This is a genomic window from Nocardiopsis ganjiahuensis DSM 45031, assembly GCF_000341085.1.
Classification (GTDB): Bacteria; Actinomycetota; Actinomycetes; order Streptosporangiales; family Streptosporangiaceae; genus Nocardiopsis; species Nocardiopsis ganjiahuensis.
In genome coordinates this window covers 746,697-802,952 of the sequence record NZ_ANBA01000009.1, presented here as the reverse complement: position 1 = coordinate 802,952, position 56,256 = coordinate 746,697, and the positions used below count along the sequence as shown (strand labels likewise).

Sequence of the window (56,256 nt, the reverse complement as noted above, 5' to 3'; positions counted from 1 at the left end):
CACCCATCTCGGGGATGGACGGCATGGGCATGCCGTCGGCGCCGGCCTCGGCGATGGCGGCGATGTTGGGGTCGTCGGCCGAGACGGTCTCCAGGGCCTCGGTCTGCACCGGGGTGCGCGGGTCGGCCTCGTAGAGGCTGAGGATGAAGTCGGTGGAGGTGACGTAGTTGGTCACGAACTCCTGCGCTAGGGCGCTGTTGTCGCTGCCCTCGGTGACGAAGAAGGCGTGGTAGCCGATGTAGGGGCTGGCCGCCTGCTCGCCCTCGAAGCCGGGGATGGGGCTGATCTCGAAGTCGATGCCCGCCTCGTTGGCGTCACCGAGGTTCCACGGACCGGCGATGAAGAAGGGGGCCTCCTCCTCGTAGAAGAGGTTGGCGTCGTTCTCGGTGTCGATGGAGCGGCGCAGCACCCCCTCGCCCTCCTCGCCGTACTCGGCGATCTTCTCCATGGCCGCGATGGACTCGTCCGAGCCCACACCCAGGTCCGAGGGGTCCCAGGTGCCGGTGTCGTCCTGCCCGAACAGGTAGCCGCCCGCGGAGGTGAACAGGGCGTTCATCCGGAAGGGCTCGCCCTCCTGGCCCACCGCCATGGCGAGGACCTCACTGGTGTCACCCGCCTCCTTGAGCTCGGTGCCGACCTCGACGAGCTCCTCGAAGGTCTCCGGGGCGTCGGGGGCCAGTTCGGTGTTGCGCAGCAGGAAGATGTTCTCCTGCGAGTACGGGACGCCGAAGAGCTGACCGTCGAAGGAGAGCGCCTCGACGGCGGTCTCGTCCACGCCGCCGGCCTGGTCGCCGGTGAGCTCGACCGGGGAGACGGCGCCGTTGCGGACCAGGTTGCCGGTCCAGTCGTGCGCGCCGATGAAGACGTCGGGGGCGTTGCCGGCCTGGTGGGCGTTGAGCAGGTCGCCCTGGATGTCGTCGAAGGCCAGGCCCTGGACGTCCACCTCGATGCCGTTGGCCTCGGCGAACTCGGCGGCCGCGCCCTGGATGGCGTCGGCGCGCTCGGGGTCGGACCAGATGACGAGCGTGCCCTCTGCGGTGCCTTCGCCGCCTCCGTCCGAGTCGTCGCTGCTGCACGCTGTCGCCATAAGTGCGATCGCGGCGATACCTGCGACCGCTGACGCGCTGCGGGATCTCATGGTGTCTTCCTTCCGGGAGGCCTGTCGAAGGGGGTCGTGCATGCGGTTCACCGGCGGGACCGGGTCCGTTGCGGGCATGCGTGGTGATGTGACGTTAGCAATAACTTGCAGTCTTTGAAAGGCTTTGCAGTCGCACTGGATAAAGATGTGGAAACACCCTGGAAACAGATGGGCGGCCTGTTTCGGAGGGTTCCGTCATCCTTGCTCTGCGTGAGGAAGCCGTGCTCGTCCGGCCCTTGGTCCCGGGGCGGGACACGTGCGGACCGCGCGCCCGGGCCGGAGCTCGTCCGGGGGCGGGCCCGGAACGGCCGGCTCCCCGGAGCGGCCTACTCCTCGAAGCTCTCGAGGATCAGCCGTTCGGCCTCCATCAGGGCCTCGGCGGGGTCGGCTCCACCGATGATGTCCGCGCTGGCCTGCGAGAACGGGCTCCACACCGCCTCCATCTCGGGGATGGCGGGCATCGGCAGGCCGGCCTCACCCGCGCGCTGGAAGGCCTCCAGGTTCGGGTCCTGGTCGGTGACCATCCGGAGCGCCTCGTCCAACGCGGGCACCCGGGGGTCCGCCTCGTACAGGATCACCGAGAGCTCGGGGTCCTCCAGGAACACCCGGGCGAGGTTCTCCGCCAGCTCCGGGTCGCTGGCACCGGAGGCGACGAAGAAGGCCTGGACGCCGATCAGCGGCCGGGCCTCGGCGCCCTCGGCGAACGACGGCACCGGGTCCACCGCGAAGGGCACCTCCGACTCCTGGGCCGCCGCCACACTCCACGGTCCGCTGACCAGGAACGGGGCCTCTCCCGAGGTGAACAGGGAGGTCGCGTTGACCGAGTCGGTGGACCGGGTCAGCACTCCGGAACCGTCCTCCCCGAGCTCCGCCAGCAGCTCGAAGGCGGCGATCGACTCCGGTGCGGCCACCCCCAGGTCCGTGGGGTCGGGGCCGCCCGACTCGTCCTCGCCGAACAGGTAGCCGCCGGCCGAGGTGAAGAACGGGTGGATGTGGTAGGCGTCGCCCTCCTCGCCCACCTGGAGGCTCAGCGCCTGGTCGACGGAACCCGAGTCCACCAGGCCCGCACCGGTCTCCAGCATGTCCTCCAGCGAGGTCGGCGCCTCCGGGACCAGATCCGTGTTGCGGAACAGCGCCAGGTTCTCGGTGGCGTAGGGCACCCCGTGGGCCTGGCCCTCGTAGCTGACCGCGGCCAGGGCGCCCGGCGAGAACAGCTCGGCGTCCTCGGCGTCCAGACCGACCGGGACGATCGCTCCGGCCGAGGCCAGCTCACCGGTCCAGTCGTGCGGGCCCACGAGCAGGTCCGGGCCCAGCCCGGTGGCGTGCGAGCTCAGGAAGCTGGCGCGCAGCTCCTCGTGGTCCACCACGATCACCTCCACCTGGCGGTTGGCGTCGCGGGCGAAGGCCTCGGCGAAGGTCCGCATGGCCTGGGCGCGTTCCTCGTCGGCCCAGATGGTCAGCGGCACGGAGGAGTAGTCGTCGACCTCCTCGGGGGTGGAACAGGCTGTCAGGGCAAGCACCAGGGCCATCGAGCACAGGGGGATGAGTGACCTCATGGCGGTCTCCAGGGATGACGGGCGGGGCCCGGCTCGTACGGGCGGGAGAGCTCCCCGCGGATGAGAGGAAGTGGTGGGAGGTGGAGAGGTCCTTCGTGACGTGGGCGCCGGGCGGTACGCGGACCGCCCGGCGCCCGCAGGAGTGCGCAGCGCACCACCGGGCACGCGCTCCGGGAGAGCGCGCGGTCAGGGGCGCGCGGTCGGGCGCGCCCGGATCACACGCGCAGCCACACCGCGGTCTCGGCGGGCAGGGACAGCGTGCCGTCGGCCAGTTCGGCGCCCGGACCGCTGGCCACCAGGACCTCACCGGACGCGGGCAGCTCGACCGCGTCGCCGCCCAGGTTCACCGCGACCCGCACGTCCGGCTCGCGTTCGAAGTACAGGACGCCCTCGGGGGAGTCCAGCCAGCTCATCGACCCGTCGCCCAGGGCGTCCAGGTCGCGGCGCAGCCCGAGCGCCGTGGTGTACAGGTCCAGCGTCGAACCCGCCACTCCGCGCTGGGCGGCGCGGGACAGCCCCGCCCACTCCTCGGGGACCGGCAGCCACGGCGTGGTGCCCTCGGGGCCGAAGCCGAACGGAGCGGACCCGCCCTCCCAGGGCAGCGGCACACGGCAGCCGTCGCGACCGCGCTCGGTGCGGCCCGAGCGCTCCCACGTGGGGTCCTGGAGGGAGTCCTCCGGCAGGTCGGTGACCTCGGGAAGGCCCAGCTCCTCGCCCTGGTACAGGTAGACCGAACCGGGCAGGCCCAGCATCAGCAGGGTGGCCGCACGGGCCCGGCGCAGGCCCTGCTCGCCGCCGCCGAAGCGGGTGACGTGCCGGGTGACGTCGTGGTTGGACAGCACCCACGTGGTGGTCGCGCCCACGGCACCGTTGGCGGCCAGCGAACCCTCGATCACCGCGCGCAGCCGCGCGGCGTCCCACGGAGCGGTGAGGTACTCGAAGTTGAACGCCTGGTGCAGCTCGTCCGGGCGCAGGTAGCGCGCCACCCGCTCGGCGTTCTCCACCCAGGCCTCGGCCACCAGGGCCCGGTCGCCCGGGTAGGCGGCGGCGATGCCCGACCAGCGCCGGTAGATCTCGTGCACGCCGTCCTGGTCGAAGTAGGGCAGTGACGTGTTGCCGTCGAGCAGGTCGGCCTTGGCATCCGGGTCGATGTCCGGCAGCGCGGGGTCCTTGACCATGCCGTGCGCGACGTCGATCCGGAACCCGTCCACGCCCCGGTCCAGCCAGAAGCGCAGGACGTCGTCGAACTCGTCGTGCACCTCCTGGTTGCTCCAGTCGAAGTCGGGCTGCTCGGCGTCGAACAGGTGCAGATACCACTGCTCGGGGGTGCCGTCGGCGGTCTTGAGGCGGGTCCAGGCCGGGCCGCCGAAGATCGACTTCCAGTTGTTGGGGGGCTCGTCGCCGTCGGGGCCCAGACCGTCCCGGAAGATGTAGCGCGCGCGGGCGGCGCTGCCGGGCTCGGCCGCCACGGCCTCGCGGAACCAGCGGTGCGCGGAGGAGGAGTGGTTGGGGACCACGTCGATGATCATCCGGATGCCCAGGTCGTGGGCGGCGGAGAGGAGGGCGTCGAAGTCCTCGAGGGTGCCGAAGCGGGGGTCGACGTCACGGTAGTCGGCGACGTCGTAGCCGCCGTCTGCCAGGGGGGAGACGTAGAAGGGGGTCAGCCAGATCGCGTCCACGCCGAGCTCGGCGAGGTGGGGGAGGCGTTCGCGGATTCCGGTCAGGTCGCCCTCCCCGTCCCCGTTGGAGTCGGCGAAGCTGCGCACGTAGATCTGGTAGATGGCGGCCTCGCGCCACCAGTGCGACTGGTGCTTCATCTGCGGGGGTCCTTCCCTGTCGCGACTGCAAGTTCTTGCGCAAGATTACCGCTAACTTTCGTCCTTGTGACGACGATCTCGACTAGAGTTGTCCCCATGGGTCCACGACTTGCCGACATCGCGCGGCACGCAGGCGTCAGCGAGGCGACCGTCTCGCGGGTGCTCAATGACAAACCCGGCGTCGGCAGCGACACCCGCAAGGCCGTCCTGACCGCGCTCGACGTACTCGGATACGAGCGACCCGCCCGGCTGCGGCAGCGCTCCGCCGGCCTGGTCGGCATGGTCATCCCCGAACTGGAGAACCCGGTCTTCCCGATGTTCGCCCAGGCGGCGGAGGGGGCCCTGGCCCAGCGCGGGTACACACCGGTGCTGTGCACACAGACCCCGGGCGGGATATCCGAGGACGAGTACGTGGAGCTGCTCCTGGAGCGCAACGTCTCCGGAATCCTCTTCGTCTCCGGCAAGCACGCCGACACCACGGCCTCACACGAGCGCTACCAGGCCCTGGTCTCCCGCCGCCTGCCGATCGTGCTCGTCAACGGCTACACCGAGTCCATCCCGGCGGCGTTCATCTCCGCCGACGACCGCGAGGCCGGACGCCTGGCCGTCAACCACCTGGTCGCCCTCGGCCACACCCGCATCGGCTTCACCAGCGGCCCCGAACGCTACGTCCCGGTCCGCCGCAAACTGGAGGGCTTCCACCAGGCCCTGGACGAGCACGGACTCGACGGGGACGGCCTCGTCGAACTCTCCCTGTTCGGAGTGGAGGGCGGGCACGCCGCCGCGAGCCGCCTCATCGAACGCGGCGTCACCGCCATGGTCTGCGGCTCCGACATCATGGCGCTCGGGGCCATCCGCGCCGCCCGCCAGCGCGGCCTGCGCGTCCCCCAGGACTTCTCCGTGGTCGGTTACGACGACTCCCAGCTCATCGCCTTCACCGACCCGCCCCTGACCACCGTGCGCCAGCCCGTCAACGCGATGGCCATGGCCGCCGTGCGCGCCCTGTGCGACGAGATCGCCGGACACCCCGTCTCGCACGCCGAATACGTCTTCGACCCCGAACTGGTCGTACGCCGCTCCACCGCCGCGGCCCCGGCCGCCGCGGCCGGGCCGGTCACCCCCGAACCCCACCTGGACACCCCCGCCCCGCAGCGCCGCGCACCCCAGAACGCCACCCCCGGAGTCTGACCCCCGCACACTCCGACCCCCACACACCCCGACCCCCGCACGGCGCCCCGAAGGCGTCACCCCGAAGACAGCGCGTCCTCAGGGCACGCGCCGCCCCCGGCGGGGCCGCGACCCGTCGGCGGTGACCGTGGCGCGGGTCTTCGAGCGTCCGGACCCGCACAGGGAGCAAGGCCGTCTCCGGGGCAGGCCCCACCGTGTCGATGGCCACACCCCGGCCCCGGACCCCGCTGCGGACCCCGGTGGGACCGGTCCGCGCGTCGTCCTCCGTGCCAGGGCACGCCGTCGGGTCGGCGACACTGGAGACATGCCATCCGTAGCCCTCGACGGCGAACCCGTGCCCCGGACCGGGGAACTTCCCGAACCCTCGCTCGCCCAGCTCGGGGAGCGCCCGCTCGGGTTCTACGTCCACGTGCCCTTCTGCGTCACCCGCTGCGGCTACTGCGACTTCAACACCTACACCGCTGACGAACTCGTCTCCCGGGACGGCACCGCCACGGCCTCCCGCGAGACCTACGCGGGCCAGGCCGCGGCCGAGGTCGAACTGGCCGACCGGGTCCTGAGCGCGGACCGCCCACCGGTGAGCACCGTCTTCGTCGGCGGCGGCACGCCCACGCTCCTGTCGCCCGAGGACCTCGGGCGGGTCCTCGGTGAGATCCGCGACCGCTTCGGGCTCACCCCGGACGCCGAGATCACCACCGAGGCCAACCCCGAGACGGTCGACCCCGACTACCTCGCCCGCCTGCGCGCGGCCGGGTTCACCCGCGTGTCCTTCGGCATGCAGAGCGCCCAGCCCCACGTGCTCCGCATCCTGGAACGCGGTCACACCCCGGGCCGCCCCGAGCAGTGCGTGGCCTGGGCGCGCGAGGCCGGGTTCGAGCACGTCAACCTCGACCTCATCTACGGCACCCCGGGGGAGAGCGACCAGGACTGGGCGGCCTCCCTCGAGGCCGCGATCGGCGCCGGGCCCGACCACGTCTCCGCCTACTCCCTGATCGTCGAGGACGGCACCCGGCTGGCCGCCCGCGTCCGGCGGGGCGAGCTCACCGAGCCCGACGACGACGCCATGGCCGATCGCTACCTGATGGCCGACGAGGCCCTGGCCGAGGCCGGGTACACCCCCTACGAGGTGTCCAACTGGGCCCGCAGCCCCGAGGGCCGCAGCGCGCACAACATGCTCTACTGGACCGGCGGACACTGGTGGGGCGTGGGGCCGGGCGCGCACAGCCATGTCGGCGGGACCCGCTGGTGGAACGTCAAGCACCCCGCCGCCTACGCCGCCCGCCTGGCCGCGGGGGACAGCCCCGCCCAGGCCCGCGAGGTGCTCACCGGGGCCGAGCGCCGGTTCGAACGCGTCCTGCTCGAACTGCGCGTGGACGGCGGATGCCCGCTGGACCTGCTGGACGCCCCGGGGCTGGCCGCCGCCGAACGCCTGGTCGGCGAGGGGCTCCTGGACGCGCGGGCGCACGCCGAGGGGCGCGCGGCGCTGACCCGGCGGGGACGGCTGCTCGCCGACGCGGTGGTCCGCGACCTCACCTGAAGGGCCCCGGGGCGGCCTGGAGCCGTTCCCCTGCTCGGGTGCACACGCACAGCGCCCGGGGCACAGTGACAGCGGACACGACAAGGGGCCCGGCGCGATGCCGGGCCCCGCGGTGTCCTGCCGTGTCCGGTGTTACTTGACCCAGCTGACGTTGAACGGGTAGCGGTACCACTCTCCCTTGTTGGCCGCCATGCCGCCCATGATCCCGAAGACGATCGCGCACACCCAGATGACCAGCTGCAGCACGGCTCCGATGACGATGATGTACAGCACGAACGAAACCAGGTAGCCGATCAGCAGCAGGAGCTGGAAGTTCAGCGCCTGCGCGGCCTGGTCGCGGATGAACGGCGACTCGTCCTTCTTGATCAGGTACATGATCAGCGGACCGAGGAATCCGGTCAGGATGCCGAGCAGGTGGGTGATCAGGCCCATCGTGCGCTCGTCCTGGTTCGGCTGGCCGGTGACGGCGGAGGAGTCGCCGAAGCCGCCCGGGCCGCCCTGCGGGTAGTTGCCGTACTGGCCGGGGTGGGCGCCGGGAGGCGGCGGGTAACCACCGGGCTGCTGCGGCTGCCCGTAGTCGTGGGGTGCCTGGTAGCCACCGGTCTGGGGGGAACCGGGCGGCGGGTATCCACCGGGCTGCTGGCCGCCGGGGGGCGGCGGGTAACCGCCGGGCTGCTGCGGGTGGCCGGGGGGCGGGTAGCCGCCGGAGTCACCCTGGCCGGGCTGCTGCCCGCCCTGGCCGTAAGGGTCGTTCGGGTTCGGGGTGTTCGGGTAGGACATGGCGGTTCCTCGATGAATGGAAGGAAACTGCTACTTCAGGAGTCGGATGCTCACGGGGTAGCGGTACCAGGCTCCCTTGTTCGCTCCTGATGCTCCTAGGACGCCGAAGACGATGGAAACGATCCATACGAGGGCGATCAGCAGGTAACCGATCCAGGACAGGGTGGGAAAGAAGATACCCAGGCCGAAGAAGGCGACACCAGCGAAGACGTACGGGATCAGCAGGGTGATCTGGAAGTTCGCCGCCTCGGAGGCGTGGTGGCGGACGAACGGTGACTGGTTGCGCTTGGCGAAGTAGATCGCCAGCGGCGGGATCCAGCCGAAGCAGGCGATGACGAATCCGGACAGGTGGGCCAGCATCGCGACCAGGATGTCGTTGCCGCCGTCCGGGGCCTGGGACCGGGGCTGCGCCTGGCCGGGCTGGGCCTGCCCGAAGGCTCCGGGCTGCCCGTAGGGCTGTGCCTGGCCGGGCTGCTGGGGTTGGCCGTACTGCGGCTGCCCGTAGCCGGGCTGCGCACCGCTCTGCTGTCCGTAGGGCGGCTGCTGGGCACCCGAGGGCGGGCCCCAACCGGGCTGGCCGCTGCCGGGCTGTCCGTAGGGCGGCTGCGGCGGCTGCCCCTGTTGCGGAGGCTGTGCCTGCGGCTGCCCCTGCTGCGGCTGGCCGTAGCCGGGCTGTGCGCCGCCGGGCTGCCCGTAGGGCTGTGCCTGGCCGGGCTGCTGGGGTTGGCCGTACTGCGGCTGCCCGTAGCCGGGCTGTGCGCCGCCGGGCTGCCCGTAGGGCTGTGCCTGGCCGGGCTGCTGGGGTTGGCCGTACTGCGGCTGCCCGTAGCCGGGCTGGGCACCGCTCTGCTGTCCGTAGGACGGCGGCTGCCCCTGCTGCGGAGGCTGTGCCTGCGGCTGCTGTTGCGGCTGGCCGTAGCCGGGCTGTGCGCCGCTGGGCTGACCGTACTGCGGCTGTGCCTGGCCGGGCTGCTGGGGCTGCTCGTATCCCGGTTGCGGCTGCCCGTACTCCTGGCCCTGCGGCTGGGGCTGGGCGGGGTGCTGCGGCTGCGCCTGCTGCTCCGGCCGGCCCTGCTCCCGGTCTTCCTGCTGCCCCTGCTGAGAGGGGTCCTGCGGCGGTTGCTGCTGTCCCTGCGCGTCGTCCGGCGACGCGGGATTGGGCGGGGTCTCGCTCATGCTCTTCCTTGGCTCCGCTGTTGAGGGCGTGTGCTGTGCTGCCCGAACCGGTCGGGCTGTACCGACGACCGCGGAGGGCCGGAGGCTGTGTGGTGTCCGGTGCGGTGTCCTCCGGTAGGGGGACCTCGGGGACCCGGGGCCCGTCAGACGACGTCCTGGGGCAATCCTAGTGTTCCGTGATTTCGGTACTCCGTGCTGTCAGTGACCCGGGGGGTGCGGGCCGGTGACGAAGTCGATGAGCTCCTCGACCCGCCCCAGCAGCGAGGGTTCGAGATCGCCGTAGCCGCGGACCGAGCCCAGGATGCGGCGCCAGGCCTCACCCGTCTCCATCCGCCAGCCCAGGGCGTCCACGACACCCTCCTTCCAGGGCAGGCCGCGCGGGACCTCGGGCCAGGCCCGGATGCCCACCGCGCCCGGCCGGACCGCCTGCCAGACGTCCACGTAGGGGTGGCCGACCACGAGCACGTCCGAACCCCGGACCCGCTCCGCGATCCTGCTCTCCTTGGACCCCGGCACCAGGTGGTCCACCAGGACCCCCAGACGGCGTCCCGGGCCGGGGGAGAACTCCTCCACCACCGAGGGAAGGTCGTCGACCCCCTCCAGGAACTCGACGGCCACCCCCTCGACACGCAGGTCGTGGCCCCAGACCTTCTCCACCAGCTCGGCGTCGTGGGCGCCCTCCACGTAGATCCGGCTCTCCCGGGCCGTGCGCGCCCGCGCGTCGGTCACCGCGATCGAACCCGAGGCGCTGCGCAGGGGACCCCTGGGCGCGGCGGCCGGACGCACCAGCGTCACCGGCTCCCCGTCCACCAGGAAGGCGGCCGGACCGAGCTCGAACACCCTGCGGCGGCCGTCCCGGTCCTCCAGGGTCACCGCGGCCTTGTCCCAGGACACCACGGCACCGCAGAACGTCTCGTCGGCGTCCTCGACGACCAGGTCACGACTGAGGGGTATCTCGCGTACCGCGCCCTTCCGGGGCCGCCGCCAGTCTCCTGCCAGAACGTCGCGGCCGTAACGGCCGGTTCCCTTGGTAACCACGGTGGTGCAGTCTACTGGTGACCGGACCCGAACACCCGTCTCCGGGTGGCGCACGTCGCCGAACCGCCGGGAGGGTCCAGGGAAGAAGCGCACCCCGCGGTCGTGTTACTACTTGCGGGTAGCCGTGCCGGTTTGCAGCCGGGCATAGAATTAGCACTGAGGACCTTGGAGTGCCAGGAGGTGGCGAGTTGCTGGATGAGCGCAAGCTCGCGGTCCTGCGTGCCGTCGTCGAGGACTTCGTCAACACCAACGAACCCGTGGGTTCCCGGGCGCTGGCGGACCGACACCCCCTCGGGGTCTCCCCGGCGACCATTCGCAACGACATGGTCGCCCTGGAGGAGGACGGGTACATTCACCAACCGCACACCAGTGCGGGACGGGTGCCCACCGACAAGGGGTACCGGCTCTTCGTCGACCGGCTCTCCTCGGTCAAACCGCTCTCCGCGGCCGAACGGCGCGCCATCGAGTCCTTCCTCGGCGGTGCCGTGGACCTCGACGAGATCGTCGCCCGTACGGTGCGGCTGCTCTCGCAGCTCACCCGCCAGGTCGCGATCGTCCAGTACCCGTCGCTGACCCGCTCGTCGGTGCAGCACGTGGAACTGGTGCCGCTCGGCGGCCAGCGCATCATGATGGTGGTCATCACCAACACCGGCCGGGTCGAACAGCGCGTCATCGACGGGCTGGGCTCTGTCGACGAGAAGGTCGTCGACGACCTGCGCACCATGCTCAACCGCGCCATCTCCGGGAAACACCTCGGCGAGGTTCCGGACGCGGTGGAGGACCTGCCCGCTCAGGTCGCGCCGGAGGACCGCCCGGTCGCGATCGCGGTCCTCTCGGTTCTGCTGGAGAGCCTGGTCGAGCGGCGCGAGGAGAAGATCGTCCTGGCGGGCACCGCCAACCTCGCAGCCGTCGACTTCGCAGCCAGCCTGCGTGACGTGCTCGAAGCACTGGAAGAGAACATGGTCCTCATCCGTTTGCTCGGTGAGGCGAAGGACCCCTCGATGCTCACCGTGCGCATCGGCGCGGAGAACTTCCACGAGGGCCTTCGGTCCACTTCCATCGTGTCGGCCGACTACGGTGTGGGAAACCAGTCGCTGGCCAAGATCGGTGTGGTGGGACCCACCCGTATGGACTACCCAGGGACAATGGGCGCCGTCCGTGCGGTGGCTCGGTATGTCGGACAGATTTTGGCAGGACAGTAACTCAGTGGCCAGAGACTATTACCAGGTTCTCGGGGTGCGTCGCGACGCGTCCAAGGACGAGATCAAAAAGGCGTACCGGCGGCTCGCGCGCGAGCTCCACCCGGACATCAACCCTGACCCCGCGACCCAGGAGCGCTTCAAGGAAGTGACCCAGGCCTACGAGGTCCTCTCCGACGAGAGCAAGCGTCGGATGTTCGACATGGGTCAGGACCCCTTCGCCCCCGGTGGCGGCGGTGGCGGTGCCGGAGGGTTCGGCAACGCGGGCGGGTTCGCCTTCGACGACATCATGAACGCCTTCTTCGGCGGAGGTCAGCCCGGCGGCCGCGGCCCCCGGGAACGGGTCCGGCGCGGACGCAGCATCAAGATCCGCATCGAGCTCGACCTCGTCGAGACCGCGTTCGGGGTCAGCAAGGAGATCACCTTCCCGACCGCGATCCTGTGCGAGACCTGCCAGGGCGAGGGCACGGCGGCCGGTTCGCACCGGACCACCTGCGAGATGTGCCACGGCCAGGGTGAGGTCTCCCAGGTCACGCGCTCCTTCCTCGGCCAGGTCATGACCTCGCGCCCCTGCCCGCAGTGCTCGGGCCAGGGGTCGGTCATCACCAACCCCTGCGGTGACTGCGCGGGCGAGGGCCGGGTGCGGGAGAAGGTCACCCGTACCGTCAAGATCCCCGCGGGCGTCGACGACGGCACCCGCATCCAGCTTGCGGGCGAGGGCGAGGTCGGCCCCAACGGCGGACCGCGCGGCGACATCATCCTCGAGGTCGTCCAGAAGGCCCACCCGACCTTCGAGCGCCGCGGCGACGACCTGCACTGCACCATCACCGTCCCCATGACGGCGGCGGCGCTGGGCGCCTCCTTCGCCTTCGACACCCTCGACGGCACGGAGAACATCGACCTGCGTCCGGGCACCAACTCGGGCCATGTCATCACTCTGCCGGGCAAGGGCGTCACCCACCTCGACGGCGGCGGCCGGGGCGACCTGCGCATCCGCGTGGACGTGGAGACCCCGAACAAGCTGGACGAGGAGCAGGAGGCCCTGCTGCGCAAGTTCGCCGAGCTGCGCGGTGAGGACCAGAACCCGGGCCGCTTCAGCCCGGGGCACGGCGGTTTCTTCTCCAAGATCCGCGACGCCTTCGGCGCCAAGTGACCCCGCCGGTCTTCCTCGTCGGAACCGCCGCCCTCGCGGGCGACCGGGTCCGACTGGACGGCCCCGAGGGTCGCCACGCCGTGGCGGTCCGACGCATCCGCGAGGGCGAGGCCGTCGACCTGTCCGACGGCCTCGGCCTGCGCGTGCGCTGCGAGGTGGTCGAGGTCGTCGGCAAGGACACCCTCGTGTGCCGCGTGGTGGAACGCCGGACCGAACCCGAGCCGACGCCCCGGATCACCGTGGTGCAGGCCCTGCCCAAACGGGACCGGGGTGAGCTCGCGGTCGAGATGATGACCGAGGCCGGGGTCGACGCCGTCGTCCCCTGGGCCGCCGAGCGCTGCGTCACGCAGTGGAAGGGCGACCGGGGGGCCAAGGCCCTGGACAAGTGGCGTTCGAGCGCCCGGGAGGCCGCCAAGCAGGCCCGCCGGGCCCGGATGCCCGAGGTCGCCGAGCCGCTGGACCGCAAGGGGGTGGCCGACCTGCTCGCCGAGGCGGACCTGGCCGTGGTCCTGCACGAGGAGGGGGCCCGGCGGCTGTCCGAGCTGCCCCTGCCGGAGCAGGCCGGCGGATCGGGGATCGTCCTGGTGGTCGGCCCCGAGGGCGGGATCTCCGACGCCGAGCTCGCCGCCTTCGACGAGGCCGGAGCGGTCCGGTCCCTGCTGGGGCCGTCGGTCCTGCGCACCTCCACCGCCGGGGTGGCCGCCCTGTCGGTACTCCAGGCCCGGACCGGGCGCTGGTGATCCGGTAGCGGCCCGGGCCGGAAAGCGCCCAGGACAGTGAGCTCGGGTCAGGGCCGGGCCCCGGCGGGTGCCCGCCCGGAAGCACGGCGGTGCGCGGACGACAGCAGCGCGCGAACACAGGAAGGGCCCGTGGGGGAGATCCCACGGGCCCTTCCTGTCGGTGCCTGGTGACGGTTCTGCCCGCCGTCGGAGGAACGGGTCAGTTCGCGCTGCTGCTGTTCTCCTCGGCGCTGTTGTTCCCGGAACCGCCGCTGCCGCCCGAACCACCGCCGCCCGAGCCGCTCCCGCCCGAACCGCTGCCGGGCTCGTCCTCGCCGTCGTCCGGGCCGGGTTCGCCGCCGTTCCCGGGGGTGGTGGGCTCGTCGGTGGGCTCGTCCGCGGGCTCGTCGGCGGGATCGCAGTCCGGGTTGTCGGAGTCCCGTTCCTGGTTCTTGCTCTTGTCCTTCTTGTCCTCGTCGCCGGAGCCCTCGTTCGCCGTCGGGGCGGCGTCGTCCCCGGGCGGGCACGAGGAGGTGGACTCGAGGCCCTCCCCCTCGGCGGCGGAGGGGTCGTCCTCGGGCCTGGGGCTGTCCTCGGGGTCGTGCCCCGGCTCCTCCTCCGGCTTGCTGGTGCCGTCGGCGGAGTCCTTCGTGGGTTCGGGGGCCGCGACGTTGCTGTCGCCCTCGTCGTGCGCCTCGGGCGGGGAGCCCTCGCGGTCGGCGCCGGCCGGGACGATCTCCAGGACCTGGTCACGTACCTGGGGGCTCGACATGATCACCGAGGCGACGATCAGGACGGCCGCCGCCACTGCTGTCACGGGACGCAGCCACGGCAGCCCGAACCATGCCGAGCCCCGTTGGTGCTCGGTGCGTTCACGGATGAGGTTGAGACCCTCGGCCGAGGGGGAGACCTCGTCCGCCTCGGCTCGGAGTATCCGACGGAGCTGGTCCTCGAACTCCAGCTCGTTCCGGTCGTTGGGGGTGCTCATGACGTCTGCTCCAGTACAGAGCGCAGGGCGGAGATGCCACGCGAGGTGTGGCTCTTGACCGCGCCTCGGCTGATGCCCATGGCATCCGCGATCTGTGCCTCGGACAGGTCGCCGTAGTACCGGAGCACGATGGCCTCTCGCTGACGGGTGGGTAGCTTACGCAGGGCCGTGATCACTGCCTCACGTTCCAGAAGGTTCATGGCGCCGTGCTCGGCACTGGGTGCGTCGGGCAGGGCCTTCGGCGCGTGCTTCTCCACGACGGCCCTGTGGCGCAACACCGACCTGGCCTTGTTCACCACCGCCTGGCGGAGGTAGGAGAGAGCCTTGTTCGGGTCCCTGAGACGACGCCAGGCGCCGTGCATGGCCACGAAGGCGTCCTGGACGACTTCCTCCGCGGTCGCGTGGTCCCGGACAAGCAGGGCAGCGAGCCGAACGAGCGGACGGTAGTGCTCTCGGTAGAGCTCCGTCACGGCGTGGTCAGCGTCCCACTCGACCGAGAGCGGCGCCGTGGTGGCACCTGCCACCAAGGTTTCTGTCGTCACATCAGTTCGACGCACACCCTTGTCGCGGGGTTTACGAAAGGGCATACCTCTTCTTTTCCAAGTAGACGTGCGTTTCAATCCGAACACGCCGGATGGGGCCAAACGGCGGACGTGCCGACAACCTGACGCGCACGGACGCAAAGACTACCGCGCCGGGAGCCGCCACCGGCGGCGAACGTCGATCGGAACGGTTGCGGAAAGGTTGAGGGTTCATCTCCTCCCGGCCCCGGAACCTGCGGCATCATGGTCCCCGGACATGCCCGAGAAGCGGCGCCGCCGAGCCCGAGAAGCGGTGCGGCGCGGCCCGCGCGACGGAAGGTGAGCGATGGTCGACCCCGACTGCCTTTTCTGCAAGATCGTGAAGGGGGAGGTGCCCGCGGAGATCGTCCGCGAGGGGGAGCGCACGGTCGCCTTCCGCGACATCAACCCCCAGGCGCCCACCCACGTCCTGGTCATCCCGCGTGAACACCACGCCGACGCCGCGGCCGCGGCGGCCACCGACAGCGGGCTGCTGGACGCCGTGGTCCGGGAGGCCCACGAGGTGGCCAAGGCCGAGGGGGTGGCCGACACCGGCTACCGGACGGTCTTCAACACCGGGGCCGGGGCCGGACAGACCGTCTTCCACCTCCACGCGCACGTGCTCGGCGGCCGCGGTCTGAGCTGGCCCCCCGGGTAGACGGGAGCCTGAACGCGTCGGCGGGACCCGGAGGACGCCGAATAACCCATCGAGTCCGCCGGGTCCCCGTTGGTAGACTCGGGGCGGGCCCCACCGGCCACTTCGGTTGTCCCACACACCCGTGGTGACCGTGAACGACATTGTCGGGCACGGTGTGCGGCCCGTCCGCGAGGAACTCCGGGAACCGACCCCGGGGACCGTGACCGAAGGGTAGGGACAGCGGCCGCAAGGCCTCACCATGGCCGAGTCAACTCACACGCACCCGGACCGGGACACCCAGGTCAAGGTCGTGGTGCCGGACGAACACACGATGATCAGCCTGCTGGGTTCGGGGGACGAGCTCCTCCGGGCGCTGGAGCGGTCCTTCAGGAGCGACATCCACGTCCGAGGCAACGAGTTCACGATCAGCGGTACCCCCGAGGAGACGGCCGTGGTGGTCCGCCTCGTGGAGGAGCTGATCGAGCTCGCCAAGAGCGGAACCCACGTCACCCCCGACACCATCGAGCGCATGATCCACATGCTGCGCTCCCCGGGCAAAGAGCGCCCCGCGGACGTGCTGACGACCAACATCCTGTCCAACCGGGGCAAGACCATCCGCCCCAAGACGCTGAACCAGAAGCGCTACGTCGACACCATCGACCAGCGCACCGTGGTCTTCGGCATCGGCCCGGCGGGCACCGGCAAGACCTACCTGGCGATGGCCAAGGCGGTCAAGGCCCTCCAGGACAAGGAAGTCAACCGGATCATCCTCACCCGCCCCGCGGTCGAGGCCGGTGAGCGCCTGGGCTTCCTGCCCGGCACCCTCTACGACAAGATCGACCCCTACCTGCGCCCGCTCTACGACGCCCTGCACGACATGCTCGACCCGGACTCCATCCCCAAGCTGATGGCCGCCGGAACCATCGAGGTCGCACCCCTGGCGTACATGCGCGGTCGGGCTCAACCACTGCACACCAAGGTCCTGACCCCGGAGGGCTTTCGGCCGATCGGTGAGCTCGGGATCGGCGACCTGGTGGTCGGCTCCGAGGGGAAGCCGACCCCGGTGATCGGGGTGTATCCGCAGGGAGAGAAGGCGGTCTACCGGTTCTCCTCCCAGGACGGCGCCTCGACGCTGTGCTCCGAGGACCACCTGTGGACCGTTCGGACCAGGGACGACGCCCGCCGGGGCAAACCGCCCCGGGTGCTCACCGCCAAGGAGATCGCCGAGAGCGGTCTGCGCAGCTCCCACTACCGCAAGTACGAGCTCCCGCTGCTCAGCGAGCCCGTGGCCTTCCCCGAGCGGGAGGTTCCCATGGACGCGTACGCCCTGGGGCTGCTTCTGGGGGACGGCTGTCCGACCGGCTCGACCACGCCGAGCTTCGCCACCGAGGACCCGGAGCTGGCCGAGGCGCTCGACGAACTGCTGCCGGGCGTTCGCGTTCGGCGCAGGTCCGGCGCGGACTACGTACTCAACCGGGAGAGCCGGCCCGGCGACGTGATCACCATCGCCGACCCGGTGACGGCGATCCTGCGCGACCTGGGCCTGTGCGGTGCCACCTCCGGGACGAAATTCGTTCCGGACGACTACCTGTACAACACGGCCGAGATTCGGCTGGCGCTCCTCCAAGGGCTCCTGGACTCCGACGGCGGCCCGGTCACACAGTCGGGCCGTGCCTGCCGCGTCCAGTACGGCACGGCGTCCCCGAAGCTGCGCGACGCGGTGACCTTCCTGGTCCAGTCGCTCGGCGGCGTGGTCTACGGCCGCAGCCGCCCCGCCGAAGGGCGCTCGCCGGATCTGGCCAGGGGGCGCAGAGTCTTCCACCGCCAGGACGCGTACGTCCTCGACCTGCGTCTGCCCGAGGGCGTTCAGCCCTTCCGGCTCCAGCGCAAGCGCGACAAGTACGATGCCACCGGCGGCGGACGCCCCATGCGCTTCGTCGACTCGATCGAACCCGCCGGGAGCGAGGAGTGTGTGTGCATCCAGGTGGCGGCGGAGGACTCCCTTTACGTCACCGAGGACTTCCTGCTCACGCACAACACGCTCAACGACTCCTTCATCATTCTGGACGAGGCGCAGAACACCTCGCCGGAGCAGATGAAGATGTTCCTGACCCGGCTCGGGTTCGGATCGAAGATCGTGGTCACCGGCGACGTCACCCAGGTGGACCTGCCCGGCGGGCAGACCAGCGGGCTCCGGACGATCGAGAACATTCTGCGTGATATCGACGACATCGCCTTCTGCCGACTGACCAGTGAGGACGTCGTCCGGCACAAGCTGGTGGGCCAGATCGTCGACGCCTACGGGCGTCACGACGCCGCTCAGGGGAACCGGGGCGACGGGGACCGCGGCCGGCCGACCCCTCGCGGGGGGCGGCGCCGGGGCGGAGACACTCCGAAGGATGACGGTGGCGGCGCCGAGGGCCCCGAACACCGGGCAGACTGAGGAGAAGTACGCAGTGACACCGGCCGGTGGGTCCGCCTCGTGCGGGCCCACCGCTGTCGGTACGGCGCTTTCCCGCCGGGTCCTCCCCGCGGGAGCGGGCGCCGGGCGGAGGGACACCGCCGACCACCACACCGAATCCAAGTGAGGCAGCCGCAACCGATGAGTATCGACGTCGCCAACGAGTCCGGCGTCACCACCGTGGACGAGGAGCGACTCTCCCGTCTGGCCCGGCACGTGCTCGACGCCATGCGGGTGCACCCGTTGGCCGAGCTGTCCGTCGTGCTGGTGGACGAAGGACCCATGACCGACCTCCACGTGCGCTGGATGGACGAGCCCGGCCCCACCGACGTGCTCTCGTTCCCCATGGACGAGCTGCGCCCCGGCGGCCCCGGCCGCACCAGCGACCCGGGTGTGCTCGGTGACGTGATCATCTGCCCGCAGGTGGCCGAGCGCCAGGGCGAGACCGCCGGCCACGGCACCCAGGCCGAGATCGACCTGCTGTGCACGCACGGCATCCTGCACCTGCTCGGCTACGACCACGCCGAGCCCGAGGAGCACAAGGAGATGTTCGGTCTCCAGGGTGAGATCCTCGCCGCCTGGCGCGAGCGCGAGGCCGCCGCCGAGGAGACGACCGAAGGGGACGAGAGCGCCCGATGAGCGCGTCGCTCTGGCCGGACCTGGCTCCGCTGACCACGGGTGATCCCGTGGAGTGGGCGGCGGCCTTCCTGGTCGCTCTGCTGCTGACCGCGGCAGCCGGGTTCCTGGTGGCGGCGGAGGTCGCCGTCACCCGCGTCATGTCCCTGGGCATGGAGGCCGCCCACGGCGAGCGCGCCGCCAAGTCGCGCTCCGCCTGGGACCGGGTCGCCGCCGACCCCACCGCGCACCTGAACATACTGCTGTTCCTGCGTGTGGTGTGCGAGGTCTGCGCGGTCCTGGCCGCCGCCGTCGGCATGGTCTTCCTGATGGGAGCGGGCTGGCCCGCCCTGGTGCTGACCGCCGTGGCGATGATCGTGGTGGAGTGCGTGCTGATCGCCGTCACCCCGCGTATCCTCGGCCGCCAGTTCGCCCGTCCGATCGCGAGGGCCAGCGCCACGGTCGTCTACCCGCTCCAGGTGGTGCTGGGCCCGCCGGCCCGGCTCCTCGTGGGAGCGGGCCGCGCGCTCACCCCGCGGGGCAAGGGCGACCGGGACGGTCCCTTCAGCACCGAGGTGGAGCTGCGCCAGCTGGTGGACCTCGCCGAGCAGGGGGAGGTCATCGACCCCGAGGAGCGCGAGATGATCCACTCGGTGTTCAAGCTCGACGACACCTCCGTGCGCGAGGTGATGGTGCCGCGGCCCGACATCGTCTTCACGAGCCGGGACGCCGACGCCGACGCGGTCCTCACGCTCGCCATGGGCAGCGGGTACTCGCGTATCCCGGTGACCGGCGAGGACGAGGACGACGTGGTCGGCATCGTCTACCTCAAGGACCTGGTGGAGCGGCTGCGCGACCGCTGGGCGGCGACGGCGGGCGGCGCGGAGGACGTGCCCCTGACCGCCGGTGACGTGATGCGCAGCGCCACCTACGTGCCCGACACCAAGCCCATCGACGAGCTGCTGCGCGAGATGCAGAAGCAGCGCAACCACGTCGCGGTGGCGATCGACGAGTACGGCGGTACCGCCGGCCTGGTCACCCTCGAGGACATCGTGGAGGAGATCGTCGGCGAGATCACCGACGAGTACGACCACGAGATCGCGCCCGTGGACCGGCTGGACGAGGACAGGGTGCGGGTGACCGCGCGCCTGCCGCTGGGCGAGCTCGCCGAACTCTTCCCCGACCGCGACCTCGACGTCTCCGACGTGGAGACCGTGGGCGGTCTGGTGGCGTTCGTGCTGGGCCGGGTCCCCGCGGGCGGCGCCCAGGCGCAATACGCTGGACTCAGGCTCACCCTGGAGGGCAAGAGCAGCCGCCGCAACCGGATGACCACGGTTCTGGTGGAGCGGCTGCCGCTCGAACAGGGCCAGGGCTTCGACCAACACGTAAGGAGCACGGACCAGTGACGGACACGACGGGACTCGGCCCCGAGGACGGCAAGCTCATCACGCTCGCGCGGGCCTCCCGGGCTCGGAACGCGGCAGCCGAGGGCGCCGCGGTGCGCGACGAGACCGGGCGCACGTACGTGGCCACCACGGTGTCGCTGCCCTCCCTGCGCCTCACCGCTCTCCAGGCCGCGGTGGCCGCGGCGGCGTCCAGCGAGGCCTCCGCACTGGAGGCCGCGGTGGTCGTCACCGAGGCCAAGGAGCTGACCGAGGACGACCGCGCGGTGGCGGACGACCTGAAGACCCAGGTGGTGGTGATCGCGGCCCCTGACGGGGTGCCCGCGAGCATCACCCGGCGTTAAAGAAGGACCCGATGAACGACCTCGACCTCGAGAAGCTCCGTGTACCTCTGGAGTTGCCCTCCTACCCGGAGGGTTTCCGGAGCGGTTTCGCGTGCTTCGTGGGCCGCCCGAACGTGGGCAAGTCCACTCTGATGAACGCGCTGGTCGGGCAGAAGGTGGCGATCACCAGCAACCGGCCCCAGACCACCCGGCGGACGGTGCGCGGCATCGTGCACCGGCCGGAGGCGCAGCTGATCATCGTGGACACGCCCGGTCTGCACAAGCCCCGCACCCTTCTGGGGGAGCGGCTGGACTCGCTGGTGCGGTCCACGTTGGTCGAGGTGGACGTGATCGCGTTCTGTCTGCCGGCCAACGAGCCGATCGGACGCGGTGACACCTACATCGCCAAGGAGCTCGCGGAGCAGACCAACACCCCGGTGGTCGCCCTCGTGACCAAGACCGACCTGGTGGACAAGGGGGCCGTCGGCGAACACCTGATGGCCGTGAACGAGCTGGGCGACTGGGCCGACATCGTCCCGGTGTCCGCGCGCGGGGCCTACCAGTTGGACACCGTCGCCGACGTGCTCTGTTCGCATTTGCCGGAGGGGCCGCCGCTGTACCCGGAGGGCGACCTCACCGACGAACCCGACGAGATGCTCGTGGCCGAGCTGGTCCGCGAGGCCGCCCTGGAGGGGGTCCGGGACGAGCTTCCGCACTCCATCGCGGTGGTCGTGGACGAGATGTACGAGCGGGAGAACACCAAGCCCGGCAAGGAACTGGTGGACATCTACGCGTCGCTGTACGTGGAGCGCCCCAGCCAGAAGGCGATCGTGATCGGCTCCAAGGGCTCGCGTCTGCGCGACGTGGGTTCGCAGGCCCGCAAGCAGATCGAGGGCCTGCTCGGCCGGCGGGTCTTCCTGGACCTGCGGGTACGGGTGGCCAAGGACTGGCAGCGCGACCCCAAGCAGCTGCGCAAGCTGGGCTTCGACCAGCAGACGTAGCGTTCGGGCCGTGTTCCGGAGGTATCTCCGGACCCGGAGCGCGCGGAGGGGGCTGTGACCACATGTGGTCACAGCCCCCTCGCGTGTTCCGCGTGCCGTGTGCTCAGCTCTGGTTGTTGAGGTCGGTGGCCAGGACCCGCGCACACTTCTGCACGATGGGGGCGGCCTGGTCCACGAAGTCCCAGCTCACCCTGGCCTCGGGGCCCGAGACCGACACCGCCATGCCCGAGGGGGCGTCCTTGACCGGCACGGCCACGCAGCGCACGCCGATCTCCTGCTCGCCGTCGTCGATGGCGTACCCGGCCTCGCGGATGCGGTGGAGCTCGGCGAGGAAGGCGTCGGGGTCGGTGATGGTGCGCTCGGTGGCGGCGGGCATGCCGGTGCGGCGCACGGCGGCCAAGGCCTCCTCGTCGCTGAGCTGCGAGAGCAGGGCCTTGCCGACCCCCGCCGAGTGCGGCAGGACCCGGCGGCCGACCTCGGTGAACATGCGCATGGCGTGGGGCGAGGGGACCTGGGCCACGTAGATGACCTTGTCTCCGTCGAGCATCGCGAGGTTGGCGGTCTCGCCGAGGTCCTCCACGAGCTGGGCCAGGTGGGGGCGTGCCCAGGTGCCGAGCATCTGGGCGGCCTTGTCGCCGAGCCCGATCAGGCGCGGGCCCAGGGCGTAGCGGCGGGAGGGCAGTTGGCGCACGTACCCGTTGCCGACCAGGGTGCGGATGATGCGGTGGATGGTGGGCAGAGGCAGGCCCGAGGAGCCGGCGAGCTGGCTCAGGGAGGCCTCGCCGCCGGCCTCGGCCATGATCTCCAGCAGGGCGAAGGCGCGGTCCAGGGACTGCACGCCTCCGGAGCGCCGGGCCGTCTCCTCGGGAGGGCGGGGCTGGTCCGTCGGGGGAATCTCTGAGGCTGACAAGGGTCGTGCTCCCATGCTGAGGGCCGCTGCGGTCACGTTCATCATTCTGCAATACGAAAGGCGGGTTTCGCTCTCCGTTGTGTATCGAAGGTTCCTGGAGTGGATCGTAGGTCCCCTGAGGCCCTTGTTCTTCCGAATCGCAGAAGTTAGTATCCGCATATAGAAATTAGTGACCGGTCTCTCAGAGGCTCTCCGAGAGCCGGCACCAACGACGGAGGAGGACACGACACGTGGCGAGGGACAGCCTTCAGGGCTTGACCGATCTGGTCACCGCACTCGACGCCCGGCTCGCCGAGGCCGACGCGCGACTGGACCGCGAGTACCCCGGGACCAACGGCGGCCGCCAGCCGGTGCACAGTGTCTACGTGCCCGCCGACCGCGTCCGGCCCGGCCTGGCCGCGGCCTGGGGCGAGCAGGCGGTCGCCGCCCTCGACGAGTACGCGCCCGAGGCCGCGGACCTCGCCGGGATCACCGGCCTCAGCGAGGAGGCCGTCGCCGACGCGCTCCCGCTGGTCCGGGCCAAGCTCGTCCGCGAGCCCGTCGAGGACCTGCGCGCCGACTTCGAGGACGGCTACGGGGCACCCGGGGACGAGGCCGAGGACGCCGACGTGCTCGCCACCGCCAACGCGTTCGTCTCGGACCTGAAGCAGGGGACGGCCACCCCCTACTTCGGCATCCGGATGAAGGGCATGGAGGCCGCCGGGCGCCACCGCGGCGTGCGCACCCTCACGCTCTTCCTGCAGACCCTCCTGGAGGGTCACGGTTCGCTGCCGGACAACCTCGTGCTCACCCTGCCCAAGATCACCTCGGTCGAGCAGGTCGAGGCGATGGTGTGGGTCAGCGAGCGGCTCGAGGAGCGCTTCGGCCTGCCCGCCGGGCGCCTGCGGTTCGAGCTCCAGATCGAGACCCCCCAGTCGATCCTGCTCACCGACGGCACGGTCGCGGTGGCCCGCATGATCCAGGCGGGCCAGGGCCGGGTGACCGCCCTGCACTACGGCACCTACGACTACAGCGCCGCCTGCGGGATCACCGCCGCCCACCAGAGCCTGGCCCACCCGGTGGCCGACTTCGCGAAGTCGGTCATGCAGGTGGCCGCGGCCGGTACCGGCGTGTGGCTCTCCGACGGCGGCAGCAACATCCTGCCGACCGGCACCCCGGAGGACGTGCGCTCCGCCTGGAACCTGCACGCGGGCCTGGTCCGCCGGTCCCTGGAGCGCGGCTTCTACCAGGGGTGGGACCTGCACCCGAACCAGCTTCCCATCCGCTACCTGGCCACCTACGCCTTCTACCGCGAGGCCTTCGCCCCGGCCGCCGCGCGACTGAAGGCCTACCTCGGGCAGACCGGCGGCAACGTCATGGACGAGCCCGCCACCGCCCAGGCCCTGGCCTCGGTGCTCGCCAGCGGCCTGCGCTGCGGTGCCCTGGAGGAGACCGAGGTGGTCGGGGCCGCCGGCGCCGATGCGAGTACCATCGTCGCTCTGGCCACCCGCCGTGTCGGACAGGAGCAGTGAGTTGACCGAACACGCACTCGTCGTTCGCGCCCGCCGCGCCCTCACCCCCGAGGGTGAGCGCCCGGTGAGCGTGGTCGTCGACAACGGAAGGATCACCCGGGTCCTGACCGGGGACGAGGCCCCGGTCCGGGCACGGGAGGAGTTGCGCCTGGCCGAGGACGAGGTTCTGCTGCCCGGTCTCGTGGACAGCCACGTGCACGTCAACGAGCCCGGCCGCACCGAGTGGGAGGGGTTCGCCAGCGCCACCCGCGCCGCCGCCCTGGGCGGGGTGACCACGCTCGTGGACATGCCGCTGAACAGCGTGCCGCCCACCACCACCGTCGAGGGCCTCAAGGCCAAGAGAGCGGTGGCCGAGGGCAAGCTCGCCGTCGACGTGGGCTTCTGGGGCGGGGCCGTTCCGGAGAACAGCGGCGCCAACACCACCGGCACCCTCTCCGACCTGTGGGCCGAAGGGGTGTTCGGCTTCAAGGCCTTCCTGTCGCCCTCCGGCGTGGACGAGTTCGGGCACCTCTCGCCCAACCAGCTGTACACCGCGGCCACCGCCATCCACGCCTTCGGCGGTCGCCTCATCGTGCACGCCGAGGACCCCGCGGTGCTGGACTCGGCGCCTGCCGCCTCCGGCCGTGACTACGCGGACTTCCTCGCCTCCCGTCCCGACGAGGCCGAGCACGCGGCGATCGCCCTGGTGATCGACACCGCCCGCCGCACCGGGGTGCGCGCGCACATCCTCCACCTGTCCAGCGCCTCCGCGCTGCCGCTCATCGCCCAGGCCAAACAGGAGGGCGTGCCGCTCACGGTGGAGAGCTGCCCGCACTACCTCACCCTGGCCGCCGAGGAGATCCCCTCCGGCGGCACCAGCTACAAGTGCTGCCCGCCCATCCGGGACCGCGCCAACCGCGACCTCCTGTGGCGGGCGCTCCAGGACGGCCTGATCGACTGCGTGGTCAGCGACCACTCGCCGAGCACCCCGGACCTGAAGGACCTGGACACCGGTGACTTCGGCACCGCCTGGGGCGGCGTCGCCGGCCTCCAGGTGGGGCTCTCGGCCATGTGGACCGAGGCCCGCACCCGCGGCATCGCCCTCGCCGAGGTCGTGCGCTGGATGTCGTCCGAGCCGGCCCGTGTCGCGGGCGTGCCCGGCAAGGGTGCGATCTCGGAGGGTCTGGACGCCGACCTCGCGGTCTTCGCCCCGGAGGAGAGCGTCCGCGTCGAGGCGCGCGCCCTGGCCCACCGCAACCCGGTGAGCGCCTACGACGGCGCCGACCTCTTCGGCCGTGTCCGCCGTACCGTCCTCCGCGGAGTCGACGTCGGCCCGGAGAGCACCAACGGTCAGATGATCACCCGGAGTTAGTTCCCTGAGCCTTCCGGGCGCCCTACCGCGAGGTGGGGCGCCCGTTCGCGTTCAGGGGGAGGGCCACCCGAGATTCTGGGCCCGAACCCGACGCCTGGTCGTGTCGCGGCCGGTTGCCGGTTCCGACGGACAAGCGGCAGCGAGGGCAGCAGCCTCCCCAGGCCTGCGCGGACCACTTGGTCGTGTCGCGGCTGGTCAAGCGTCCCAACGCAACAGCGGCAGCGAGCGTGAGTGGGCCGGTCCGGGGCGGGTTTCGGGTCCCTTCCCGCAAATGATCTTGCTCCTAGCGCCACTCTCGGCGCCGAGAACGGCGCTAAGAGCAAGATCATCGGGGAGCTGCCGGTTTCGGAAGTACCGGACACCTCCACGCGCGGGTTTCGGACGCCTCGCCCTGCAAAGCTGAGCCCCAAAGGCCACCCGGGCCAGCTCCCGCCTTCGCCGCCGCTTGTCCGTCAGAAGGAGTGACCGGCCGCGACACGAGTACCGCTCATCGCAGGCCTGGGGGGACGGCTGTCTTCGGTGCCGCTGTTGGCTCTTCCGCCCTTCCGGCAGAAGAAGTGACCGGCCGTGACACGTGGGGCGTTATGCGCCGGCCTGGGGAGACGGCTGCCCCCGGACATGTGGAGGGGCGGGCACGCTGACGCGTGCCCGCCCCGGATCTCGGGAGGGATCAGCTCCGAGCGGATTCCCAGCGCTTGCGCAGGTCCGCCTCGCCGGCCTCGGTGAGGGTGCCGTAGACGTTCAGGCGGGCGATACCGCCGTCGGGGAACACGTCGGTGCGGATGTGGGTCACGGTGACCGGGCTGTCCAGGACGAAGCGGTGGGCGCTGTCGGGCTGGAGCCTGGTGCGGCCCACGATCTCGAACCACTCGCCGTCGCCGTCGCGGCCCAGGACGGTCACCCAGCCGGCGGAGTTGCCCTTCAGGTAAGCGGTGTCGAGCTCGATGGCCCGGACGGAGGCCTGGGCGGTGAGGCGGAAGCGCACCCAGTCGTTGCCGGTGTCGCGGCGGCGGCGGTTCTCCCAGCCGTCGTCCATCTTGTGCGAACGCCCGGGCTGGATGATGTTCTCCGGCGAGGAGTAGAAACGGTCCGAGGCGTCCTCGACGGAGCCGCCGTTGACCAGCGCGGCGACGTCGAAGCTGCCGAGCGCGGCCAGCCAGGCGGGGTCGGCGACGGGCTCGCCGTACACGCGCAGGCGCGCCACACCGCCGTCGGGGAACTGCTTGAGGCGCAGGTGGGTCCAGCGGCGGGGGTCCTCCACCTCGAACCCGTTCTCGGCGTGGCCGTAAACCGGGGTGCGGGGGACGATCTCGGTCCACTCGGCGGCGAGGAGCTCCTCGGTGGTGGGGGTGCCCTCCAGGTGGGCGGCCTCGACGCTGATCTCGGTGGGGTGGTTGCCGCGGAAGTGCGCGGTGTCCACGACGAGGCCGCGGATGATCCCGGGCAGGGCGAAACGGACCAGGGCCCAGTCGTGGTCCTCGGCGGTGGGGTGGGGCTGCTCGGCGCTCACACCGCGGCGCCGCCGGGTCTCCCAGCCGTCCATGACCTTGCCCTTGTGCCCGAAGTGGTGCGGGTCGAACACCGCGGGCTCGGTCCGGAGCAGGTTCTCGCGCTCGGCGAAGAACTCGTCGTTGGCGGCCACGACACCGGCGCCGAGGCGGCGGTCGGCGAGGTCGACCAGCCCGGAGAAGTCCAGCTCGGTCTTCTTGAAGTCACCGTAGGGGTCGCCGCCGGGGTACGGCTGGGCGTTGTAGGCGCGGGGGTCGAAGGACGGGGCCTGGCTCACGTTTCTCCTGTTGGTCTCTGTGGTGGGGCCTTTCCAGAGTCGCAGGAGAAACCGGTTAATTCCAGCGAAAGTTTTTGATCATTATGTTCGTTTCAACTGAACATTTGCGGTGCTGAGGCGTGCTGCCGCCTCGGCCAGGGCCCGCAGGGCGAGGGCGATCTGCGGGCGCTCCCCGGAGCCGGAGCGCACGGCGGTGACCACGTGGCGGCGCGGCTGCTCCGAGCGGGGGATGCGCAGGGCCACCCCGGGCGCGTCACGGGTCGCGGCCAGCCGGGGGATCAGCGCCACCCCCATGCCGGCCGCCACCATGTCCAGGATGGCCCGCCAGTCGGAGGCCACGTGGGCCTGTTCGGGGGCGAACCCGGCCTGGGCGCAGGCCGCGAGGGTGATGTCCCGCCAGGGTCCCGAAGCACCGTAGATCCACGGCTCCTCGGCGAGGTCGCGCAGGCGCAGGGCGGGCGAGGTGGCGAGCCGGTGCTGGGCGGGCACGGCCACGTCCAGGGGGTCGGTGAGCAGCTCGGTCCGGTCGTAGCGGCCGTCGTTGCCGGTGGGCGCCTGCGCGGCCAGGGACAGGCCGATGTCGATCTCACCCGCCGAGAGCAGTTCGTACACCTCGGCCGCCTCGGCCTGGTGCACCCGGGTGCGCAGCCCCGGGTGGGCCGCGCGCAGGGCGTTCAGCGCCGGGACCACCAGGCCCGGGATCGCGGTGGCGAAGGTGCCCACGCGCACCCGTCCGGCCTCACCGCGGACGAACCCGTCGAGCTCGGCCTCGGCCCGCTCCAGCTGGGCCAGCACCACGTCGGTGTGCCGCAGCAGCACGTGCGCGGCGTCGGTGAGCCGCACCCGGCGCCCGTGCGCCTCCAACAGGGCCACCCCCACCTGCTGGGACAGCGACGACAGCTGTTGGGAGACGGCCGAAGGCGTCATGGACAGCGCCTCGGCGGTGGCGCGGACGGTTCCGAGCTCTTCGAGGGTGCGGAGTACGCGCAGCTTGCGCAGGTCCCAGTCGGTCACCCTCACAGGCATACCATTCACCTTCGCTTAACAGAAGTGGGGCGGGCGCACCTTCACGGTGCGCCCGCCCCGGGACGGGGGTGGACCGAGGTCAGGTCCGCTCGGGGCGCTCCGCCTCCCCGGTCTCGCTCCTGTCGGCCTCGCGCTCCTCCTCGCCGCGGTAGGTCGCGCCGGCCTGGTCGGTGTACTTGGCCTCACCGGGCCCGGCGCTGCCGATCTCCGCCTGGTCGATCTCGGCGGGGGAGGCCGAGGGGCCGCGGCCGATCACGTTGAAGCAGATGTTCAGCAGGATCGAGACGATCGCCGCGCCGATGATGCCCGAGTGCGCGATCAGCTCGACCGACTCCGGGAGGAAGGAGTAGAAGGTCGGGTAGGCCAGCGGGATGATCGCCACGCCCACCGAGGCGGCGACCAGGATCAGGTTGAGGTTGTTGGTGAAGTCCACCTTGGCCAGGGTCTTGACCCCGCTGGCGGCCACACTGCCGAACAGGACCAGGCCGGCCCCGCCCAGCACCGGGGTGGGGATGGCGGCCATGACCCCGCCGAGCACCGGGAACATGCCCAGGGTCAGCAGGATGGCCGCGCCGGTGGCGACCACGTAGCGGCTGCGGATGCCGGTCAGGGCGAGCAGGCCGATGTTCTGCGCGAACGAGCTGGTGGGGGTGGCGCTGAAGATCGGGCCGATGATCGAACCGCTGACGTCGGCGCGCAGGCCCGCCGAGATGCGCTTGGCGTCGACCTTGGAGCCGGTGATCTCACCGACCGCGATGATGTGCGAGGCGCCCTCGGTCAGGACCACGAGCATGATGATGCACATGGTGAGGATCGCGGTGACCTCGAACTGGGGCGCGCCGAAGTAGAACACCGACGCGGGGTTGAACACGAAGTCGGCCTCGCCCACCCGGCTGAAGTCGGCCGCGCCGAGCGGGATCGCGACGAGCGTGCCCACGATCAGGCCGAGCAGGATGGACAGCCGTCCCCAGATGCCGGGGAACAGGCGGGAGCCGATGAGGATGACCGCCAGGGTCAGTCCGGCCAGGGCGAGGTTGCCCAGCGGGGCGGCGGGGACCTCGGAGCCGTCCACTGCGACGTGGGTGGCGCCGTCCATGATCCAGCGGGCGGCCACCGGCATCAGGCTGACCCCGATCACCGTGATGATCGTGCCCGTGACGATCGGCGGGAAGAACCGGATCAGCTGGCCGAAGAACGGTGTCAGGAGCAGGGCGAACACGCCCGCGGCCATCGACGCGCCGAAGGCCACGGGGAGGTTCTCGCCGTTCTGGCCGGCCGCCAGCGCGGTGATGGCGCTGACGGGGACGAACGAGCAGGCCACCACGATCGGCATCTGGGCGCCGATCCGCTTGTGGCCGACGGTCTGCATGAGGGTGGCGATTCCCGCCACCAGGAGCGCGCCGCTGACGAGGATTCCCATGGCGGCGGGATCGTTCGCGAGCCCAGCGGCGGCGCCGATGACGAGTGCCGGTGCCACCGCACCGGCGTACATGGTGAGGATGTGCTGGAGCCCGTAGACGAGCATCAGCCGCAGGGGCAGCTTCTCGTCCTCGGGACGCGCGGGGTTCGTGGCGTTCGTTGTGGCCGAGTCCTTCGCGGACGGACTGTTCGACATGGCCAGTTTCCAGCCTTTGCGATCGGTGGTCACTGAGGGGTGACCGGGTTCTCCGGGCGTGTGCCCGGTGGTGTCGCGCCGGCCTCGGCTGTCTGAGACGCCTGTTTTCGGGCATGCCGAAGGCCGGTGTGGCCCAACTCTCGCTGGGCAGGCGGGGAAGGCCCCGGATGGGGAAAGCGCCGGGGAGGCCCCGGATGGGGGGGTGCCGGGGCCCGGCCGCACGCGCGGGCCCCGGTGTTCAGGGAGCGCCGGGGAGGACCTTGGGGTGGTCCCCGGCGCCAGGGGGTCAGACGAAGCCGGGAACGGTCTTCCAGGCCTCGCCCGCCCCGGGGGCGTCGTCGCGCTCGACCGTGGCCTCGATCTTGCCGTACGGGCGGTCGGCGGCGAAGAAGACCTCGTTGGGGTTGTCCAGGCCGAACGGGGAGAGGTCCACCAGGAAGTGGTGGTTGTTCGGCATGGAGAAGCGGATCTCGGCGATCTCGGGGTGGGCCTCCAGGACGGCCGTGCCCATCGCGTACAGCGTCTGCTGGAGGGCGAGGCTGTGCGTCTCGGCGAAGGCCTCCAGGCACAGGGCCCGGACGGAGGCGTACGACTTGTCGAAGTCGTGGTCGGTGCCGACGTAGCGCCAGCGGGCGGTGACGTCGGTGGCCAGGATCCGGTCGGTGACCTCGGGAAGGGTCGTGTACCGGGTCTTCGGGTAGCCGTGGAACTCCGAGCCGGTGGACTTGAGGACGGTCAGGCCCTCGAAGCCGGACACCACCCACTCGTTGTCGCCGTCCTTGTTGACGACGGTGGTGCGGGTCTCGGCCCCGCGACGGGAGAAGGCGTGGTCGTGCGGGCCGTGCGCGGTGTCGATCCGGTCCCAGGAGTACTCCTGGATCTCCTGGCGGGCCCCGTGCACGTACTCGTGTTCGTCCACGAAGTGACGGGCCAGGCGCAGGGCGAAGTCCTCGATCGCGCCGACGCCGCCCCACTCGCGGGCCTTGGCGTAGACGGTGTTCTTCTGCGTGTCGGTCGGCAGGCACTTGGAGTTGTCGCCGACGGTGTGGACGTCCTCCAGGTCGCCGCGGAGCTGGGAGGTGACGTTGACGTCCTTGATCTGGTGGACGTCGGTGTCGCGCTGGACGTGGACGAGGCGGACCTCGGCCTTGCCGTACTGGTTGTCTCCGAGTCTGATGCCCATCAGGGTGAACTCCATCCGTGTGGATTCGGTTTCATCGCTTGCGCCGAGCGCGGTGTTCGCGTCGGTGCGCCGTGCGTATGAGGGAGGACCGCTGTGGTCATGCGGAAGGACCTGTCACGCACTCGAAGAGGTTGAGGTGTTACCGGCTGGTCGGTGTCAGATCGGTGCTCCTCGGCCGGAGGGTTGGTTACCGGGTGATCGTCGGCTGGGGACCGGCCTACGAGCCCCGGTAGGTGGAGTAGGCGAACGGGCTCAGCAGCAGGGGCACGTGGTAGTGCTGGTCCTCCTCGGAGAGGTCGAACACGATGGTGACCTCGGGGTAGAACCCGCGCTGGCCCGTCGCGGTGAAGTAGGCCCCGGTGTCGAAGACGACCCGGTAGTAGCCGGCGGAGAGCTGGTCGGGGCCCAGGTCGGGCACGCGGCCGTCACTGTTGGTGCGGCCCTCCGCGACGGTCTTCCAGGAGGTGCGGCCGGGGTCGGTGGCCGCTTCCAGGCGGACCGGGACGTCACGGGCGGGGCTGCCCAGGGCGGCGTCCAGGATGTGGGTGGTCACGTGGCTCATGCTGCCTCCAGGAGTTTGACCAGGCGGAGTCCGGAGATCTTGCGGAGCTCCTCGCCGACGACGGTCAGTTCGGTGTCGCGGTCGTTGTCCAGCCGTGCGACCAGGTCCGCGAGGAGTTCGCGGCTGCTGCGGCCGCTGGCGCAGACAAGGTAGATCTGCCCGAACCTCTCCTCGTACTCACCCTGGGCGAACGTGAAGATCCGCTGGACCCTGGCGGAGGCGTCGTCGGTGTCGGCGGCGAACGCCGACTGCTCCCCGCGCGACCAGGCCGACTCGGTGTCCTGGCCCTTGGCCTTCTCCCCGATCCGCGGGTGGCGGGCCAGGGCGGTGGCGACCTCGTCGGAGGTGATCCCGCGTGCGTGGGCGTCGGCCCGTGCGAGCAGGGTGCCGCGGTCGGCGTAGGGCGCCTCGGACGCGACGGCCTCCACCCAGCGGTCCACGTTCAGGCACTGCGCGAGTTCGGTGCGCAGGTCCTCCTCGGAGAGGGCGTTCAGACGCGCCAGACCCGGGTCGGCGGCGTCCCCCGACTGGTCCGGGGTGGTCTCGGGCATGTGTTCTCCCGTGGCTCGGCCGGTGCGCCGACCGTCCGCCGGTGAGGGCGGAGGGACGTCGAACCGGCCTGGGCTTTCGTAGTGCAGATAGCTGATTCCGTATTACGGATTGGAGGGACTCTAGTTGATGGCAGTGTGACCTTGTCAACACTGGCTAGGGGAGATCTCGGAAAAACAGTCGAATCCGTGTCCCGATATCAAGAAATCGTGAATTTCCTGCGCACCGGCGAGGTGTGCGGGGTGGACGGTGGCGGGCCGGCAGTGGTTCGGCGGGGCTGGCGCGGTTGTCCGCGGGGGCGGGTTCGAACTTCTGGCCGCCCGGGTGGTTGACAAGCGGCGGTGCTCCGGCCCACACTCAAAGCATTCCTTAAAGTGAAAACTACTTTCCACAATGCGGAAGTGGATGCCGGAGGCAACGCATGAGCCACACACTCGGGTACACGGTGAACTGCTCCCTGCTGTTCACTGAGCTCCCCGTCAACGAGCGCCCCCAGGCCGCACGCGACGCGGGCTTCCACGCCGTCGAGTTCTGGTGGCCCTTCGACAGCGCCACCCCGGCGCAGGAGGAGATCGACGCCTTCGTCGACGCGCTCGACACCGCGGGTGTCCGCCTCAGCGGCCTCAACTTCTTCGCGGGCCGGCTCCCCGGCCCCGACCGCGGCGTGCTGTCCCACCCCTCCCGGACCGCGGAGTTCCTCGCCAACACCGAGGTGGTCGCCCAGATCGCCGAGCGCACCGGCACCACCGGCTTCAACGCCCTCTACGGCCTGCGCCAGGACGGGGTCGACCCCGCCGAGCAGGACCGGATCGCTCTGGACAACACCGTCGCCGCGGCCAACGCGGTCGCCAAGACGGGCGGCACCGTGCTCGTCGAACCCATCAGCGGCTCCGAGGACTACCCCCTCAAGACCGCCGCCGAGGGCCTGGCCTTCGTGGCGAAGGCCAAGGAGGCCGGAGCCGAGAACGTCGCGCTCCTCGCCGACTTCTTCCACCTGGCCGTCAACGGCGAGGACGTCGCCGCCGTGGTCCGCGACCACGCGGCCGAGTTCGGGCACATCCAGATCGCCGACGCCCCCGGCCGCGGCGAGCCCGGCACCGGCGACCTGCCCCTCGACGAACTCCTCACCGCCGCACAGGCGGGCGGTTACCGGGGCCTGGTCGGCCTGGAGTACAAGCCGACCGTCCCCAGCGCGCAGAGCTTCGGCTGGCTGAGCTGACCCCGAGGGCCGGCCCGGCCGCATTCGCAGCAGCACCGCCACACCAACCACACCAGCCACAACCGCAGCAGTACAGCCACACAGTCTGAAAGGGGCCGTCATGGCCATCCGGAAGATCGCCTTCGTCGGTCTCGGCATCATGGGCCTGCCCATGGCCGTCAACCTCGTCCGCGCCGGTTACACCGTCACCGGTCACAACCGCAGCCCCGAGCGCGTCGACGCCCTGGTCGCCGAGGGCGGCCTGCGCGGCGGCAGCCTGCCCGAGGCGGTCGCCGACGCCGACGCCGTCATCACGATGGTTCCGGACTCCCCGGACGTCGAAGCCGTCCTGACCGGTGAGGACGGGGTCTTCGCGCACGCCAAGCCCGGCACCCTCGTCATCGACATGAGCACCATCCGCCCCGACGTCGCCCGGTCGGTCGCGGCCGTCGGCGCCGAGCGCGGCTTCCGCGTCCTGGACGCCCCGGTCAGCGGTGGCGAGGCCGGCGCGATCGAGGCCAAGCTCTCCATCATGGTCGGCGGCGCACAGGACGACTTCGAGGCCGCTCGCCCGGTCTTCGACGTCCTGGGCACCACCCCGGTGCTGGTCGGCCCGAGCGGCTCCGGCCAGACCGTCAAGGCCGCCAACCAGCTCATCGTGGCGGGCAACATCCAGCTCCTCGCCGAGGCGCTGGTCTTCCTCGAGGCGCACGGCGTGGACACCGAGTCCGGCCTGGAGGTCCTGGGCGGCGGGCTCGCCGGCAGCACCGTGCTCCAGCGCAAGGGCAAGGCCATGCGCGAGCGCAACTTCGCCCCCGGCTTCCGCATCGCCCTGCACGACAAGGACATGCGCATCATCACCGACTCCGCGAGCGCCGCCGGAGTGGCGATCCCGCTGGGCTCGCAGGTGGCGCAGTACGTCGCCGCGCTCAAGAACCAGGGGCACGGCGGCCTCGACCACTCCGCGCTGCTCAAGATCGTCGAGCAGCTCTCCGGCCGCGACGGCGAGTAGCACCGCCGTCGGTACGCAGGCAGCAGCAACAGCACCACCAGAAACACCAGCAACAGAAACACCAGTAACAGCCGCAGAATCCGTGTGACCGGGGCGCCGCGTCGCTCCCGGGTGTTGGCCCACCCGGGAGGCGCACGAGCGCGTCGCCCCACCCCTAGCACCCATCTCTGGTGGCCGGGGGACGTCCGCCCAGCCAGGACGCCCCCGGCACCAGCCACCCCAGCACTGAAGGGTTCGCTCCCATGGCGAAAATGCCCGCGATGAACGCCGTCGTGGAGGTTCTCAAGGACGAGGGCGTCGACACCGCCTTCGGCTGCCCCGGCGCGGCGATCCTCCCCCTCTACAAGGCGATGGAGGAGGTGGGCGGTATCGAGCACCTCACCGTCCGCCACGAGGAGGGCGCCACCCACATGGCCGACGGCTGGTCGCGTACGACCGGCAAGGTCGGCGTGGCCATCGGCACCTCCGGTCCCGCCGGGACCAACATGATCACCGGTCTGTACACGGCCATCGCGGACTCGGTCCCGATCGTGTGCATCACCGGCCAGCAGCGCACCGACCTTCTGGACAAGGAGGGCTTCCAGGCGGTCGACATCGTCGAGATCGCCAAGCCCGTCACCAAGTGGGCCGTGCAGATCAAGGAGGCGGCCACCGCCCCGTGGATCTTCCGTGAGGCCTTCCGGATCGCCCAGGAGGGCCGTCCCGGCCCGGTCCTGGTCGACATCCCGGTGGACGTCGCCCAGAAGATCATCGACTACGACCCCGAGCTGGACGCCGCGCTCAAGATCAACACGGTCGAGCCGCACCTGCCCCGGGTCGAGAAGGCCCTCGACCTGCTGCTGGAGGCCGAGCGCCCGCTCATCCTCGCCGGCGGCGGCGTGATCCTGGCCGAGGCCTCCGACGACCTGCGCGAGCTGGCCGAACACCTCCAGGTCCCGGTCCAGGTCACCCTCATGGGCAAGGGCTCCTTCGACGAGGACTCGCCCCTGTACTCCGGCATGACCGGCGTGCAGACCTCCCAGCGCTACGGCAACGCCTCCTTCCTGGAGTCGGACCTGGTCCTGGCCGTGGGCGCGCGCTTCGCCGACCGCCACACCGGCCAGATCGACGTCTACCGCGGTGAGCGCAAGTTCATCCACGTGGACATCGAGGCCACCCAGCTCGGCCGGGTCTTCGAACCCGATCTGGGCGTGGTCTCCGACGCCAAGCTGTTCCTCCGGGAACTGCTCGCCGCCGCCAAGCGCCGCAAGGCCACCGCCCAGGTGGGCGCGTGGATCGAGCGGGTCAACGAGCTCAAGTCGACCCTGACCCGTCGCGAGGACTTCGACACCGTCCCCGTGAAGGCGCCGCGCGTCTACAAGGAGATCAACGAGGTCTTCGACGAGGACACCTACTTCGTCACCGCCATCGGCCTGTACCAGATCTGGGGCGGCCAGCACCAGAAGGCGTACAAGCCGCGCCACTACCAGATCTGCGGCCAGGCGGGCCCGCTCGGCTGGGAGATCCCGGCGGCGATCGGCGTCAAGAAGGCCCTCAAGAACACCGAGCCGGACGCCGAGGTGGTCGGCATCGTCGGCGACTACGGCTTCCAGTACATGGTCGAGGAGCTGGCGGTCGCGGCCCAGTACAACGTGCCGTACGTGATCATCATGCTCAACAACGAGTACCTGGGCCTGATCCGCCAGGCGTCCATCCCGTTCGACATGAACTACCAGGTGGACATCCACTACGACGAGTACGGCACCGACAGCGTGAAGCTGATGGAGGCCTACGGCTGCTCCGGCCGCCGCGTCTGGGAGCCCTCCGAGATCCGGGAGTCCCTGGAGTGGGCCCGCAAGCAGGCGCAGGCCACCTCGCGCCCGGTGCTCGTCGAGATCATGATCGAGCGCGAGGCCAACACCCCGCACGGTCCGGCGATCGACGCCGTCAAGGAGTTCGAGCCGGTCCCCGGCGAGTAGTCCCGGCCCGGGCCCTGCCGCCCGGGCCTCACAGACAGCCGCGGGGTGGGACCTGCACCCCGGCCCCGCGGCTCAGGCCCCCTCCGCGACCGGCAGGAGGGGGCCTCCACAGACCCCGAGGGGCGGTAACGTTCTTCGCTGGCTCAGTATCGCCCCTCGGTTTTTCGCGTTTCGGCGGTCGCTCCTCGGACGGCCGCCGATCTCCGTTTTCGGGTGGTCGGCCGGGTTCACCGGCGGTACCGCCGTTTGTCGTGCGCTACGTCGATGTCCACGCCGCCTTCGGCCACCAGCGAACGCATCTCGGCCAGGGCGGCGGCTCTGTCATGGTTGCGCGTGGTCGCCCTGAGCGCGTTGTTGATCGTTTCCTCCGCCGTCTCGGTGCCGAGGATCTCGGCGGCCCGGGCCAGCGCTTCGTCGTCGATGTCGATCCAGACCCTGCTCATGAACGACCCCTCTCGCACGTGCGGACCTTATCTCGGCATGTGCGAGGGGGTGGCTCGATGGGCGATTCAGGTCAGCCGCAGTAGGCCTCTTCCTCGCCGATGATGCGGTAGGGGCAGTCCGCGTAGTCGAGCAGGCGAAGGACGGCCTCCTCGTTGCGGGCTGTCTCGCGTTCGATCACCGACGAGGGCGGGTAGAAGCCGCCGCCCCAGGGCGAGCGGGGGTACATCTCGTACGTGTAGTTCACGATGCCCTGGTCGCCCCACAGCCAGTCGTTGATCGAACCGTCGGTGATGTAGAGGTCACTGGACTGCTGGGGGATGTAGCCGTTGGCCTCGGCCATGTACTCGCCCAGCGCGCGGTGGGTGTCGTACTCCTCGCGGGTCATGCCGTCGGTGGCCTCGTCGTAGGTGTGACCGAACGGCCAGAGGATCAGTTCGCTGTAGGTTTGACATCCTCCCCTCCTGAAGGAAGGGGATTCCAGCAGTTCCTGCTCAGAAAAGTGGGAGCTGCTGAGGTTCACGGACGCTCGCAGACGTGTGTCTGGTCGTCCCTCCGGCACAGGTCTTGGACCCGGGGCTTGCGCCCTGTCCTGCCGCGACGTTGAGTGAGGCGTTCAGGTCCGCGTTGCAGGTGAATCCGCATTGGGTGCACGACCACTCGGCTTGGCTCTTGCGCGAGTTCTTGTCGATCCAATCGCAGTCGCTGCAGCGCAGACTGGTGTTCTTGGCGGGCACGTCCTGCACCCGGCCCGGAGCCTTGTGCCCGGTCCGGGCACGCAAAAGCCCCCAACCCTGGCCGAGGATCGCCCGGTTCAACCCTCTCTTTTGAGCGACCCGCCTACCGGGCTCGGCCAGGGTGCCCTTGGCGGAGCGGGTCATGTTCTTGATCTTGAGATCCTCGAACCGGATGGTGTCGAAGGAGCGGGCGAGCATGGTGGAGGTCTTCTCGCACCAGTCCTTGCGCCGGTCGGCTTCCTTCTTGCGGTACCGGTTGGCTTTGGTGTGCTCGGCCTGTCTGCGCGGGCTGCCCTTGGGCGCGCGGGCGGCGCGGCGCTCGTGTTTGCGGCGCTGGGCGGCTTCCCTCTTCGACAACCCCGGACAGTTCAGCACCCGCCCGTCGGACAGGGCGGCGGTGATGACCACACCCCGGTCGATACCCACCACCGAACCATCTCCGGGCGCTGGGGTGGGGTCGGGGATGGTCGCGAACGCCACGTGCCACTGGCCGTGCCGGTGGGTGATGCGCAACGACTTGGCGCCGGGCAGGTGGGGGCGGGTGTTGCGGAACTTCACCCACCCGCACCCGGGGACCTTGGCCTGCGCCCATCGCCGGTTGAGTTGGTGTACCACCACCGTGCGGTGCATGACCTGCTTGCCCTTGGCGTTGACCACCGGCTCACCATCGGGGGTGAACGCCGGAACGCGGCTGGTGCCGATGACCCGGAACCCTTCGTTGCGGTGCTTCTTACGCCGCTTCGGATGCCGGTGTGAGCCGCCCAGGAAGTTCGCGAGCGCTTGGTCGAAGTCCTTGAGCGCCTGCTGCTGGATGTCGGCGTTACCCGAGGCCACCCAGCCGATGTAGTCAGCCTCCTCCTTGGGGAGGCCGGTGGTGGGGGTGCGGCGCACTTCGGTCAGCATCTGGCACAGGCCCGCGAACCGGGGCGGCCTGCCAAGGCGCGGTCCGCCTTTGCGGTAGGTGGTGCTGACCTGCCAGGCCAGGTTCCAGGTGTGCCGTGCCTGCGCGCAGTGGTCGAGCATGACCTTCTCCTGCGCCGGCGTGGGGTACAACCGGAACCTGGACATGGGACCATTTTAGCTCAATGATGGTCCCATGAAGCATGTGAATCTGAGACTTCCCGATGATCTTCACGCGCAGGCCGTGCAGGCTGCCCGCGCCGACGACCGCTCCCTGAACTCCTGGCTGATCGCCCTGGTGCGCCGCACCGTGGAAGGAGGTGAGACGGTGAACCGCTCTGAGGGCGGCTCACCTGTTCCTGGCCCGCTACGCGGGAGCGGGCCTTCACCCCGGCCCTGAAGGATCGGGCACCCCGTCCGCAAACCGGGTGGAAGTCGATGATGCTGGTGATCTACTGCTCTCCGTGTCCGGATGTGGCCAGGAGGTACCAGGTTCCCCGGAGCAAGATCCCCGGAACCAGTGCGTCCCGTGGCGGAGGGTGCCACGGGACGCTCAGGTGATGTGGGGTGTGGTGTGTATGGCGCGAATGAGGTAGCGGAGAGGTCTGTGCCTGTGGGGGAGGAGCACGGTTAGTCGTTGGCCGCCAGCGGGGCGCGGAGCCGACCGGTGATCGCGGTGGTGATGTCCTGGACGGTGGTGTGCCGCTCGTAGGGGGTCTCACCCCAGATGCCCCAGATGCCCCAGTTCGCCCCGCCCTCGGCGTCGAGGTAGAGGGTGGCGTCCTGGCCGGACTCGACCTCCTCCACCTGGATCTCGTGGCTGTTGCAGTACTGCTTCGACGAGAGTCGAGCCGTGAGGCCCAGTGCGGTCAGCGCCTTGACCACGGCCTCGGCCTTGGCATCGAGCTGGGATTCGGAGAGCAGGGTGGGGGTCTCGTAGTCCTCGGGTTCGGGCGCAGATCCTCCTCGGTTCGCTGTACGCCCACGTCGCGGGCGCTGTAGTGTGTAGCCACTAAGGTTAGCGGCTTTTATTTGTCTCTAAATTTAGAGGGAAGTGATCGTCTTGACCATGCTTTTCGGTCGATAGGTCGGATTGTTTTCCCAGGTCAGATGCGCATAGCGGGTCAAAGTGGGAGTAAGGGTGCATATATCCGAGTGGATGGTGGGCGATGACATCTAGCCCGACCGTGTGGCGCCGCTGGCTTGCCCACGAACTCAAGCGGCTCCGGCTGGAAGCGGGTCTCAGCCGCCAGCAGGTCGCCGACAAACTCCGCTGCACTCCGGCGAAGGTGGGGCACTTCGAGACGGCAGTGGTGCCGCCCAGGGTGCGGGATCTGGAGGAAATCCTCTTCGACCTCTACAACGTGCCCGAGGACCGCCGAGAGCACTACCTGCAGGCTGCCCGCGACGCCAAGAAGAAGGGCTGGTGGGAGCGGCATTCGGAGAGTGTGCCTGATTGGTTCTCGCTCTACATCGGCCTGGAGCAGGGTGCTACAGATATTTACTCCTGGCAGCCTCAGTTGATTGACGGCTTGCTGCAGACGAGGGCCTACATCGAAGCGGTCATGAGGGGAGGCATCGCTGAGCTTGATGAAGAGGAAATCGAGCGGAGGGTCGAGCTCCGGCTGTCCCGGCAGCAGGTCCTCAAACGCGAAGATGCTCCTCGTTTGTGGGCCGTGCTGGATGTGAGCGCGTTGCGTCGAAACATTGGTGGTCCTGGGGTGATGAGGGAGCAGTTGCGATACCTGCTTGAGGTGTCGCACCTGCCGAAAATCACTCTTCAGGTAGTCGATGGCCGTAGCGGGGCTCACCCTGGGTTGATCAGCAGTTTCTGCATCATGAACTTTGAGGCAGAGATGGACCCCGGACTCGTCTACATCGAGTACAGGACAGGGGCTCTCTACCTGGAACGACCTGCCGAGATCCGAGATCACCAGATAGCGTATGAGCATCTCCGTCTCGCAGCGCTCAGGCCCCAGCAGTCACGGGACCTGATTACCCAGTTGATTGAGGAACACCCATGATCACGATCCCGCGCGACCTTCTCGCTGCGTCCCCAATGTGGTGTAAGTCCAGCCACAGCGGTGACACGGGTGGCCATTGTGTGGAAGTTGCCGGGATCTGGCGCAAGTCCAGCTACAGCACGGACACGGGTGGCAACTGCGTCGAGGTCGCGGACCTGGACCTCGGTACGGGGGTTCGGGACTCCAAGCACCCTGAGGCCGGGCACCTGCTCTTCTCCTCCTCCGAGTGGACCGGCTTCCTCAAGAACCTCCGCTGACCGGAGCCTTCGAATCTCCCTGCGGCGCTCGCCCCTCTTCGGGCGGGCGCCGTTCTGTTTCCTGCTGGGGCTGGGATGATCAATGCACTCACCGAGAGCAGGAAACGGAGCCCGGACCATGCTTCTGATCACCGGACCCACGGGCAACGTCGGCGACGAGCTGACCACCCTGTTGGCCGAGCAGGCGGGGGACCGGCCCTGGCGGGTGGCCTCCCGTCACCCCGACAGGCTCCGCGAGCGCCTGTCCGGGACCTCCGCCGAGGTCGCCCGGCTGGACTTCTTCGATCCCGCGACCTGGCCCGGGGCGCTCAAGGGGGTGAGGACCCTCTTCCTGCTCTTCCCGCTGCCCGGCAACAAGGCCGCGAAGCGGGCGATCATCCCGTTCCTGGAGACCGCCGAGGCCGCCGGTTGCGAGCACGTGGTCTACGTGTCGGTCTTCGGCGCCGACCGGGCGAAGTTCATCCCGCACCACAAGACCGAGCAGGCCCTGTTCGGCAGCCGGATGAGCCACACGGTGCTGCGCTGTTCGTTCTTCCACCAGAACCTGCACCGCACCGTCTCCACCCACGGCACCGACATCGCCGACCACCACGAGCTCTTCGTCCCTGCGGGCAGAGGGCTCACCACGTTCGTGGACGCACGCGACTGCGCGGCCGTGGCCCTGGACGCCGTGCTCGCCCCGGAGCGCCACCGCAACGCCGTCCACCACCTGACCGGCCCCGAACGGCTCTCCATGGAGCAGGTGGCCGAGCAGCTCTCCGAAGCCCTGGGCGAGACCGTCCGCTACACGGACCCGAGCCTGCCGCGCTTCGCCGCCCGTCTGCGCGGGCGCGGAGTCGGGTGGGACACCGTCGGATTCATGGCGGCGGTGTACACACTCACCAAGCTGAACTGGAACCAGCCGATCACCGACGAGGTCGAGCGGCTGCTGGGGCGCCCCCCTCGGACGCTGCGCGCGTACCTGGGGCAGAACGCCTGGCGCTGGCGCGAGCGCGCCTGGACCTGACCGGGTCCGGGAAGCGACCCTTCGGGCACCGGGAACCCGGTACCCGGGACTCCGCACAGGAGAAACGCCCGGCCCCCGGCTCAGGGATCGGGCGTTCGTGCACGCACGTGCGTGGGAAAAAGGATCTCCGCCGGCGGTACCGGCCCTGCGGTGGCTGGGCTTGCCTGCCTGCCGGGGCCTCGGGTGTTGGCCGCACCCTGGGTCCCGCCGACGGAATCCGTGTGACCCCCCTAGCACTGAAGGGTTCTCCTCCAGGGTAACCGCTCGCGGCTATATCTTGAAGTCGAGGTACCTGTTTTGAGCGATCATCTGAAATCCACGGAAACCGTTTCCTCTGTCGCAGTTCAGGAAGGGTTCGTCCCATCATGTGGACGGTGAGTACCGGATTTCGTTGCGCGTCTGCTAGCGTGACGATCGTTATGCTGCGCGAGCTGCTCCTCCTTAGTGGCCGCGGCGGGGATCGTTAAACGGTCGGCCCCTCGCCGCGGGACTTCGGCTTGCCGTGTCGACCACGACATCACGCGCCACACTTTTCCCGAGGAGCAACACCGTTATGGTGCCGCAGCAGAAGACGAGTCCCATGCCCTTCCACCGTTACGAGCCCTTCGCTCCGGTGGACCTGCCCGACCGCACCTGGCCCTCCAAGAGCATCACCGAGGCGCCCCGCTGGCTGTCCACCGACCTGCGTGACGGCAACCAGGCGCTGATCGAGCCGATGGACTCCACCCGCAAGCACGAGATCTTCCAGCTGCTGGTGAGGATGGGCTACAAGGAGATCGAGGTCGGCTTCCCCGCCGCCAGCCAGACCGACTTCGACTTCGTCCGGTCGCTGGTCGAGGACGACCTGATCCCCGACGACGTACAGATCTCCGTGCTGACCCAGGCCCGCGAGGACCTGATCGAGCGCACCGTGCAGAGCCTGGTCGGCGCCAAGCGCGCCACCGTGCACCTGTACAACGCCACCGCGCCCACCTTCCGCCGGGTCGTCTTCCGGGTCGACCGGGAGGCCTGCAAGAACATCGCGGTCGAGGGCACCCGCCACGTGATGCGCTTCGCCGAGCAGTACCTGGGCGAGACCGAGTACTTCGGCTACGAGTACTCGCCGGAGATCTTCGTCGACACCGAGCTGGACTTCGCCCTGGAGGTCTGCGAGGCCGTCATGGACGTCTGGCAGCCCGGTCCGGGCCGCGAGATCATCCTGAACCTGCCCGCCACCGTCGAGCGCGCCACCCCCAACGTCTACGCCGACCAGATCGAGTGGATGAGCCGCAACCTGACGCGGCGCGAGCACGTGGTCGTCTCCGTGCACCCGCACAACGACCGCGGTACCGGTGTGGCCTCCGCCGAACTGGCCGTCATGGCCGGCGCGGACCGCGTCGAGGGCTGCCTGTTCGGCCACGGCGAGCGCACCGGCAACGTCTGCCTGGTCACCCTGGGCATGAACCTGTTCAGCCAGGGCGTGGACCCCAAGATCGACTTCTCCGACATCGACGAGATCCGCCGCACGGTCGAGCACTGCACCCAGCTGCCCGTCGCGCCCCGCCACCCCTACGGCGGCGACCTGGTCTACACGGCCTTCTCCGGCTCCCACCAGGACGCCATCAAGAAGGGCTTCACCGACCTGGACGCCCGTGCCGCCGAGGCCGGGAAGCAGGTCGAGGACTACCCGTGGGACGTCCCGTACCTGCCCATCGACCCCAAGGACGTGGGCCGCAACTACGAGGCGGTCATCCGGGTCAACAGCCAGTCCGGCAAGGGCGGTGTCTCCTACATCATGCAGCGGGACCACTCCCTGGACCTGCCGCGCCGCCTGCAGATCGAGTTCTCCCAGGTCATCCAGGGCTTCATGGACGCCGAGGGCGGCGAGTTCCCGGCCGAGAAGATCTGGGACATCTTCTCGGACACCTACCTGGCCGAGAGCGGCCCGGTGGCGGTCCTGGCGCACCGCTCCAGCACCGCCGAGGACGGCACGTACACGATCGAGGCCGACGCCCGCGTCCACGGTGAGATCCGTGAGCTGAAGGGCACCGGCAACGGCCCCATCTCCGCGTTCGGTGACGCGCTGGCCGACGTGGACGTCAAGGTCCGGGTCATCGACTACGTCGAGCACTCCATGGGCGAGGACGGCAACGCCCGTGCCGCCGCGTACGTGGAGGCCGAGATCGACGGCAGGACCGTGTGGGGCGTCGGCATCCACAGCAGCATCACCACGGCCTCGCTGAAGGCCGTGTGCAGCGCCATCAGCCGCGCCTGACCCGGTACCGCCCGGCGCCCCCGGCACAGGGCGTCCGGCATCCTGCTGATCCACCCTGGCACTGAGCGGACGGGGCCCGCGACACACGTCGCGGGCCCCGTCCCTGTGACCGGTCCCGTCGCCCCGGTCCCGGGTGCCGGGCCGGTGCTCAGAAGGCGCCCAGCGGCCCCGGATCGGCGACCCCCAGGGAGGTGCAGAACTCCCGGTTCGCCCCGACCAGCTCGGCCACCGGAGCGGGGCCCCGGGTGGTGGCGGCCAGATCCGCCTGTGCTTCCTCGGACCACAGGAACGGGTACACGGCGAGACCGGTCGACGGGTGCAGGTCCGCGGTCTCCGCACGCCATCCCGGCCAGCGCAGGGTCTCGTAGAAGAAGCCCAGGTGTCCCGCCAGCAGCCACGTCCACCAGCCGGAGTAGCCGGCCTCCATGGGCTCCCACTCCAGACTGTCCGGGGCGAAGTAGACCATCTCGCCCGGCGCTCCCGGATACCCGAGGCCGGCGGACTCCGGGCCGTTGACGGCGAAGACACCGCCGAGCACGTCGTGCGCGACCACCATGCGCGCCGGCCGCACGGACCCGATCTCCCCGGTCATACCGTTGACCTGGTCCAGTCCGGGCAGGTCGGCGCAGCCGCCGCCGTGAATCCGCAGCCAACCGCCGTCCACCAGGATCCCGCCGGACTCCAGGGCGACCGCGCCCAGGTAGGAACCGGCGCTCACCTGGAGCCGCAGCAGGCACCGGCCCGGATGTTCGGGGGCCGGAGGCAGGACCCGCACGTCCAGAGGGCTGTCCGCGCACATCCGGCTCAGCTCCGGCCACGCGGGGCTCTCCACTCCGCTCAGCTCACTCAACTCACGCATACGCGCACCGTTCCATTTCCGGGTGACATCCCAGGCCGGGATCAGAGGTAGAGGTGGAACCCGCCGCCCGCCCAGGGGGTGTAGCCGCAGGAGCGGTAGAACTCGTGCACGTAGGCGTCCTCGGCGGAGAGGAACTGCACCTTGTAGCAGCCCTTCCGCTCGGCGATCTCCCGCACCCCGGCCATGAGCCGGCGTCCCACGCCCCGGCGGCGGTGTTCCTCGGACACGATCAGGTTCTCCATGAGCAGGCGCGGCCGCCCGGACCGGCTCAGGTTCGGCATGACCACGCAGTCCACCGTGCCCAGCAGCTCACCGGCGCCGTCGTCCGCCACCAGCAGCGACCTGCCGGTCTGCGCGCTGATCTCGGCCCAGATCCGGTCGGACGCCGCCTCGGACAGGGAGGGGTCCTCCGGGTACATCTCACCGAGGAGCCTCAGGACGTGGGGAAGGTCGGCGCCGGTGGCGGGCCGGATCTCGATGCTCACCCGACGCACTCTAGCCAGCCCCCGGACGCCGGGGCCAGACCCGGGCCCTCCGGCCCCGGATCCCCGCCCCGTCGGAAAAGCCGTGGCGGCAGGGGAGAGCGGGGTGCCACCATCGCCGGCATGTCGTACCGAGAGCTCGTCCGGCGGACCCTGCGCGTCCCCGAGGTCCCGAGCGCCGCGCGGATGGGTCGTGCGGGACACTCGGATGCCAACCGTCGTACTCACCTCTCCCGGTGGGCACTGTTCCGGCTTCCTTCCCTGCCTCTCCTGCTTCCAGCCGGAACACTCTTCCACCATCCGAGCTCCCGGAGCGTGAACGGGCCGCACCCCCATCGGGGTGCGGCCCGCTCACGCTGTTCCGGCCTGTCGGAGCGCTCCTGGGGCTACTCCCAGCCGAACTTCTGGGTCCAGGCGTTGTCGGCCTCGCCGACCCCGATGGCCACCAGACCGCAGTTGAGTATGTTGGCCCGGTGGCCGGGGCTGTTCATCCAGGCGTCCATGACCTGGTCGGCGTTCCGCTGGCCCTTGGCCACGTTCTCCGCGCCCCAGGCGTCGTAGCCGTGCCTGCGCGCGCGGTCGCCCGGGCCCTCGCCCTCAGGGCTCTCGTGGGCCATGTAGTCGCGGGCGGCCATGTCCTCGCTGTGCTCCTGGGCGGCGGCGGTGAGCCGGTCGTCCACGCGTAGCGGGTCGCAGCCCTGTGCGGCGCGCTCGTCGTTGACCAGGGTCACGACGGCCGAGGTCTGGGGTCCGCCGGCGGCCTGGCCGCCGCCGTTCCCGCCGCCGTTGCCGCCTCCACCGTTGCCGCCACCGCCACCGCCGTTGCCTTCGCCGGCGCGGCCGCCCTCGTCAGCGTCGTCGGCCTCGGCCCCGGAGTCCTCGGCGGACGAGGAGGCGGTGACCGTGGAGGTCCGCGGTCCGCTGTCGCCCCGGGGCTCGGCGGTGTCGGGCGCTCCCGTGGGTGAGGCGAAGAAGTCGTCCTCGGTGGCCGTGACGGGAAGGTTGGAGTCGTCGCTCACCGCGTCCCCGATGCCGCCACCGTCGATGTCACCGGCACCGGCACCGGCACCGGCGGCGGCGGTGCCGTCCGCCGGGTCCGGTTCGTCGCCGAGCCCGGAGAGCACCAGCGCGCCGGCCAGGGTCAGCCCGACCGGGATCGCGGCCACGGCGGCCACGAGCGGTATCTTTCGGGCCTTTCTGCGTCCTTCACCACGGTCCGAGCGCTGTTCGCGAGCGCTCATCCTGCGCCTGCCTCGGCGACCTCGCACCATATCGCTCTACCTTCCGTGCCGGGATGGGGAATCTTTCGGGCACCCCTGCGGGGTGGTCGGGTGCGTGAGCCCGACGGGGTTCCGCCGCCGGGGATGTGGGTTTTCCCCGGGCCGGTTCTTCCCGTGCCCATGACCACGTGAGAAATCGGTGGTCCGATGCTGAGGGGGTCAGGTTTACGGTCTCGGTCGTCAGGGCCGCGGGGGAGGGGCGGCGGGACCGAAACCATCAGGCCCTAGCGCGTGAGAGTAGAGCAAATATCGTCAAAAGGGAATCCAAACCGTAATAAACCAGCTCAGGGTGTCGGGCGTCCGCACGGGACGGTCGGTGCCATCCGCGACAATGGGGCTGTGAGTCTCTATCGCGACGAGGGCGTCGTCCTGCGCAACCAGAAACTGGGCGAGGCCGACCGCATCGTCACCCTCCTGACCCGCCGCACCGGACTGGTCCGCGCCGTCGGCAAGGGCGTGCGCCGCACCAAGTCGCGCTTCGGCGCCCGGCTGGAGCCGTGCACCCACGTCGACCTCCAGCTGCACACCGGCCGGACCCTGGACGTCATCACCCAGGCCGAGACCGTGCGCGCCTACGGGAGCGCGGTCGTCTCCGACTACTCCCGCTACACCGCCGCCACCGCGATGCTGGAGACCGCGGAGAAGATCGTCGCCGTGGAGAAGGACCCGGCCCTACGCCAGTTCCTCCTCCTCATCGGCGCCCTGCGTACCCTGGGGGAGGAGAGCCACGACTCCCGGTTGGTCCTCGACGCCTACCTCCTGCGGTCCCTGGCCGTCGCCGGGTACGCCCCGGCCCTGGCCGAGTGCGCCCGCTGCGGCAGCCGGGGGGAGCACCGTGCGTTCGCGGTGCACGCCGGAGGTATGGTCTGCTCGGTGTGCCGTCCCCACGGTTCCACGCACCCCTCACCCGACACGCTCCGACTCATGTCGGCGCTGCTCGGGGGCGACTGGGACAGCGCGGACGCCAGCGACGGCAGGCACCGCTCCGAGTGCAGCGGGCTGGTCGCGGCCTACCTACAGTGGCACCTGGAAAACGGAATCCGATCACTGCGCCATGTGGAGCGTTCTTGAGTCTGTTCAGCTTCGACAACGGTAAGCGGCGCGAGCGGGACTACGCCGCGCCCGTCCCGCACCCCAGCGGGGCCCGCCCCCCGGAGGTGCCCGCCGACCTCGTGCCCCGCCACGTGGCGGTGGTCATGGACGGCAACGGCCGTTGGGCGAAGGAACGCGGTCTGCCGCGCACCGAAGGTCACAAGGCCGGTGAGTCCTCGCTCTTCGACGTGATCGAGGGCGCCCTGGAGATGGGCGTCCCCAACCTGTCGGCCTACGCCTTCTCCACCGAGAACTGGAAGCGCTCACCCGACGAGGTGCGCTTCCTCCTCGGCTTCAACCGCGACACCATCCGCAACCGCCGCGACGAACTCCACGCCCGCGGCGTGCGCGTCAAGTGGGCCGGACGCGCCGGGATGCTCTGGAAGAGCGTCATCAAGGAGCTCAAGGACGCGGAGGAGATGACCAAGGACAACACCCGGCTCACCCTCCAGTTCTGTGTGAACTACGGCGGCCAGGCCGAGATCGTCGACGCCGTGCGCGAGCTGGCCCGCCAGGCCGCCGCCGGACAGATCTCTCCGGAGAAGATCACCGAGGACACCCTCGCCCAGCACCTCTACGCCCCCGACATCCCGCCGGTGGACCTCTTCGTGCGGTCCTCCGGCGAACAGCGGCTGTCCAACTTCCTCCTGTGGCAGTCCGCCTACGCCGAGTTCGTCTTCCTGGAGACGCTCTGGCCCGACTTCGACCGCCGCGACCTGTGGCGGGCCTGTGAGATCTACGCGAGCCGGGACCGCCGGTACGGCGGCGCCGTACCCAACCCGGTGGATGGGGAGAAGAAGTGATGGCAAAGGGCAACCGTTCCGAGGCGTCCTCGGCAGGCTCGCCGATCAGGGCGGGGATGTCGCTCGCCTCCCTCGGTGACAGCTTCACCGAGGGAGTGGGGGACCCCTACGCCGACGGCAGCGGTGTCTTCCGCGGCTGGGCGGACCGGCTGGCCGAGCACCTGGCCGACCACACGGGCGAGATCGAGTACGCCAACCTGGCCGTGCGCGGCAAGCTCATCCGCCAGATCGTCACCGACCAGGTCCCGCCCGCCCTGGAGATGGCGCCGGACCTGGTCACCCTGTGCGCGGGCGGCAACGACCTGCTGCGCCCCGCCGGCGATCCCGAGCGCGTGGCCAAGATCCTGGACCGCACCGTGGCCCGCCTGCGCGCCAACGGCAGCGAGGTCGTGCTGTTCACCGGCGTGAACGTGGCGACCGGCTACATGCGCGGCACCATCGGCCTGTTCGCGCGCTATTACATGAACGTGCGCGCGATCGCCGACAAGTACGACTGCTTCCTGGTCGACCAGTGGTCCATGGACGTGCTCACCGACTCCCGGGCCTGGGACGAGGACCGGCTGCACATGTCCCCGGAGGGGCACCGCCGCCTGGCCCTGCGCGTGGCCGAGGTCCTGGGCGTGCCCACCGACGAGCGCTGGGACGATCCCTGGCCCGAGGCGGACCCGGTCAGCTGGGCCGAGGCGCGCAGGGACGACCTGCACTGGGTCAAGGAGTCCCTGGGGCCGTGGATCGGGCGCCGGCTCACCGGGAAGTCCTCGGGTGACACGGTGACCGCCAAGCGCCCCGTGCTCACCACGCTCACCAAGGACCGCTGACACTACTTTTCCGGGCACACCGCCCATGGTGTGAGTTCCGCCCCAAAAGGCGACAAAGCATCAACCTACTGTCGCGTAACCACGGCGTTGGGTTGCATCATCGAACACCATGAGCGGTGTGCCGACCGGATCTCCCGGTGACCTGAAAAGCAAGGACATCCTGTCCTACGTCGCCCTCGGGGACAGCTTCACCGAGGGCATGAGCGACCCCTACCCGGACAGCGACAGCGTGCCCAACGGCCGCTACCGGGGATGGGCCGACCGCGTGGCCGAACACCTCGCCGGGCACGTGCCCGAGGTCCGCTACGCCAACCTCGCCATCCGAGGCCGCCTCATCGCGCAGATCCGCGACGAGCAGGTGCCGCGGGCGGTCGAGATGAAACCGGACCTGGTCACCCTGTGCGCGGGCGGCAACGACATCCTCCGCCCCGGCAGCGACCCCGACCAGGTCGTCGAGATCTTCGAGTCGATGGTCGCCGACCTGCGCGCCACCGGCGCCCGGGTGGTCGTCTTCACCGGCTTCGACACCAACTGGCAGCCGGTCATGCGCCACCTGCGCGGCAAGATCGCCACCTACAACATGCACATGCGTGCCGTCGCCGACAGGTACGGCTGCGACGTCGTCGACGTGTGGAGCATGAAGGTCCTCTCGGACTCCCGCGCCTGGAACTGGGACCGGCTCCACCTGTCCTCCGAGGGCCACCGCAGGCTCGCCCTGCGCGTGTGCGAGGTCCTGGACCTGCCGGTCGACGCCGACTGGAACCAGCCCTGGCCGCCGCCGGAGCCCCGCGACTGGCGCACCGCCCGCCAGGAGGACCTGCACTGGGCGCGCGAGTTCCTCGTCCCGTGGATCCACCGCCGCCTCACGGGCCGGTCCTCGGGCGACGGCGTGCCCGCCAAGCGCCCCACCCTGGAGCGCTGCGAACCCTTGCCGGGGCGGGAACGCCGCTGACCGCACCGTGAGGCCCCCGCCGACGGGGGCCTCACGGTTCTCAGTTGACGGTCGGAACGCCGCCGAAGACCGGGTAGTGGTCGGAGTAGTCGTCGTAGGTGTGGTCGCGGCCCCAGGAGTGGACGGTCCAGGGCTCGCTCTTCACAGCCCGTGTCTCGTTGACGTAGGACCGCGGGGCCGCGCCGTTGCGGACGGGCAGGACGTGGTCCAGCTGCTGCGGTTCCCAGCCGGGGTAGTCGTCGGCGGCGATCGAGTTGGTGGTGGGATCCCAGGAGACCGCGTCACCGGTGTAGGCCGGCTCCACGGCGTCGAGCCGCTTGACCGCCCGGTCCCACTCGGCGCTGCCGCCCACGATGTTCAGGTCGCCGGCCAGGTAGACCTGCTCGTTGTCGGGGACGGCCTTCTCGTCCAGCAGGGCGACGATCTGGTCCAGCTGGGCCTCGCGGACGGTTTCGTCCTCGCCGCTGGAACAGCTGCTGTCCTCGGACTGCAAATGCGTGCCCACCACGTGCAGCGGGCCCTCGGGCGTGTCCAGTTCCACATAGGCGAAGCCCTTGTTGGAGAACCAGTCGGCCCCGCAGGCGCGGGTGAAGACGTGCTGTTCGGCGCGGACGACGGGCCAGACGCTGTGCACGCTCACCCCGCCGTTGGTGGCGGTCTCGTGCCGGAAACCGGTGGTGCGGTCCCAGCCGGAGGTGGACCGGCCCACGACCGGGGTGCCGTGCGGGTACTCCTCGGACAGCCCCGAACGCAGGCGTTCGGCGCTGGAGTTCTCGAACAGTTCCTGCAGGACCACCACGTCCTGGCCGGAGAGCAGGCCCTCCTGGACGGTCAGGTCGGCGCGGATGTCCTGGCCCCAGTTCGGGTAGAGGGCCTTAGGCAGCAGGAAGGCGTTGTGGGTGACGATGCGGGGGTGGGCCGCGTCCTGCCGGTCGGGGGCGGCCGGTTCGGCGGAGGCGGGGGAGGCGGACAGGAGCGGGGAGAGGAGCAGCGCGCCGAGCAGCGCCGCCGTGGTTCGTCTGTACACGGACGCACAGCCTGGCCCAGTCACCGCACGACATGGCTACCTGCGGGTAACTATCGGGTGGAGACCGTGTGCACGCCGGTTTCCGCCCGCCGGGACCCGACTCCGCCCGGCGTCCGCACGCGGTCCCCTCCCACGGGCCCCGGTCCGCACACCCACACGTACGACGAGGGCCCCGCGCGGATGCGCGGGGCCCTCGTCCTGTCTCGGTCAGACCTGCTGTGCGGCACGCAGGGAGCAGTTGCCGCAGGTGCCGAACACCTCGACGGTGTGGGTCACCCCGCTGAAGCCGTGCTTGGCGCCCACCTCGGCGGCCCACTTCTCCACGGTGGGACCCTCGATCTCCACCGCGACGGAGCAGCTACGGCACACCAGGTGGTGATGGTGGCTCTCGGTGTCGCACGCACGGTAGACGGCCTCGCCGTCGTCGGTGCGCAGCACGTCGACCTCGCCGGAGTCGCACAGGGCCTGGAGAGCCCGGTACACCGTGGTCAGGCCGATCTTCGATCCGTCGGCCCGCAGGTCCGCGTAAAGGTCCTGCGCGCTGCGGAAACCGGAGGACTCGGTCAGTGCCTGGCGAACGGCCTCGCGTCTTGTACTCATGGTGTCACCCTCCCCCCATCGGTCTGGGGCATCGTATCCGCCGGACCCTCCGCCACGGGATGGAGGGGGCCGGTGCCCGCCGCTTGGTCACGCGGCGCAGGACCCCGCCGAGGAGCACGGCGAGGCAGAAGAGCGCCAGGGCCAGCAACACGATGGTGGCTCCCGGCGCGAGGTCGGAGTAGAAGGCCGTGGTCAGCCCGCCGAGCGAGGAGCTCAGCCCGATCAGGATCGCCAGCCCCATCGTCACCCGGAAGCTGCGGCTCAGCTGCTGGGCGGCGGCCACCGGAACGATCATGAGGGCGCTCACCATCAGCACGCCGACCACCCGCATCGCGATCACCACGGTCAACGCGGCGGTGACCGCCAGCAGGATGCTCAGGAAGCGGACCGGGAGTCCGTGCGCCCTGGCCACGTCCTCGTCCTGGCACAGGACGAACAGTTCGCGGCCGAACACCGCCAGAACCGCGACCACACCGACCGCCAACGCGCCCACGATCCAGATGTCCTGCTCGCCGACGGTGCTCACCGAGCCGAACAGGAAGGAGGTCAGGGTGGCGTTGCTCGCCCCCGGAGTCAGCCCGATGAGCAGCACGCCGCCCGCGATACCGCCGTAGAACAGCAGGGCCAGCGCCACGTCGCCGCTGGTGCGCGTACGCACCCGGACCAGCTCCATGAGGATGGCGCCCAGAGTGGCCACGACGGCGGCGGTCAGCACCGGTGAGGTGCCCGTGAGCAGGCCCAGGGCCACACCGGTGAGGGCGATGTGGCCGATGCCGTCGCCCAGCAGGGCGAGTCGGCGCTGGACCAGGAAGGTGCCGATGATCGGGGTGACCAGGCCGACCAGCACCGCGGCGATCAGTGCGCGCCGCATGAACTCGTACTGGAGCAGCTCAGTCACGACGGGGCACCTCGAGACGGATCATCTCCGCGGGCGTGCTGGTGTCAGCGGAGTTCGGGTCGGGATCGTTGGGGTCGGGGTGGGGGTGCTGGTGCTCGTGCCCGGGCCGCGCGCACTCCCCGGTGGCCTCGGGCGCCTCGCCGTCGTGCACGACACGGCCGTGCTCCAGCACCACCGCGCGTTCGATGACCTCCTCCAGGGGGCCCAGCTCGTGCAGTACCAGGACCACGGTGCTGCCCTGGTCGCGCAGGCGGGCGATGGCCTTGGCCAGGGCGCGCTGGTTCTCCGCGTCCACCCCGGCCATGGGCTCGTCCATCACGAAGGTGTCGGGCCGGCCGGCGAGCGCGCGGGCGATCAGCACCCGCTGCTGCTGGCCGCCGGAGAGCTCGCGCACGGCGTCACCGGCCCGGTCGGACAGGTCCACGGCGGCGAGTGCCTCGTCGACGGCGGCCCGGTCGTCCCTGGTGGGCCAGGAGAGGCGGCGGCGCCGGGCGACCTGCCCGGAGGCGACGATCTCGCGCACGGTGGCGGGCACGGCACCGCCGGCGGTGAGCCGCTGGGGTACGTAGCCCATCCGCTTCCAGTCCCGGAACCGGCGCAGGGGCGTGCCGTGGACGCGGATCTCGCCCGAGGCCAGAGGGACGATGCCGAGCATCGCGCGCATCAGGGTGGACTTGCCCGAGCCGTTGGGCCCGAGAACGGCCATGGTCTGACCCACGGGTATGTCGATGCTGACGCCGTTGAGCACGGTGACGCCGTCGTAGGCGGCGTACGCGTCGATGGCCTGGAAGGCGGGCGGGGTTCCGGGGCTCTGGGCCCCGTCCCCCGTGAACTGGGCAGACACTGCTTCATTATGGCGAAAACGAAAATGATTGTCAAAATTACCCAGGGTGGCCCGCATTTCGGGAGCGGACGTGCGCGGGTCCTCAGAAACCGAGCATCCTCGCCACCGCCAACACCAGGACCACCAGCATCATCAGAACCCGGGGCGCCCGCTGCTGCCGGTTCAGCGAGGGCCAGGTCAGGAAGGCCAGCCAGAGGAAGAACACCGCCACCAGGAGCAGGCACAGCGCTCCCAGCACACCGGGCGCCATCAGTCCCGCGATGAACAGCGCGCCCAGCACCAGCGGGGGGAGCCACCGCGGCCGCTGGTGCAGCCACACCAGCGGCACCGCGCTGCGCCGCTCCACCTCACGCCGCAATCGCCCCGCCCCCGGAGTGAACAGGGAGTCGCCCTGGGGGAGGGGGCGTCCTGGGGCGGATCGCCGCCGTTCGTCCTCGTGCTCGGGAGAGGCCATGGCCGCCTGTTCCTCTTCCTGTGTCCCGACATCAGCCGTGGGGTGAGGTTCGTGTCCTGGTACATTCTCAGAAGTCCGCGACAACCAAGCGGACGCGTGCGGATGGGTGATCCGTGTCAGCCTGCGGAGACCTCTGGGTCGCCATGTCAGTGAAGCAGGAACCAGCCGCCGTCGCGAGACGTGAGGCGCCGACCGATCAGGTTCGGGTTGGACATCCCTTGGCTACGGTCACTGGGAGGAAACCAAAATTCTGTATCGGACCCTAGTGCAGGGCTCCAACGCGGGGTCGGGCGCGGTCGTGCCCGGTCCACGCGGCCCCTCCCCCCGGTTCTCGGCTGCCCGAGACTTAGTGCACGATGGGTTCAAGTCCATCCACACGCAGTTACCGGCCGACTGATAAACGCGGACCGTCCGCACCACGGTGCCCGCACGTCGTGCAATCGACGAACCCTTCGGAGGGTGTCAACTTCCGTGCCCGAACCCACAGTCATCGTGACGTTCGACGTCACCGAACCACACTTGCAGAACTGCCTCGACTCCCTGGCCCGTCAACGTGACGAGAGCCAGGCCGGGGCAGTGGCGCCGGACGGCGCCGTACGCACGGACATCGAGGTCGTGCTCGTCCCGGTCCGTGCCGTCAACGGCGGCCCGAAGCAGGTACCGGCCGAGTCCGGGGCCGCCGACCAGGACACGAACGGAGACGAGGAGGGGGCCGACCCCGACTCGGACCACGGTTCCGACGAGTCCCGCCCCGAGGAGAACGACCAGGGCGACGAGGCCGTCGAGTCCGCTCGCGAGGACGGACTGGCCACGGCCGAGGCCTTCACGCGGACACCGCCCGCGGGGCTGCGCGTCACCCTCCTGCCGGGGGAGCCGGCCCCGAACCACCCCGAGGCGCGTTCCCGCGGCGGGGCCGCGGCCGCCGGCAGCCACCTGCTCTTCCTCACCGGCTCCGACGCGCTCACCGCGTACGCCGTGGCCTACCTGGCCCGCAGCGCCGCGGACACCCGCTCCGACCTGGTCGTCGGCAACGTGTACCAGTTCAACGAACTGGGCGCCGCACCCTCCAAGGCGCACAAGAAGTTCTCCCGCCTGCGGTTGGCGGAGGACCCCCGTGCCGTCCCCGGGCTGATCGCGGACTCCACACTGGGCAACCGGCTCTGGCGCAAGGAGTTCTGGAACTCCCTGCCCGACTACGCCCTCGACCCGGAGGACGCCGACCTCGGCGTCGGCCGCGCGACCCTGCTCGCCCAGGCCGTGGACGTCCTGCCCGCCCCGGTCCTGCTGATGCGCGAACGCGAGCGCGCCGGGGTCCCCCTGGACAGCGGCGTCCTCACCCGGCGCGTCACCGCCATGCGCGCCCTCTCCGACACGCTCACCAGCGCGGACCGGGAACTGTGGGACCGCGTCCGCCTCCAGGGGGAGCTCCACCGGCTGCTCCTGCGGATCGACGACGCGGACGAGGGAGTCCGGGAGACCGTCCTCGACCTGTTCAACGGCTACCTCGACGAGGTCCCGGACAGCCTCCTGCGCGGCCTCTCCGTACTGGACCGGCTGCTGTACCACCTGGTGCGCAAGCGGCGCCTCGCCGACGTGCTGGAGGTCGTGACCTTCGCCAAGAGCGTCGAGATCAAGAAGGCCACGGTCCTCAGGCAGGGGCTCGGCTACTACATCCGCTACCCCTTCTTCGAGTCCAAGGACCCGGCCAAGGCCGTGCCCAAGGAGATCTACCGCCTCGAAGACGAGATCAAGGTCCGGCAGAAGACCGAGGACATCCACTGGGAGGACGGCCGGCTGCACGTCAGCGGCCGGATCGGCATCCGCAACCTGCGGGCCCGCAAGCGCTGGCAGCAGCACATCGTCGCCTTCGTGGTCAACACCGCCACCAAGCGCCGCGTCCGCGTGCCGGTGCGGACCCGGCTGGCCGCCGAGTACCGGCTGCCCGACCTGCCCGACTCCGCCCGGCACGACTATGGCGGCTTCACCGTCGTCGTCGACCCCCGCCGCCTGCGCACCTCCGGCAGCTGGGAGCCCGGGGAGTGGAAGATCGAGCTCGTGGTGTTCAACCGCAGCCTGGTGCGGCGCCGCATCGTCTCCAGCCCGGTGCCCGGCCCGCCCGAGCGCCCCGGCTACCAGAGCGTCGGCGGCGACGTGTGGGTCCGGCCGCACTGGAACAGGGACCGGCACCTGGTCATCGCCGTCGAACCGGCGCGCGCCCGGGTCACCGAGCACCACTTCTGCGCTCGCACGGCCGAGCTCTCCCTGAACGGCGAACTGCTGTCCGCGCCCGCGGCCGAGGCCACCGAGCTCAGGCTGGTCCGGCGTCCGGGTACGGCACGGCTCAGCTACCCGGTGAGCATCCAGGGCGGCCGCTTCGACGTCCGGGTACGGGGCGAGGAGCTCTTCGACCGCAGCCTCAGCGAGTGCGGCGGCGTGATCCGCCAGGAGGAGTGGGACGCGTACCTGGTCACCGACGACCAGCGCACTGTGCCCCTGGTCCTGCCCGACGAGGTCCTCACCACCGCCTACGACTCCGAGGGCGCCCAGCAGCAGCTGGCCGTCCAGCGCACGTCCAGCG

51 protein-coding genes and 4 pseudogenes (2 of these 55 running past the window's edge) are annotated in these 56,256 nt (G+C 70.4%); 28 read left to right on the top strand and 27 right to left on the bottom strand.

Annotation, left to right across the window (positions count from 1 at the left end; translation table 11 throughout):
* The 3 genes from D458_RS0114660 to D458_RS0114650 all read right to left on the bottom strand — a co-directional run.
* Positions 1-1,138 carry the 5' portion of a sugar ABC transporter substrate-binding protein gene (locus tag D458_RS0114660; protein ID WP_026119308.1) on the bottom strand. It extends 110 nt beyond the left edge of the window, so only the first 1,138 of its 1,248 coding nucleotides appear in the window; its start codon is at positions 1,136-1,138; its stop codon lies beyond the left edge, outside the window.
* A 326-nt stretch (positions 1,139-1,464) separates the two neighbouring features.
* Positions 1,465-2,694 carry a sugar ABC transporter substrate-binding protein gene (locus tag D458_RS0114655; RefSeq protein WP_017587506.1) on the bottom strand — a complete coding sequence of 410 codons (1,230 nt, stop codon included), beginning with the start codon at positions 2,692-2,694 and terminating at the stop codon, positions 1,465-1,467.
* Positions 2,695-2,909: 215 nt separating this feature from the next.
* On the bottom strand, positions 2,910-4,511 hold the full coding sequence (locus D458_RS0114650; RefSeq protein WP_017587505.1) for a glycoside hydrolase family 13 protein: 1,602 nt from the start codon (positions 4,509-4,511) through the stop codon (positions 2,910-2,912).
* A gap of 96 nt (positions 4,512-4,607) precedes the next feature.
* Between D458_RS0114650 and D458_RS0114645 the strand changes: the two genes are divergently transcribed.
* Entirely contained in the window at positions 4,608-5,699 is a 1,092-nt protein-coding gene (locus D458_RS0114645) for a LacI family DNA-binding transcriptional regulator (protein ID WP_017587504.1), read from the top strand.
* A gap of 304 nt (positions 5,700-6,003) precedes the next feature.
* A complete protein-coding gene (gene hemW, locus D458_RS0114635) occupies positions 6,004-7,236 on the top strand; it encodes a radical SAM family heme chaperone HemW (protein WP_026119307.1) in 1,233 nt (410 codons plus the stop codon).
* Positions 7,237-7,368: 132 nt separating this feature from the next.
* Here hemW and D458_RS0114630 read toward each other — a convergent pair whose 3' ends face one another.
* Together D458_RS0114630 and D458_RS0114625 are read right to left on the bottom strand one after the other, a co-directional pair.
* Positions 7,369-8,016 carry a DUF4870 domain-containing protein gene (locus D458_RS0114630; protein ID WP_017587502.1) on the bottom strand — a complete coding sequence of 216 codons (648 nt, stop codon included), beginning with the start codon at positions 8,014-8,016 and terminating at the stop codon, positions 7,369-7,371.
* A 30-nt stretch (positions 8,017-8,046) separates the two neighbouring features.
* Positions 8,047-8,376, bottom strand: a complete 330-nt coding sequence (locus D458_RS0114625) for a DUF4870 domain-containing protein (RefSeq protein ID WP_026119324.1) — start codon at positions 8,374-8,376, stop codon at positions 8,047-8,049.
* On the opposite strand from D458_RS0114625, the gene D458_RS37935 reads away from it, so the two are divergent.
* A complete protein-coding gene (locus tag D458_RS37935; RefSeq protein WP_160168053.1) occupies positions 8,365-9,216 on the top strand; it encodes a hypothetical protein in 852 nt (283 codons plus the stop codon). The genes D458_RS0114625 and D458_RS37935 overlap by 12 nt on opposite strands.
* A 174-nt stretch (positions 9,217-9,390) precedes the next feature.
* Here the strand turns inward: D458_RS37935 and D458_RS0114615 are convergent, their stop codons facing one another.
* The gene (locus D458_RS0114615) at positions 9,391-10,230 is read right to left on the bottom strand and encodes a DUF3097 domain-containing protein (RefSeq protein WP_017587500.1); all 840 of its coding nucleotides are present in this window, start codon (positions 10,228-10,230) and stop codon (positions 9,391-9,393) included.
* Between the two features lie 188 nt (positions 10,231-10,418).
* On the opposite strand from D458_RS0114615, the gene hrcA reads away from it, so the two are divergent.
* Genes hrcA through D458_RS0114600 form a run of 3 tightly spaced genes read left to right on the top strand, consistent with a single transcriptional unit; the run spans position 10,419 to position 13,322 of the window.
* On the top strand, positions 10,419-11,432 hold the full coding sequence (gene hrcA, locus D458_RS0114610; protein ID WP_017587499.1) for a heat-inducible transcriptional repressor HrcA: 1,014 nt from the start codon (positions 10,419-10,421) through the stop codon (positions 11,430-11,432).
* Between the two features lie 4 nt (positions 11,433-11,436).
* Positions 11,437-12,582, top strand: coding sequence for a molecular chaperone DnaJ (gene dnaJ, locus D458_RS0114605; protein WP_017587498.1), 1,146 nt, complete (start codon positions 11,437-11,439; stop codon positions 12,580-12,582).
* Positions 12,579-13,322 (top strand): 16S rRNA (uracil(1498)-N(3))-methyltransferase, encoded by a 744-nt coding sequence (locus D458_RS0114600; protein WP_017587497.1) that lies wholly within the window; start codon positions 12,579-12,581, stop codon positions 13,320-13,322. Before dnaJ ends, D458_RS0114600 begins: the two co-directional genes overlap by 4 nt.
* Before the next feature lie 199 nt (positions 13,323-13,521).
* Here D458_RS0114600 and D458_RS0114595 read toward each other — a convergent pair whose 3' ends face one another.
* Positions 13,522-14,289 (bottom strand): hypothetical protein, encoded by a 768-nt coding sequence (locus D458_RS0114595; RefSeq protein WP_026119306.1) that lies wholly within the window; start codon positions 14,287-14,289, stop codon positions 13,522-13,524.
* Positions 14,286-14,816 (bottom strand): SigE family RNA polymerase sigma factor, encoded by a 531-nt coding sequence (locus D458_RS0114590; protein ID WP_026119305.1) that lies wholly within the window; start codon positions 14,814-14,816, stop codon positions 14,286-14,288. The genes D458_RS0114595 and D458_RS0114590 overlap by 4 nt, the downstream gene beginning before the upstream one ends.
* Before the next feature lie 340 nt (positions 14,817-15,156).
* Here D458_RS0114590 and D458_RS0114585 point away from each other — a divergent pair, with 340 nt between their 5' ends.
* From D458_RS0114585 to era, 7 genes and pseudogenes are all read left to right on the top strand, one after another.
* Complete coding sequence (locus D458_RS0114585; RefSeq protein ID WP_017587495.1) at positions 15,157-15,507, top strand: histidine triad nucleotide-binding protein; 351 nt, start codon at positions 15,157-15,159, stop codon at positions 15,505-15,507.
* Between the two features lie 238 nt (positions 15,508-15,745).
* Positions 15,746-16,444 (top strand): annotated as a pseudogene (locus D458_RS38095) (PhoH family protein); the annotation flags it as partial.
* Between the two features lie 1,080 nt (positions 16,445-17,524).
* Positions 17,525-17,929, top strand: a pseudogene (locus D458_RS38090) (PhoH family protein); the annotation flags it as partial.
* Between the two features lie 159 nt (positions 17,930-18,088).
* On the top strand, positions 18,089-18,586 hold the full coding sequence (gene ybeY, locus D458_RS0114570; protein WP_017587493.1) for an rRNA maturation RNase YbeY: 498 nt from the start codon (positions 18,089-18,091) through the stop codon (positions 18,584-18,586).
* A complete protein-coding gene (locus tag D458_RS0114565; protein WP_017587492.1) occupies positions 18,583-19,968 on the top strand; it encodes a hemolysin family protein in 1,386 nt (461 codons plus the stop codon). The genes ybeY and D458_RS0114565 overlap by 4 nt, the downstream gene beginning before the upstream one ends.
* On the top strand, positions 19,965-20,309 hold the full coding sequence (locus D458_RS0114560) for a hypothetical protein (RefSeq protein ID WP_017587491.1): 345 nt from the start codon (positions 19,965-19,967) through the stop codon (positions 20,307-20,309). Before D458_RS0114565 ends, D458_RS0114560 begins: the two co-directional genes overlap by 4 nt.
* Before the next feature lie 11 nt (positions 20,310-20,320).
* Positions 20,321-21,289 carry a GTPase Era gene (gene era, locus D458_RS0114555; protein WP_017587490.1) on the top strand — a complete coding sequence of 323 codons (969 nt, stop codon included), beginning with the start codon at positions 20,321-20,323 and terminating at the stop codon, positions 21,287-21,289.
* Between the two features lie 103 nt (positions 21,290-21,392).
* Here the strand turns inward: era and D458_RS0114550 are convergent, their stop codons facing one another.
* On the bottom strand, positions 21,393-22,127 hold the full coding sequence (locus tag D458_RS0114550; protein WP_017587489.1) for an IclR family transcriptional regulator: 735 nt from the start codon (positions 22,125-22,127) through the stop codon (positions 21,393-21,395).
* Between the two features lie 302 nt (positions 22,128-22,429).
* Here D458_RS0114550 and D458_RS0114545 point away from each other — a divergent pair, with 302 nt between their 5' ends.
* Positions 22,430-23,710: a DUF6986 family protein gene (locus tag D458_RS0114545; RefSeq protein ID WP_026119304.1), complete on the top strand. Its 1,281-nt coding sequence runs from the start codon at positions 22,430-22,432 to the stop codon at positions 23,708-23,710.
* 1 nt (position 23,711) lies between these two features.
* On the top strand, positions 23,712-25,061 hold the full coding sequence (allB, locus tag D458_RS0114540) for an allantoinase AllB (protein WP_017587487.1): 1,350 nt from the start codon (positions 23,712-23,714) through the stop codon (positions 25,059-25,061).
* Between the two features lie 670 nt (positions 25,062-25,731).
* Here allB and alc read toward each other — a convergent pair.
* The 6 genes from alc to uraD form a co-directional block, all read right to left on the bottom strand.
* The gene (alc, locus tag D458_RS0114535; RefSeq protein WP_017587486.1) at positions 25,732-26,847 is read right to left on the bottom strand and encodes an allantoicase; all 1,116 of its coding nucleotides are present in this window, start codon (positions 26,845-26,847) and stop codon (positions 25,732-25,734) included.
* A gap of 81 nt (positions 26,848-26,928) precedes the next feature.
* Positions 26,929-27,873 carry a LysR family transcriptional regulator gene (locus tag D458_RS0114530; RefSeq protein ID WP_017587485.1) on the bottom strand — a complete coding sequence of 315 codons (945 nt, stop codon included), beginning with the start codon at positions 27,871-27,873 and terminating at the stop codon, positions 26,929-26,931.
* Positions 27,874-27,952: 79 nt separating this feature from the next.
* The gene (locus D458_RS0114525) at positions 27,953-29,488 is read right to left on the bottom strand and encodes a nucleobase:cation symporter-2 family protein (RefSeq protein ID WP_017587484.1); all 1,536 of its coding nucleotides are present in this window, start codon (positions 29,486-29,488) and stop codon (positions 27,953-27,955) included.
* A 286-nt stretch (positions 29,489-29,774) separates the two neighbouring features.
* Positions 29,775-30,671 carry a factor-independent urate hydroxylase gene (gene pucL / locus D458_RS0114520; RefSeq protein WP_026119303.1) on the bottom strand — a complete coding sequence of 299 codons (897 nt, stop codon included), beginning with the start codon at positions 30,669-30,671 and terminating at the stop codon, positions 29,775-29,777.
* 217 nt (positions 30,672-30,888) lie between these two features.
* Entirely contained in the window at positions 30,889-31,233 is a 345-nt protein-coding gene (uraH, locus tag D458_RS0114515; protein ID WP_017587482.1) for a hydroxyisourate hydrolase, read from the bottom strand.
* A complete protein-coding gene (gene uraD / locus D458_RS0114510; RefSeq protein ID WP_017587481.1) occupies positions 31,230-31,784 on the bottom strand; it encodes a 2-oxo-4-hydroxy-4-carboxy-5-ureidoimidazoline decarboxylase in 555 nt (184 codons plus the stop codon). Before uraD ends, uraH begins: the two co-directional genes overlap by 4 nt.
* A gap of 419 nt (positions 31,785-32,203) precedes the next feature.
* Here uraD and D458_RS0114505 point away from each other — a divergent pair, with 419 nt between their 5' ends.
* From D458_RS0114505 to gcl, 3 genes are all read left to right on the top strand, one after another.
* Positions 32,204-33,001: a hydroxypyruvate isomerase family protein gene (locus tag D458_RS0114505; protein WP_017587480.1), complete on the top strand. Its 798-nt coding sequence runs from the start codon at positions 32,204-32,206 to the stop codon at positions 32,999-33,001.
* Between the two features lie 85 nt (positions 33,002-33,086).
* Positions 33,087-33,992 (top strand): 2-hydroxy-3-oxopropionate reductase, encoded by a 906-nt coding sequence (locus tag D458_RS0114500; RefSeq protein ID WP_275042284.1) that lies wholly within the window; start codon positions 33,087-33,089, stop codon positions 33,990-33,992.
* A gap of 242 nt (positions 33,993-34,234) precedes the next feature.
* On the top strand, positions 34,235-35,950 hold the full coding sequence (gene gcl / locus D458_RS0114495) for a glyoxylate carboligase (protein WP_040702394.1): 1,716 nt from the start codon (positions 34,235-34,237) through the stop codon (positions 35,948-35,950).
* A 227-nt stretch (positions 35,951-36,177) separates the two neighbouring features.
* Here the strand turns inward: gcl and D458_RS0114490 are convergent, their stop codons facing one another.
* The 3 genes and pseudogenes from D458_RS0114490 to D458_RS0114480 form a co-directional block, all read right to left on the bottom strand.
* Entirely contained in the window at positions 36,178-36,393 is a 216-nt protein-coding gene (locus D458_RS0114490) for a type II toxin-antitoxin system VapB family antitoxin (RefSeq protein ID WP_017587477.1), read from the bottom strand.
* Between the two features lie 71 nt (positions 36,394-36,464).
* Positions 36,465-36,839 (bottom strand): annotated as a pseudogene (locus D458_RS0114485) (M14 family zinc carboxypeptidase); the annotation flags it as partial.
* A 46-nt stretch (positions 36,840-36,885) separates the two neighbouring features.
* Entirely contained in the window at positions 36,886-38,196 is a 1,311-nt protein-coding gene (locus D458_RS0114480) for an RNA-guided endonuclease InsQ/TnpB family protein (RefSeq protein ID WP_017587475.1), read from the bottom strand.
* Between the two features lie 28 nt (positions 38,197-38,224).
* Between D458_RS0114480 and D458_RS38165 the strand changes: the two genes are divergently transcribed.
* A complete protein-coding gene (locus D458_RS38165) occupies positions 38,225-38,428 on the top strand; it encodes an Arc family DNA-binding protein (RefSeq protein WP_086002511.1) in 204 nt (67 codons plus the stop codon).
* A 230-nt stretch (positions 38,429-38,658) separates the two neighbouring features.
* On the opposite strand, the gene D458_RS0114475 is transcribed toward D458_RS38165, so the two are convergent.
* Entirely contained in the window at positions 38,659-38,913 is a 255-nt protein-coding gene (locus D458_RS0114475) for a hypothetical protein (protein WP_017587474.1), read from the bottom strand.
* Positions 38,914-39,197: 284 nt separating this feature from the next.
* On the opposite strand from D458_RS0114475, the gene D458_RS0114470 reads away from it, so the two are divergent.
* The 4 genes from D458_RS0114470 (at position 39,198) to leuA (ending at position 43,569) form a co-directional block, all read left to right on the top strand.
* The gene (locus tag D458_RS0114470) at positions 39,198-40,052 is read left to right on the top strand and encodes a helix-turn-helix domain-containing protein (RefSeq protein WP_040702393.1); all 855 of its coding nucleotides are present in this window, start codon (positions 39,198-39,200) and stop codon (positions 40,050-40,052) included.
* Positions 40,049-40,309 carry a DUF397 domain-containing protein gene (locus D458_RS0114465; protein ID WP_017587472.1) on the top strand — a complete coding sequence of 87 codons (261 nt, stop codon included), beginning with the start codon at positions 40,049-40,051 and terminating at the stop codon, positions 40,307-40,309. The genes D458_RS0114470 and D458_RS0114465 overlap by 4 nt, the downstream gene beginning before the upstream one ends.
* Before the next feature lie 118 nt (positions 40,310-40,427).
* The gene (locus D458_RS33515) at positions 40,428-41,315 is read left to right on the top strand and encodes an NmrA family NAD(P)-binding protein (protein ID WP_017587471.1); all 888 of its coding nucleotides are present in this window, start codon (positions 40,428-40,430) and stop codon (positions 41,313-41,315) included.
* Positions 41,316-41,868: 553 nt separating this feature from the next.
* Positions 41,869-43,569: a 2-isopropylmalate synthase gene (leuA, locus tag D458_RS0114455; protein WP_017587470.1), complete on the top strand. Its 1,701-nt coding sequence runs from the start codon at positions 41,869-41,871 to the stop codon at positions 43,567-43,569.
* 148 nt (positions 43,570-43,717) lie between these two features.
* On the opposite strand, the gene D458_RS0114450 is transcribed toward leuA, so the two are convergent.
* The 3 genes from D458_RS0114450 to D458_RS0114440 all read right to left on the bottom strand — a co-directional run bounded on the left by D458_RS0114450 (position 43,718) and on the right by D458_RS0114440 (position 46,085).
* Positions 43,718-44,428 carry a DUF2625 family protein gene (locus D458_RS0114450; protein ID WP_017587469.1) on the bottom strand — a complete coding sequence of 237 codons (711 nt, stop codon included), beginning with the start codon at positions 44,426-44,428 and terminating at the stop codon, positions 43,718-43,720.
* 41 nt (positions 44,429-44,469) lie between these two features.
* A complete protein-coding gene (locus D458_RS0114445) occupies positions 44,470-44,913 on the bottom strand; it encodes a GNAT family N-acetyltransferase (protein WP_017587468.1) in 444 nt (147 codons plus the stop codon).
* Between the two features lie 383 nt (positions 44,914-45,296).
* Positions 45,297-46,085 carry a CAP domain-containing protein gene (locus tag D458_RS0114440; protein WP_017587467.1) on the bottom strand — a complete coding sequence of 263 codons (789 nt, stop codon included), beginning with the start codon at positions 46,083-46,085 and terminating at the stop codon, positions 45,297-45,299.
* A gap of 444 nt (positions 46,086-46,529) precedes the next feature.
* Between D458_RS0114440 and recO the strand changes: the two genes are divergently transcribed.
* The 4 genes from recO (at position 46,530) to D458_RS0114420 (ending at position 49,855) form a co-directional block, all read left to right on the top strand.
* Positions 46,530-47,261 carry a DNA repair protein RecO gene (recO, locus tag D458_RS0114435; RefSeq protein WP_017587466.1) on the top strand — a complete coding sequence of 244 codons (732 nt, stop codon included), beginning with the start codon at positions 46,530-46,532 and terminating at the stop codon, positions 47,259-47,261.
* Entirely contained in the window at positions 47,258-48,085 is an 828-nt protein-coding gene (locus D458_RS0114430) for an isoprenyl transferase (RefSeq protein WP_017587465.1), read from the top strand. The genes recO and D458_RS0114430 overlap by 4 nt, the downstream gene beginning before the upstream one ends.
* Complete coding sequence (locus D458_RS0114425) at positions 48,085-48,903, top strand: SGNH/GDSL hydrolase family protein (protein WP_017587464.1); 819 nt, start codon at positions 48,085-48,087, stop codon at positions 48,901-48,903. The genes D458_RS0114430 and D458_RS0114425 overlap by 1 nt, the downstream gene beginning before the upstream one ends.
* 109 nt (positions 48,904-49,012) lie before the next feature.
* A complete protein-coding gene (locus tag D458_RS0114420; RefSeq protein WP_017587463.1) occupies positions 49,013-49,855 on the top strand; it encodes an SGNH/GDSL hydrolase family protein in 843 nt (280 codons plus the stop codon).
* A gap of 40 nt (positions 49,856-49,895) precedes the next feature.
* Here the strand turns inward: D458_RS0114420 and sph are convergent, their stop codons facing one another.
* The 5 genes and pseudogenes from sph to D458_RS0114395 all read right to left on the bottom strand — a co-directional run bounded on the left by sph (position 49,896) and on the right by D458_RS0114395 (position 53,678).
* Positions 49,896-50,882 carry a sphingomyelin phosphodiesterase gene (sph, locus tag D458_RS0114415; protein ID WP_017587462.1) on the bottom strand — a complete coding sequence of 329 codons (987 nt, stop codon included), beginning with the start codon at positions 50,880-50,882 and terminating at the stop codon, positions 49,896-49,898.
* A gap of 207 nt (positions 50,883-51,089) precedes the next feature.
* Positions 51,090-51,482, bottom strand: coding sequence for a Fur family transcriptional regulator (locus D458_RS0114410; protein WP_017587461.1), 393 nt, complete (start codon positions 51,480-51,482; stop codon positions 51,090-51,092).
* Positions 51,479-52,380 (bottom strand): annotated as a pseudogene (locus D458_RS33510) (metal ABC transporter permease). Before D458_RS33510 ends, D458_RS0114410 begins: the two are co-directional and overlap by 4 nt.
* Positions 52,373-53,224, bottom strand: coding sequence for a metal ABC transporter ATP-binding protein (locus tag D458_RS0114400; protein ID WP_017587459.1), 852 nt, complete (start codon positions 53,222-53,224; stop codon positions 52,373-52,375). Before D458_RS0114400 ends, D458_RS33510 begins: the two are co-directional and overlap by 8 nt.
* Before the next feature lie 82 nt (positions 53,225-53,306).
* A complete protein-coding gene (locus D458_RS0114395; protein ID WP_017587458.1) occupies positions 53,307-53,678 on the bottom strand; it encodes a DUF6703 family protein in 372 nt (123 codons plus the stop codon).
* A 471-nt stretch (positions 53,679-54,149) separates the two neighbouring features.
* Between D458_RS0114395 and D458_RS0114390 the strand changes: the two genes are divergently transcribed.
* Positions 54,150-56,256, top strand: the 5' portion of a protein-coding gene (locus tag D458_RS0114390) for a CDP-glycerol glycerophosphotransferase family protein (protein ID WP_017587457.1). Its footprint extends 1,637 nt past the window's final position; only the first 2,107 of its 3,744 coding nucleotides appear in the window; its start codon is at positions 54,150-54,152; its stop codon lies off the right edge, out of view.

Excerpts from the sequence above, each read along its gene's own strand:
- D458_RS0114470 (WP_040702393.1), top strand. The coding sequence starts at position 39,198 with ATGACATCTAGCCCGACCGTGTGGCGCCGCTGGCTTGCCCACGAACTC.
- D458_RS0114630 (WP_017587502.1), bottom strand. The coding sequence starts at position 8,016 with ATGTCCTACCCGAACACCCCGAACCCGAACGACCCTTACGGCCAGGGC.
- D458_RS0114525 (WP_017587484.1), bottom strand. The coding sequence starts at position 29,488 with ATGTCGAACAGTCCGTCCGCGAAGGACTCGGCCACAACGAACGCCACG.
- D458_RS0114420 (WP_017587463.1), top strand. The coding sequence starts at position 49,013 with ATGAGCGGTGTGCCGACCGGATCTCCCGGTGACCTGAAAAGCAAGGAC.
- D458_RS0114410 (WP_017587461.1), bottom strand. The coding sequence starts at position 51,482 with ATGAGTACAAGACGCGAGGCCGTTCGCCAGGCACTGACCGAGTCCTCC.
- D458_RS0114465 (WP_017587472.1), top strand. The coding sequence starts at position 40,049 with ATGATCACGATCCCGCGCGACCTTCTCGCTGCGTCCCCAATGTGGTGT.
- D458_RS0114645 (WP_017587504.1), top strand. The coding sequence starts at position 4,608 with ATGGGTCCACGACTTGCCGACATCGCGCGGCACGCAGGCGTCAGCGAG.
- D458_RS0114450 (WP_017587469.1), bottom strand. The coding sequence starts at position 44,428 with ATGCGTGAGTTGAGTGAGCTGAGCGGAGTGGAGAGCCCCGCGTGGCCG.
- D458_RS0114625 (WP_026119324.1), bottom strand. The coding sequence starts at position 8,376 with ATGCTGGCCCACCTGTCCGGATTCGTCATCGCCTGCTTCGGCTGGATC.
- ybeY (WP_017587493.1), top strand. The coding sequence starts at position 18,089 with ATGAGTATCGACGTCGCCAACGAGTCCGGCGTCACCACCGTGGACGAG.
- D458_RS0114490 (WP_017587477.1), bottom strand. The coding sequence starts at position 36,393 with ATGAGCAGGGTCTGGATCGACATCGACGACGAAGCGCTGGCCCGGGCC.
- leuA (WP_017587470.1), top strand. The coding sequence starts at position 41,869 with ATGGTGCCGCAGCAGAAGACGAGTCCCATGCCCTTCCACCGTTACGAG.
- D458_RS0114650 (WP_017587505.1), bottom strand. The coding sequence starts at position 4,511 with ATGAAGCACCAGTCGCACTGGTGGCGCGAGGCCGCCATCTACCAGATC.
- D458_RS38165 (WP_086002511.1), top strand. The coding sequence starts at position 38,225 with ATGAAGCATGTGAATCTGAGACTTCCCGATGATCTTCACGCGCAGGCC.
- D458_RS0114595 (WP_026119306.1), bottom strand. The coding sequence starts at position 14,289 with ATGAGCACCCCCAACGACCGGAACGAGCTGGAGTTCGAGGACCAGCTC.
- D458_RS0114425 (WP_017587464.1), top strand. The coding sequence starts at position 48,085 with ATGGCAAAGGGCAACCGTTCCGAGGCGTCCTCGGCAGGCTCGCCGATC.
- D458_RS0114395 (WP_017587458.1), bottom strand. The coding sequence starts at position 53,678 with ATGGCCTCTCCCGAGCACGAGGACGAACGGCGGCGATCCGCCCCAGGA.
- uraD (WP_017587481.1), bottom strand. The coding sequence starts at position 31,784 with ATGCCCGAGACCACCCCGGACCAGTCGGGGGACGCCGCCGACCCGGGT.
- D458_RS0114480 (WP_017587475.1), bottom strand. The coding sequence starts at position 38,196 with ATGTCCAGGTTCCGGTTGTACCCCACGCCGGCGCAGGAGAAGGTCATG.
- D458_RS0114565 (WP_017587492.1), top strand. The coding sequence starts at position 18,583 with ATGAGCGCGTCGCTCTGGCCGGACCTGGCTCCGCTGACCACGGGTGAT.
- D458_RS0114530 (WP_017587485.1), bottom strand. The coding sequence starts at position 27,873 with ATGCCTGTGAGGGTGACCGACTGGGACCTGCGCAAGCTGCGCGTACTC.
- D458_RS0114505 (WP_017587480.1), top strand. The coding sequence starts at position 32,204 with ATGAGCCACACACTCGGGTACACGGTGAACTGCTCCCTGCTGTTCACT.
- gcl (WP_040702394.1), top strand. The coding sequence starts at position 34,235 with ATGGCGAAAATGCCCGCGATGAACGCCGTCGTGGAGGTTCTCAAGGAC.
- era (WP_017587490.1), top strand. The coding sequence starts at position 20,321 with ATGAACGACCTCGACCTCGAGAAGCTCCGTGTACCTCTGGAGTTGCCC.
- hemW (WP_026119307.1), top strand. The coding sequence starts at position 6,004 with ATGCCATCCGTAGCCCTCGACGGCGAACCCGTGCCCCGGACCGGGGAA.
- uraH (WP_017587482.1), bottom strand. The coding sequence starts at position 31,233 with ATGAGCCACGTGACCACCCACATCCTGGACGCCGCCCTGGGCAGCCCC.
- D458_RS33515 (WP_017587471.1), top strand. The coding sequence starts at position 40,428 with ATGCTTCTGATCACCGGACCCACGGGCAACGTCGGCGACGAGCTGACC.
- D458_RS0114655 (WP_017587506.1), bottom strand. The coding sequence starts at position 2,694 with ATGAGGTCACTCATCCCCCTGTGCTCGATGGCCCTGGTGCTTGCCCTG.
- pucL (WP_026119303.1), bottom strand. The coding sequence starts at position 30,671 with ATGGGCATCAGACTCGGAGACAACCAGTACGGCAAGGCCGAGGTCCGC.
- D458_RS0114585 (WP_017587495.1), top strand. The coding sequence starts at position 15,157 with ATGGTCGACCCCGACTGCCTTTTCTGCAAGATCGTGAAGGGGGAGGTG.